The 54,260-nt window shown below is 61.3% G+C and carries 49 protein-coding genes and 3 tRNA genes (1 of these 52 running past the window's edge); 31 read left to right on the top strand and 21 right to left on the bottom strand.

Translation table 11 applies throughout. From position 1 onward, the window contains the following. Positions 1 to 1,396 (bottom strand): exopolyphosphatase (ppx, locus tag BLW55_RS19145; RefSeq protein ID WP_090329829.1); only part of this gene is annotated, 1,396 nt, incomplete at its 3' end. 12 nt (positions 1,397 to 1,408) lie between these two features. Beyond that, positions 1,409 to 3,628, bottom strand: a complete 2,220-nt coding sequence (locus tag BLW55_RS19140; protein ID WP_007010385.1) for an RNA degradosome polyphosphate kinase — start codon at positions 3,626 to 3,628, stop codon at positions 1,409 to 1,411. A gap of 159 nt (positions 3,629 to 3,787) precedes the next feature. Between BLW55_RS19140 and BLW55_RS19135 the strand changes: the two genes are divergently transcribed. Beyond that, positions 3,788 to 4,030, top strand: coding sequence for a zinc-finger domain-containing protein (locus BLW55_RS19135; RefSeq protein ID WP_007010384.1), 243 nt, complete (start codon positions 3,788 to 3,790; stop codon positions 4,028 to 4,030). Between the two features lie 16 nt (positions 4,031 to 4,046). Further along, positions 4,047 to 5,273, top strand: coding sequence for an FAD-dependent monooxygenase (locus BLW55_RS19130; RefSeq protein ID WP_090329828.1), 1,227 nt, complete (start codon positions 4,047 to 4,049; stop codon positions 5,271 to 5,273). Positions 5,274 to 5,365: 92 nt separating this feature from the next. Here the strand turns inward: BLW55_RS19130 and BLW55_RS19125 are convergent, their stop codons facing one another. From BLW55_RS19125 to BLW55_RS19110, 4 genes are all read right to left on the bottom strand, one after another. Next, on the bottom strand, positions 5,366 to 6,169 hold the full coding sequence (locus BLW55_RS19125; RefSeq protein ID WP_025030807.1) for an amino acid ABC transporter ATP-binding protein: 804 nt from the start codon (positions 6,167 to 6,169) through the stop codon (positions 5,366 to 5,368). 24 nt (positions 6,170 to 6,193) lie between these two features. Continuing rightward, positions 6,194 to 7,351, bottom strand: coding sequence for an amino acid ABC transporter permease (locus tag BLW55_RS19120; protein WP_090329827.1), 1,158 nt, complete (start codon positions 7,349 to 7,351; stop codon positions 6,194 to 6,196). A gap of 1 nt (position 7,352) precedes the next feature. Then, positions 7,353 to 8,543 (bottom strand): amino acid ABC transporter permease, encoded by a 1,191-nt coding sequence (locus BLW55_RS19115; RefSeq protein ID WP_090329826.1) that lies wholly within the window; start codon positions 8,541 to 8,543, stop codon positions 7,353 to 7,355. Positions 8,544 to 8,613: 70 nt separating this feature from the next. Beyond that, positions 8,614 to 9,642, bottom strand: a complete 1,029-nt coding sequence (locus BLW55_RS19110) for an amino acid ABC transporter substrate-binding protein (RefSeq protein ID WP_007010380.1) — start codon at positions 9,640 to 9,642, stop codon at positions 8,614 to 8,616. A 343-nt stretch (positions 9,643 to 9,985) separates the two neighbouring features. On the opposite strand from BLW55_RS19110, the gene BLW55_RS19105 reads away from it, so the two are divergent. Beyond that, the gene (locus BLW55_RS19105; protein WP_090329825.1) at positions 9,986 to 11,158 is read left to right on the top strand and encodes a cystathionine beta-lyase; all 1,173 of its coding nucleotides are present in this window, start codon (positions 9,986 to 9,988) and stop codon (positions 11,156 to 11,158) included. 224 nt (positions 11,159 to 11,382) lie between these two features. Continuing rightward, positions 11,383 to 11,459 (top strand) — tRNA-Arg (locus BLW55_RS19100). Positions 11,460 to 11,747: 288 nt separating this feature from the next. On the opposite strand, the gene BLW55_RS19095 is transcribed toward BLW55_RS19100, so the two are convergent. Further along, the gene (locus tag BLW55_RS19095; RefSeq protein ID WP_090329824.1) at positions 11,748 to 13,061 is read right to left on the bottom strand and encodes an MFS transporter; all 1,314 of its coding nucleotides are present in this window, start codon (positions 13,059 to 13,061) and stop codon (positions 11,748 to 11,750) included. Continuing rightward, on the bottom strand, positions 13,061 to 13,342 hold the full coding sequence (locus BLW55_RS19090) for a metal-sensing transcriptional repressor (protein WP_007010327.1): 282 nt from the start codon (positions 13,340 to 13,342) through the stop codon (positions 13,061 to 13,063). Before BLW55_RS19090 ends, BLW55_RS19095 begins: the two co-directional genes overlap by 1 nt. A 113-nt stretch (positions 13,343 to 13,455) precedes the next feature. Between BLW55_RS19090 and BLW55_RS19085 the strand changes: the two genes are divergently transcribed. The 3 genes from BLW55_RS19085 to BLW55_RS19075 are packed head-to-tail and all read left to right on the top strand — an operon-like array spanning position 13,456 to position 15,337. Next, positions 13,456 to 13,806, top strand: coding sequence for a hypothetical protein (locus tag BLW55_RS19085; protein ID WP_025031523.1), 351 nt, complete (start codon positions 13,456 to 13,458; stop codon positions 13,804 to 13,806). Between the two features lie 48 nt (positions 13,807 to 13,854). Next, a complete protein-coding gene (locus BLW55_RS19080; protein WP_007010325.1) occupies positions 13,855 to 14,592 on the top strand; it encodes a HupE/UreJ family protein in 738 nt (245 codons plus the stop codon). A gap of 13 nt (positions 14,593 to 14,605) precedes the next feature. Next, on the top strand, positions 14,606 to 15,337 hold the full coding sequence (locus tag BLW55_RS19075) for a hypothetical protein (protein ID WP_090329823.1): 732 nt from the start codon (positions 14,606 to 14,608) through the stop codon (positions 15,335 to 15,337). A gap of 174 nt (positions 15,338 to 15,511) precedes the next feature. On the opposite strand, the gene BLW55_RS19070 is transcribed toward BLW55_RS19075, so the two are convergent. The 3 genes from BLW55_RS19070 to BLW55_RS19060 all read right to left on the bottom strand — a co-directional run bounded on the left by BLW55_RS19070 (position 15,512) and on the right by BLW55_RS19060 (position 16,067). Further along, a tRNA-Arg gene (locus tag BLW55_RS19070) sits at positions 15,512 to 15,588 on the bottom strand. Positions 15,589 to 15,606: 18 nt separating this feature from the next. Further along, positions 15,607 to 15,912 carry an ETC complex I subunit gene (locus tag BLW55_RS19065; RefSeq protein WP_007010323.1) on the bottom strand — a complete coding sequence of 102 codons (306 nt, stop codon included), beginning with the start codon at positions 15,910 to 15,912 and terminating at the stop codon, positions 15,607 to 15,609. A gap of 78 nt (positions 15,913 to 15,990) precedes the next feature. Continuing rightward, a tRNA-Pro gene (locus BLW55_RS19060) sits at positions 15,991 to 16,067 on the bottom strand. Positions 16,068 to 16,486: 419 nt separating this feature from the next. On the opposite strand from BLW55_RS19060, the gene BLW55_RS19055 reads away from it, so the two are divergent. Further along, complete coding sequence (locus tag BLW55_RS19055) at positions 16,487 to 19,132, top strand: autotransporter family protein (RefSeq protein ID WP_143038463.1); 2,646 nt, start codon at positions 16,487 to 16,489, stop codon at positions 19,130 to 19,132. 146 nt (positions 19,133 to 19,278) lie between these two features. Here the strand turns inward: BLW55_RS19055 and BLW55_RS19050 are convergent, their stop codons facing one another. From BLW55_RS19050 to BLW55_RS19035, 4 genes are all read right to left on the bottom strand, one after another. Next, the gene (locus tag BLW55_RS19050) at positions 19,279 to 19,488 is read right to left on the bottom strand and encodes a hypothetical protein (protein WP_007010321.1); all 210 of its coding nucleotides are present in this window, start codon (positions 19,486 to 19,488) and stop codon (positions 19,279 to 19,281) included. Positions 19,489 to 19,593: 105 nt separating this feature from the next. Next, positions 19,594 to 20,283 carry a DnaA regulatory inactivator HdaA gene (gene hdaA, locus BLW55_RS19045; RefSeq protein ID WP_007010320.1) on the bottom strand — a complete coding sequence of 230 codons (690 nt, stop codon included), beginning with the start codon at positions 20,281 to 20,283 and terminating at the stop codon, positions 19,594 to 19,596. A gap of 4 nt (positions 20,284 to 20,287) precedes the next feature. Further along, positions 20,288 to 21,439, bottom strand: coding sequence for an AI-2E family transporter (locus BLW55_RS19040; protein ID WP_090329821.1), 1,152 nt, complete (start codon positions 21,437 to 21,439; stop codon positions 20,288 to 20,290). Beyond that, complete coding sequence (locus BLW55_RS19035) at positions 21,411 to 21,968, bottom strand: CDP-alcohol phosphatidyltransferase family protein (protein WP_090330062.1); 558 nt, start codon at positions 21,966 to 21,968, stop codon at positions 21,411 to 21,413. The genes BLW55_RS19040 and BLW55_RS19035 overlap by 29 nt, the downstream gene beginning before the upstream one ends. A 201-nt stretch (positions 21,969 to 22,169) precedes the next feature. Here BLW55_RS19035 and purM point away from each other — a divergent pair, with 201 nt between their 5' ends. Continuing rightward, entirely contained in the window at positions 22,170 to 23,237 is a 1,068-nt protein-coding gene (gene purM / locus BLW55_RS19030; protein ID WP_090329820.1) for a phosphoribosylformylglycinamidine cyclo-ligase, read from the top strand. After that, positions 23,234 to 23,908 carry a phosphoribosylglycinamide formyltransferase gene (gene purN / locus BLW55_RS19025; RefSeq protein WP_090329819.1) on the top strand — a complete coding sequence of 225 codons (675 nt, stop codon included), beginning with the start codon at positions 23,234 to 23,236 and terminating at the stop codon, positions 23,906 to 23,908. Before purM ends, purN begins: the two co-directional genes overlap by 4 nt. Positions 23,909 to 24,546: 638 nt before the next feature. On the opposite strand, the gene BLW55_RS19020 is transcribed toward purN, so the two are convergent. After that, on the bottom strand, positions 24,547 to 26,649 hold the full coding sequence (locus BLW55_RS19020) for a molybdopterin-containing oxidoreductase family protein (RefSeq protein ID WP_090329818.1): 2,103 nt from the start codon (positions 26,647 to 26,649) through the stop codon (positions 24,547 to 24,549). An 84-nt stretch (positions 26,650 to 26,733) separates the two neighbouring features. Here BLW55_RS19020 and BLW55_RS19015 point away from each other — a divergent pair, with 84 nt between their 5' ends. The 3 genes from BLW55_RS19015 (at position 26,734) to BLW55_RS19005 (ending at position 28,779) form a co-directional block, all read left to right on the top strand. Then, entirely contained in the window at positions 26,734 to 27,582 is an 849-nt protein-coding gene (locus BLW55_RS19015; protein WP_090329817.1) for a 23S rRNA (adenine(2030)-N(6))-methyltransferase RlmJ, read from the top strand. Positions 27,583 to 27,661: 79 nt separating this feature from the next. Beyond that, positions 27,662 to 28,087: a hypothetical protein gene (locus BLW55_RS19010; protein ID WP_090329816.1), complete on the top strand. Its 426-nt coding sequence runs from the start codon at positions 27,662 to 27,664 to the stop codon at positions 28,085 to 28,087. Between the two features lie 23 nt (positions 28,088 to 28,110). Beyond that, positions 28,111 to 28,779 carry a ribonuclease T2 family protein gene (locus BLW55_RS19005; protein WP_090329815.1) on the top strand — a complete coding sequence of 223 codons (669 nt, stop codon included), beginning with the start codon at positions 28,111 to 28,113 and terminating at the stop codon, positions 28,777 to 28,779. 52 nt (positions 28,780 to 28,831) lie between these two features. Here BLW55_RS19005 and BLW55_RS19000 read toward each other — a convergent pair whose 3' ends face one another. Next, positions 28,832 to 29,503 (bottom strand): outer membrane protein, encoded by a 672-nt coding sequence (locus BLW55_RS19000; protein ID WP_007007663.1) that lies wholly within the window; start codon positions 29,501 to 29,503, stop codon positions 28,832 to 28,834. A gap of 302 nt (positions 29,504 to 29,805) precedes the next feature. Between BLW55_RS19000 and BLW55_RS18995 the strand changes: the two genes are divergently transcribed. From BLW55_RS18995 to BLW55_RS18965, 7 genes are all read left to right on the top strand, one after another. Next, positions 29,806 to 30,747 (top strand): calcium/sodium antiporter, encoded by a 942-nt coding sequence (locus BLW55_RS18995; protein ID WP_025030185.1) that lies wholly within the window; start codon positions 29,806 to 29,808, stop codon positions 30,745 to 30,747. A gap of 166 nt (positions 30,748 to 30,913) precedes the next feature. Continuing rightward, on the top strand, positions 30,914 to 31,678 hold the full coding sequence (locus tag BLW55_RS18990; RefSeq protein ID WP_007007666.1) for an SDR family oxidoreductase: 765 nt from the start codon (positions 30,914 to 30,916) through the stop codon (positions 31,676 to 31,678). Positions 31,679 to 31,692: 14 nt separating this feature from the next. After that, the gene (uvrC, locus tag BLW55_RS18985; protein WP_370671636.1) at positions 31,693 to 33,642 is read left to right on the top strand and encodes an excinuclease ABC subunit UvrC; all 1,950 of its coding nucleotides are present in this window, start codon (positions 31,693 to 31,695) and stop codon (positions 33,640 to 33,642) included. A 169-nt stretch (positions 33,643 to 33,811) separates the two neighbouring features. Further along, positions 33,812 to 34,411, top strand: a complete 600-nt coding sequence (gene pgsA, locus BLW55_RS18980) for a CDP-diacylglycerol--glycerol-3-phosphate 3-phosphatidyltransferase (protein WP_007007669.1) — start codon at positions 33,812 to 33,814, stop codon at positions 34,409 to 34,411. Continuing rightward, positions 34,408 to 34,665 (top strand): molybdopterin converting factor subunit 1, encoded by a 258-nt coding sequence (gene moaD, locus BLW55_RS18975; protein WP_036540019.1) that lies wholly within the window; start codon positions 34,408 to 34,410, stop codon positions 34,663 to 34,665. The genes pgsA and moaD overlap by 4 nt, the downstream gene beginning before the upstream one ends. 2 nt (positions 34,666 to 34,667) lie before the next feature. Then, positions 34,668 to 35,138, top strand: a complete 471-nt coding sequence (locus tag BLW55_RS18970) for a molybdenum cofactor biosynthesis protein MoaE (protein ID WP_090329814.1) — start codon at positions 34,668 to 34,670, stop codon at positions 35,136 to 35,138. Positions 35,139 to 35,251: 113 nt separating this feature from the next. Then, positions 35,252 to 37,501 (top strand): putative bifunctional diguanylate cyclase/phosphodiesterase, encoded by a 2,250-nt coding sequence (locus tag BLW55_RS18965; RefSeq protein WP_090329813.1) that lies wholly within the window; start codon positions 35,252 to 35,254, stop codon positions 37,499 to 37,501. A gap of 57 nt (positions 37,502 to 37,558) precedes the next feature. Here BLW55_RS18965 and ndk read toward each other — a convergent pair whose 3' ends face one another. Both ndk and BLW55_RS18955 read right to left on the bottom strand, forming a co-directional pair. Then, a complete protein-coding gene (gene ndk, locus BLW55_RS18960) occupies positions 37,559 to 37,981 on the bottom strand; it encodes a nucleoside-diphosphate kinase (protein ID WP_025030191.1) in 423 nt (140 codons plus the stop codon). A gap of 98 nt (positions 37,982 to 38,079) precedes the next feature. Further along, on the bottom strand, positions 38,080 to 38,772 hold the full coding sequence (locus BLW55_RS18955) for a glutathione S-transferase family protein (protein ID WP_025030192.1): 693 nt from the start codon (positions 38,770 to 38,772) through the stop codon (positions 38,080 to 38,082). A gap of 116 nt (positions 38,773 to 38,888) precedes the next feature. Here BLW55_RS18955 and BLW55_RS18950 point away from each other — a divergent pair, with 116 nt between their 5' ends. The 5 genes from BLW55_RS18950 to BLW55_RS18930 all read left to right on the top strand — a co-directional run bounded on the left by BLW55_RS18950 (position 38,889) and on the right by BLW55_RS18930 (position 44,200). Further along, positions 38,889 to 39,401, top strand: a complete 513-nt coding sequence (locus tag BLW55_RS18950) for a DinB family protein (RefSeq protein ID WP_007007675.1) — start codon at positions 38,889 to 38,891, stop codon at positions 39,399 to 39,401. A 208-nt stretch (positions 39,402 to 39,609) separates the two neighbouring features. Then, positions 39,610 to 40,281, top strand: a complete 672-nt coding sequence (locus BLW55_RS18945; protein WP_244509143.1) for a hypothetical protein — start codon at positions 39,610 to 39,612, stop codon at positions 40,279 to 40,281. Positions 40,282 to 40,740: 459 nt separating this feature from the next. Beyond that, positions 40,741 to 41,481, top strand: a complete 741-nt coding sequence (locus BLW55_RS18940; protein ID WP_244509142.1) for a hypothetical protein — start codon at positions 40,741 to 40,743, stop codon at positions 41,479 to 41,481. Between the two features lie 146 nt (positions 41,482 to 41,627). Next, complete coding sequence (locus BLW55_RS18935) at positions 41,628 to 43,502, top strand: ABC-F family ATP-binding cassette domain-containing protein (protein WP_025030196.1); 1,875 nt, start codon at positions 41,628 to 41,630, stop codon at positions 43,500 to 43,502. Continuing rightward, a complete protein-coding gene (locus BLW55_RS18930; protein ID WP_090329810.1) occupies positions 43,502 to 44,200 on the top strand; it encodes an HAD family hydrolase in 699 nt (232 codons plus the stop codon). The genes BLW55_RS18935 and BLW55_RS18930 overlap by 1 nt, the downstream gene beginning before the upstream one ends. 106 nt (positions 44,201 to 44,306) lie before the next feature. On the opposite strand, the gene BLW55_RS18925 is transcribed toward BLW55_RS18930, so the two are convergent. Continuing rightward, positions 44,307 to 44,753, bottom strand: coding sequence for a DNA polymerase III subunit chi (locus BLW55_RS18925; RefSeq protein ID WP_007007679.1), 447 nt, complete (start codon positions 44,751 to 44,753; stop codon positions 44,307 to 44,309). Positions 44,754 to 44,757: 4 nt separating this feature from the next. Next, positions 44,758 to 46,248 carry a leucyl aminopeptidase gene (locus tag BLW55_RS18920; RefSeq protein ID WP_090329809.1) on the bottom strand — a complete coding sequence of 497 codons (1,491 nt, stop codon included), beginning with the start codon at positions 46,246 to 46,248 and terminating at the stop codon, positions 44,758 to 44,760. Positions 46,249 to 46,576: 328 nt separating this feature from the next. Here BLW55_RS18920 and BLW55_RS18915 point away from each other — a divergent pair, with 328 nt between their 5' ends. From BLW55_RS18915 to rsmA, 6 genes are all read left to right on the top strand, one after another. After that, positions 46,577 to 47,782, top strand: a complete 1,206-nt coding sequence (locus BLW55_RS18915; RefSeq protein WP_090329808.1) for an LptF/LptG family permease — start codon at positions 46,577 to 46,579, stop codon at positions 47,780 to 47,782. Then, positions 47,779 to 48,864 carry an LPS export ABC transporter permease LptG gene (lptG, locus tag BLW55_RS18910; protein ID WP_090329807.1) on the top strand — a complete coding sequence of 362 codons (1,086 nt, stop codon included), beginning with the start codon at positions 47,779 to 47,781 and terminating at the stop codon, positions 48,862 to 48,864. Before BLW55_RS18915 ends, lptG begins: the two co-directional genes overlap by 4 nt. A gap of 26 nt (positions 48,865 to 48,890) precedes the next feature. After that, a complete protein-coding gene (locus tag BLW55_RS18905) occupies positions 48,891 to 51,251 on the top strand; it encodes an LPS-assembly protein LptD (protein ID WP_244509141.1) in 2,361 nt (786 codons plus the stop codon). A gap of 188 nt (positions 51,252 to 51,439) precedes the next feature. Continuing rightward, positions 51,440 to 52,375 (top strand): peptidylprolyl isomerase, encoded by a 936-nt coding sequence (locus BLW55_RS18900; RefSeq protein WP_007007684.1) that lies wholly within the window; start codon positions 51,440 to 51,442, stop codon positions 52,373 to 52,375. Between the two features lie 69 nt (positions 52,376 to 52,444). Beyond that, the gene (gene pdxA / locus BLW55_RS18895) at positions 52,445 to 53,455 is read left to right on the top strand and encodes a 4-hydroxythreonine-4-phosphate dehydrogenase PdxA (RefSeq protein WP_090329805.1); all 1,011 of its coding nucleotides are present in this window, start codon (positions 52,445 to 52,447) and stop codon (positions 53,453 to 53,455) included. After that, positions 53,452 to 54,260 carry the 5' portion of a 16S rRNA (adenine(1518)-N(6)/adenine(1519)-N(6))-dimethyltransferase RsmA gene (gene rsmA, locus BLW55_RS18890; protein ID WP_090329804.1) on the top strand. 22 nt of this gene lie beyond the right edge of the window, so the window shows 809 of its 831 coding nt (coding positions 1-809); the start codon lies at positions 53,452 to 53,454; its stop codon lies off the right edge, out of view. The genes pdxA and rsmA overlap by 4 nt, the downstream gene beginning before the upstream one ends.

Here is a 54,260-nt window from a genome sequence, read left to right as displayed (position 1 = left end):
TGCCGTCGTCGCGCTTTTCCCATTTGAGCTTGGGAATGATGCCCGGCATCGAAGCCGTCATCAGGTAGACCACGCGCAGAAGCCCGCCCAGGATCCGCGCCCGCTCAACATAGCGAGGCGTGGCGAGCTGGCGCATGCGCGGCGAGAGCGCATCGTTGAACAGGCCCTCATGGCGGAAAAGGTTCGCAAGCGCGATGAAGGCGCGGCCCGGATGATCGATGCCGATGAACGAACCATGCGCAATGATGTTCAGCGACTGGGTCCCCCGATATTCAGGATGCGCGCGCCAGCCGATATCGGCCAGAAGACACGCCGCCCTGCGATAGCGCGCTTCTTCTTCCGTCTCTTCGATGCCGAGCGCCTCCAGGGCCGGGCCGCTCCATTCGGCCAGTTCACGCGCATGGGTCACCGAGCGCGAACGCAGCACGGCCAGCTCCTGCGCGGCCGAAAGCAGTGGGTCGCGCCTGCGGTCTTCTTCTTCCAGAAGCGAGTAGAGATAGCCCTCACGCACACCGAGCGCCGAGAAGATGATTTTGGACGGGTTCGACGCCTTGATGATCTCCTGCAGCACCGTCGCGCCATAAGGCAGAAGCGTGCGGCGATTCTTGGAGATGTGGCTGATGCCTGCGAAACGATCGACACCACCGGCGACGCGCTTCAGAAAATCCACCGACTGCTCGATGTCCATCTCATAGTGGTGCATAACCTCGAGCGGATAGCCGGTTTCCAGCATGTGCAGGCGGGCGAGGTTTCGCCACGTGCCGCCCACGCAGTAGAAGGGGCGCCCGGCCCCGTCCTTCATCCACGGGGCGCGGGCCAGTTCATCGCGGGCGATGCGCGCCGCCCTGGTGACGGAATTCTTCGCCATCTCCTTCAGCCTCAGGCCACCGAGCGGCAGGGTGATGCCGTCGCCCATGTCGTAACCCTCGACCTCGACGAGTTCGAGACTGCCGCCGCCAAGGTCACCGACAATGCCGCTCGGCTTGTGGAAGCCGGACATGATGCCGAAGGCGGAGTATTTCGCCTCCTCGCGGCCCGAAAGCACGCGAATGTCCGTGCCCAGAATCTCTTCGGCCCGATGGATGAAGTCCGGACCGTTTTTCGCCTCGCGCGCAGCGGCGGTCGCAAGCACATGGAGCGATTCAGCCCCCGCCTGCTCCGACAGCGCACGGAAGCGGCGGAACTCCTCCACCGCACGCGTCACACCTTCGGGGTCGAGCTCACCCGTCGTGACGATGGTCTTGCCGAGGCCGGCCAGCATTTTTTCGTTGAACAACACGCTCGGAGAGCGCGCGATCCCCTCGTAGATCACGAGGCGAATCGAGTTTGACCCGATATCGATGACCGAAACGGGACGCCGGTCCTGAAGCCGGCCCTGAGATTCAGCTATGCCCAAAAGATGTGTCCGTCAGTCCGTTGGTGAAACGGCTTCGGCATCCACCTTCTTGCGCTTTTTGAAAGCGGCGATCCGCTTCGGCGCATGAGACTTCAAGGCATTGCCGCGACCGGATAGGCTCGGATTCGTCATGAAATATTCCTGAGCGTTGAACGGTTCTTCTCCCTCATCGGGCATAATGCGCCGAGAGGTGCCGTCGGGCAATACTTCAAAGCTCTGCTGGTTGTCCATGATGTTTCCGAGCATAATCTGCCCGAGAACCTGTTCATGCACCGTGGGATTGGTGATCGGCACCATGGTTTCCACACGCCGGTCGAGATTGCGCGGCATGATATCGGCGGACGAAATATAGACCACCCCCTCGTCCGATGGCAGGCCGTGGCCGTTGCCGAAACAGTAGATCCGGCTGTGCTCCAGGAAGCGGCCAACGATGGATTTCACCCGGATGCGCTCGGAGAGCCCCGGCACCTGCGGACGCAGGCAGCAGATGCCGCGCACGACGAGATCGATCTCTACACCCGCCTGCCCCGCCTCGTAGAGTGCGTCGATCACCAGCGGATCGACCAGCGAATTCATCTTCATCCAGATCTGGCCCGGCCGCCCCGCCTTCACATGCTCGATCTCGGCGCGGATATGGTCAAGCAGCCGGTTGCGCAGCGAAAAGGGCGACACCGCGATCCGCATTTCGCTATCGGGCTCGGCATAACCGGTGATAAAGTTGAACACCTGCGCCACGTCGCGCGCGATCTCCGGATCGTCCGTGAAATAGGACAGATCGGTGTAAATCCGTGCCGTGATCGGGTGGTAGTTGCCCGTTCCCAGATGGCAGTAATTGCGCAGCTTGCCTTCCTCGCGGCGCACCACGAGCGACATCTTCGCATGGGTCTTCAATTCGATGAAGCCGAACACGACCTGCACGCCCGCCCGCTCCAGATCGCGCGCCCAGCGGATGTTCGCTTCCTCGTCGAAGCGCGCTTTCAGTTCCACCAGCGCCGTGACCGACTTGCCCGCCTCGGACGCCTCGATCAGCGCCCGCACGATCGGGCTGTCGTTCGATGTTCTGTAAAGCGTCTGCTTGATCGCCACCACTTCCGGGTCCTGCGAGGCCTGGCGCAGGAACTGCACCACCACGTCGAAGGATTCATAAGGGTGATGGACGATCAGGTCCTTCTCGCGGATCGCCGCGAAACAGTCGCCATTGTGTTCGCGGATACGTTCTGGAAAGCGCGGATTGTAGGGCTGGAACAGAAGGTCCTCGCGCGGCACCTTCACAATCTCGGAAATCTGGTTGATGGCCAGAGGCCGCTCCAGAACGGTGATGCGGTTTTCGGCAACACCCAGCTCGCTTGCGACAAAGTCGCGTAAGCCTTCCGGCATCTCATTGTCGAACTCGATGCGGATCACGGAGCCCCGGCGGCGGCGCTTCAGGGCCGATTCGAACAGACGCACAAGGTCCTCGGCCTCCTCCTCGACCTCGATATCGCTGTCGCGGATGATGCGGAACGTGCCCGAGCCAATCACCTGATAACGCGGGAAGAGTTTGCCGATGAACAGGCTGACCACATCTTCGAGCGTGATGAAACGGACCGTGCCGCTGCGGTCGGGCAACTGGATGAACCGCTTCAGCGCCACGGGCAGACGCAAAAGCGCCGTCATCGGCTCCAGCTCTCCCTCGTGCTGCAGTTCGAGCGCGATGGAAAATCCGAGATTGGGAATGAAGGGAAACGGATGTGCCGGGTCGATGGAAAGCGGTGTCAGAACCGGAAAAATCGCTTCCATGAAATGGTCTTCCAGCCATTTCATGTCAGATTGATTCAAGGCGTCGGCACGAACGAGCTCGATCCCCTCTCCGCCCAGGAGTGCCAGAAGCGCATTCAGGCTGTCATGCTGGTCGATCTGCAGCCGCGCCACTTCGCGCAACACATGTTCAAGCTGCTCTTCGGGGGTGCGGCCATCGGCGCTGCGCGTGGCGATGTGCTCGCGCACCTGACCGGCGAGACCGGCAACGCGCACCATGAAGAACTCGTCCAGATTGTCGGCCGAGATCGACAGGAAGCGCAAACGTTCCAGAAGCGGATGGCTTTCGTTCTGTGCCTCGTCCAGAACCCGCCTGTTGAACTGGAGCCAGGAAAATTCACGGTTGACGAAACGGTCCGGGCTGGCGCCGGCGATTTCATCGGCAGCGCCCGTCTCCAGAGAAAACTCGTTCCGAACCGGCTTCAGTTCATTCATGGTCTCACTCACGCTTTTCCAGCCACATGACGCAATTCGCTTGCCGCCAGACTATCTGGTGACATGGTTTTGCGACAGTTTCATATCACAGGCTTGCAAAGATGCAGTTTATGCTACAAACGCAGGCAAGTTCCAACGCATTCCAGGCGGGAGACGATGATGGCCGGATCAGCCATTCCCCATTTCCAGAACACCAGCGGACACGAGGCGATCGAAATCGGCGTGAAGGAATTCATGTGCGTCGGCGCCAATCCGCCCTTCGATCATCCGCATGTGTTCATCGACATGGGCGACGAAAACGAGCGGGTCTGCCCCTATTGCTCGACGCTTTATCGCTACAATCCGGCACTGAAGGCTTCCGATACAAAGCCCGAGGGCTGCGTCTTCGACGAAGCGGCCTGATCGCCCCCACAGGCCGATGACGGACGCTCCCCGCGCAATCATCGTCGGGGCCGGCGTTGCCGGCCTGACAGCTGCGCTCGCCATGGCGCGACGGGGATTGCCCGTACGCATTTACGAGCGCGCGCCTGAACTGACCGAGGTCGGTGCAGGCCTGCAGCTTTCTCCCAACGCGACACGCCTTCTTGCGCGCCTCGGCGTGCTCGACGCACTCGGAGACCGCGCCGTGCGCCCGCAGGCCGTGGAGCTCAAAAAGGCCGATGGCCTGTCCCCCCTCGCCCGCGTCCCTCTGGGTGCTGAGGCCGAGACGCGCTGGGGCGCGCCCTATCTGGTGGCCCATCGCGCGGACCTGCAGAACGCGCTTCTTCAGCGCGCGCAGAGCGAATCGCTGATCGAGATCGTCACCGGAGCCTTCGCCGAAAAAGCCGAGTTCCATAAGGATGGCGGTGTGCGCCTCCATGTAGAGCGGAACGGCGCAGCCGAGGAAATCCACACGCCGCTTCTGATCGCCGGCGATGGCGTATGGTCGCATCTGCGCCGCCTGGTTCGCACCGCGGTGCGCAGCCGTTTCACCGGCTTTGTTGCCTGGCGCGCGACGCTTCCCGTCGAACAGGCGCTGGCGGCCGGCAACGGCGCGCTTGAGGCTGACAGGGTGACCGCCTTCATGCATCCGGCGTTTCATCTCGTCGCCTACCCGATCAGTGGCGGGGCCGCGATCAACCTCGTTGCCATTCTCCCGGGCGAAGTACCGCTCAATGCCTGGGCGCAGGATGCGGACGATGCACCGCTGAAAAAGGTTCTTGCCCGGGCCAATCCCGCTCTCGGCCGGCTTGCGGCAGCGGATGGTGCCTCCTGGACGGTCTGGCCGGTTCACGCGGTCAACCCAGCCGGCGCCTGGACCAGTCCGCAGGGGCTGGCGCTGATTGGCGATGCGGCGCACGCGGTTCCCCCCTTTGCTGCGCAGGGCGCCGGAATGGCCATTGAAGATGCGGTGGTGCTCGCCAATTTTCTGGCCCTCCACCGGGACAATCCCGCCACGGCCCTTGCCGCCTATGAAGCGGTTCGCAAGCCGCGCGTGACCCGGGTTGCCCGCCGCGGCGCCTTCAACCGCTTCACATGGCACGCGGGCGGCCCCGTCGCATTTGCGCGTGACATGATCCTGAAGGCGCGCAGCGAGGACGCCCTGATGGCGGATTTCGACTGGCTCTACGGTTTCGACGCCGAAGCAGCAGATCAGGAGCGATAACCGCCAGGCATGACCGCCGCGCCACTACATACAAAACGCCGCGCTCCCTGAAAGAAGCGCGGCGTTCGTGTTTCCAGCCCTTTGCCGGACGATCAGTGCAGGATCTGCGAGAGGAACAGTTTGGTGCGTTCGTGCTGTGGATTGTCGAAGAAGGCTTCCGGTGTGTTCTGCTCCACGATCTGGCCCTGATCCATGAAGATCACCCGGTTGGCCACCTGGCGGGCAAAGCCCATCTCGTGAGTGACGCAGATCATGGTCATCCCCTCTTCGGCGAGGTCCACCATGGTATCGAGCACTTCCTTGATCATCTCCGGATCAAGCGCCGAGGTCGGCTCATCGAAGAGCATGATGCGCGGGTTCATGCACAGAGCGCGGGCAATCGCCACACGCTGCTGCTGACCGCCCGAAAGCTGGCCGGGATATTTGTTGGCCTGCTCCGGGATTTTCACCCGCTCCAGGAAATGCATCGCGGTCGCCTCGGCTTCCTTCTTGGGCGTCTTGCGCACCCAGATCGGGGCCAGCGTGCAGTTCTCCAGAATTGTCAGATGCGGGAACAGATTGAAGTGCTGGAACACCATGCCGACTTCACGCCGCACCTCGTCGATCTTCTTCAGATCGTTGGTGAGTTCGATGCCGTCAACGACGATCTTGCCCTTCTGGTGCTCCTCCAGCCGGTTGATGCAGCGGATCATGGTGGATTTGCCCGAGCCGGAAGGCCCGCAGACGACGATGCGCTCGCCGCGCATTACCCTGAGATTGATGTCTTTCAGCACATGAAAGTCACCATACCATTTGTGCATGCCGACGATATCGATCGCGACATCGGTGTCGGAGACCTGCATCTTGCTGCGGTCGGCGTGGAGCTCTTCGGCCCGGACAGCGTTTTCCTTTGCCATTTTTGTTTCCCCTTGGCCTTCGGCCTAGCGTTTGTGGCCGGTATCGAGCCGGCGTTCCATGAAGATTGAATAGCGCGACATGCCGAAGCAGAACAGCCAGAACACGAAGCCGGCAAACACCAGGCCGGTGATCGGTGTCTGGGGCGATGCCCAGTTCGCGTCTGCAAAGTTCTGCCGCACGGCTCCCAGAAGGTCGAACATGCCGATGATGTAAACCAAGCTCGTATCCTTGAAGAGGCCGATGAAGGTGTTGACGATGCCTGGAATGACCAGCTTGATCGCCTGAGGAAGAACCACAAGGTTCATCTTCTTCCAGAAGCTCAGACCCAGCGCATCGGCGCCCTCGTACTGCCCTTTCGGAATCGCCTGCAGACCGCCGCGGATGACTTCCGCCATATAGGCCGAGGCAAACAGCGCCACGCCGACCAGCGCCCGCAGAAGCTTGTCGAACGATGTTCCCGGAGGCAGGAAGAGCGGCAGCATGACGCTAGCCATGAACAGGATGGTGATCAGCGGCACGCCGCGAATTGTCTCAATGAAGACAATGCAGACAAGCTTCACCACCGGCATTTGCGACCGGCGGCCAAGCGCCAGAAGAATGCCGAGCGGAAAAGAGACCGCGATGCCCACATAGGCGAGCACCAGTGTCACCAGAAGCCCGCCCCAGAGCGGCGTCGGCACCGGTCGAAGCCCGAGCACGCCCCCCGACAGCAGGAAGAATCCGACAATCGGGAAAACGACGAACAGAAGGATGGCATTCAGCCCTTTGCGCGGAACGCTTGGAAGCAGGAGCGGCACCAGAAGCGCCACGAACAGAAAGCCCGTCAGGTAAACGCGCCAGCGTTCGTCGATCGGGTAGCGCCCGAACATGAACTGCTGGAATTTGGCGTCCACAAAGGCCCAGCATGCGCCGGACCAGCCTTCAGGCTGGGTGCCGCCCTGCACCACGGTGGCACAGACAGAACGGTCCGCCCCTGTCCACTGGGCATCGATAAAGGCCCACTGGATCACCGGCGGAACGATCATCACGATCAACGCAATGCCGAGGATCGTGAAAATCGTGTCCGTCATGTTGGCGAACAGGTTTTTGCGCAGCCACGAAACAGGGCCGTGGTCCGAGACAGGCGGTTTCTGACTGGCCACCATCTCGGCGCGGACGAAGGAAAGATCGTGTTCTTGCATCTTACCGCTCCACCAGCGCCATGCGCGCATTGTACCAGTTCATCAACGCTGCCGTACCGAGACTGAGCCCCAGATAGACGACGAGCCAGATCGCAACGACCTCGATGGCCTGCCCGGTCTGGTTGAGCGTCGTCCCGCCCGTGGCAACGAGATCGGGATATCCGATCGCCACTGCCAGCGATGAGTTCTTGGTCAGGTTCAGATACTGGCTGGTCAGCGGTGGAATGATGATCCGCAATGCCTGCGGTATGATCACCAGCCGCATGGACTGCCCGGAACGCAGGCCCAGCGCGTGCGCGGCCTCGCTCTGGCCATGGCTGACACCCAGCACCCCGGCGCGCACGATTTCGGCGATAAATGCGGCCGTATAGAACGACAGCGCCAGGTAGAGTGCCAGAAACTCCGGCCGCACCTGAATGCCGCCGCGCAGATTGAACGTCGACAGTTCCGGAAACTCGAAGCTCAGCGGAAAACCGGTCACGAGAAACGCAAGAAGCGGCAGCCCGATAATCAGCCCGGCGCCGGTCCAGAACACGGGAAACTGCTCGCCCGTCGCCATCTGTCGCCGGTGCGCCCAGCGGCGCACGAAGAAGGTGAAGACGATGCCGAGAACGAGACCGACCAGAACGAGCCAGGCGCCCTCACCCCAGAGAAAGCGCGGGAAGTAAAACCCGCGGCTGTTGAGGTAGGATCCGAGCGGCAGGTCTATGCTTTCGCGTGGCAGCGGCAGCACGGAAAGAACGCCGAAATACCAGAAGAAGATCACGAGCAGCGGCGGAATGTTGCGAAACACCTCGACATAGACGAGGCAGATGCGGTTGATCAGCCAGTTCTTCGACAGACGGCCGATGCCGATGATGAATCCGATAATCGTTGCCGTGAAGATTCCGACAACCGCGACGCGCAGCGTGTTCAGGAACCCGACGAGAAGCGCGCGCCCATAGGTGGAATCGGAAGTATATTCGACAAGGCTGTCGCCAATGTCGAAACCGGCGCGTCCCTGCAGGAAAGCGAAGCCGGATGCGATGTTGGCACGCTGAAGATTTGCTGTCGTGTTGCCGATGATCCAGTAGATCAGGGCAATCAGGCCGGCAAACACAAGGACTTGATAGGCAATTCCTCGAACGCGCGGATCATAGAAGAGCGGCACACGAGGCGCCGCGCCCTCCACAGTTGATTGCGGGGTGGCCATGGCTATCCTCACCAGGAATGGTGAAAGGCGGCGCGAACCGCCTCTCACGCATTATGTTGACGGGAACCGATCAGCGGATCGGCATACCGTACTGAAGGCCACCCTTGGTCCAAAGGGCGTTGATCCCGCGCGAGATTTTCAGCGGAGTGTCAGCACCCACATTGCGCTCGAAAATCTCACCGTAATTGCCCACATGCTTGATCGCACGCATGGCGAAGTCATTGGTCAGACCAAGGTCGCTGCCAAGTTTGGTGCCGTCTTCGGTGCCCAGCAGGCGGCGCACCTCTGGATTGTCAGAACCCATTTTCTCGTCGAGATTGGCCTGGCTGATGCCCAGCTCTTCGGCGTTGACCAGCGCGTAATAGACCCACTTGACGATGTCGAACCACTGGTCGTCGCCATGGCGCACTGCCGGACCGAGCGGCTCCTTGGAGATGATTTCGGGCAGAACGATGTGATCATCCGGATTGGAGAGGTTTAAGCGCACCGCATAAAGTCCGGACTGGTCCGTCGTGTAGACGTCGCAGCGCCCTGCATCATAGGCCGCGTTCACCTCCTCGAACTTCTCGAAAACAACAGGGCTGTACTCCATGTTGTTGGCCTTGAAGTAGTCGGCCAGGTTCAGCTCCGTGGTCGTGCCGGCCTGCACGCAGACCGCAGCGCCTGAAAGCTGAAGCGCGGAGTTGATGCCCTCGAGCTTCTTCTGGTTGATCATGAAGCCCTGACCGTCATAGTAGGTGACGCCGGCGAAGTTGAGGCCAAGCGCGGTGTCGCGGTTGATCGTCCAGGTTGTGTTGCGCGAAAGCACGTCCACCTCGCCCGACTGCAGCGCCGTAAAGCGGTCTTTTGCGGAAAGCGGGGTGAACTGGACTGCGTCCGGATCGTCAAAGATTGCGGCGGCAACGGCGCGGCAGAAGTCCACGTCGAGGCCCTTCCAGTTGCCCTGGTCGTCCGGCGCGCTGAAACCGATCAGGCCGGTGTTGACGCCGCACTGGACGTGGCCTTTCGCCTTCACGTCATCCAGCGTGGCTGCCGAAGCCGGCGCTGCCATCATCGCGATCGCGGCCGAGCCGAGCAACGCTTTGACAATTTTTTTCATGATTACGGACCCTTTTTTCTGTGTTCGGGCTTATCCCCTGACATTTTCAGTGCGGAAGCAGGCGAATGTCCCGTACACCCCAAAAGGAGTGCCGGCCCGGAAACGGGCGGACACGCGCTTCCTCTCCCACGCACTGGTCCCATCGAATGCCATAAATCCGTTTGGGTCAAGAGAGAAAGACCCTTGCTCCAGAAGCAAAAGCGCGCTCCATCCCCGGTTGACGGGCCGCCGACAATGGCGTTCCATCCGGCATCCTCCGCGCCCCGTTTCAAGGGATTTCTTCCCCCGGAAGCCCCCTGAAGCCCCTGGGGCGCGCGCCACAGACAATCAAGCGACAGGTCCCATGAACGACAAGAACAAGACTAAAGTCGGAGACAACACGCGGCTTGCCCATATCGGCAACAACCCGCGCGCGTTCTACGGTTTCGTCAACCCGCCGGTGGTGCACGCGTCGACGGTGCTCTTTCCCGACGCCGAGACCATGGCCTCGCGCAACCAGAAATACACATACGGGACCCGCGGCACGCCCACGACCGACGCGCTGGCGGCAGCGATGAACGAGCTCGAAGGCGCTGCCGGCACAATCATCGTGCCGTCGGGCCTCGCAGCCGTCACCGTTCCGATGCTCGCCTTCCTGTCTGCCGGCGACCACGTGCTGATTGTCGATTCGGTCTATCACCCGACCCGGTATTTCGCCGATACGATGCTCAACCGGCTCGGCGTGGAAGTGACCTACTACGACCCGGCTCTGGATGCTGGCATTGGCGCCCTGATGCAACCCAACACCAAAGTGGTCCTTACTGAAGCCCCCGGCTCCGGAACATTCGAGATGCAGGACATCCCCGCCATTGTCGAGGTAGCGCATCGCGGCGGGGCCATCGTCATGATGGACAACACCTGGGCAACCCCCCTCTTCTTCCGGCCGCTCGACCATGGCGTCGACATTTCCATACAGGCCGCCACCAAGTATCCGGCAGGGCATTCAGACATTCTTCTGGGAACAGTTTCGGCCAACGAGGCCTGCTTCGAGCGCCTGCTCGACACCCACGGCGCTCTCGGCATCTGTGCTGCGCCCGACGATGTCTACCAGGTGCTGCGCGGCCTGCGCACCATGGGCGTGCGTCTCGAACGCCATCAGCAGAGCGCCCTGGCGCTCGCGCGCTGGCTGGAGGGGCAGAAGGGCGTCGCCCGCGTTCTCCACCCGGCGCTCGAATCGCATCCCGGCCACGCGATCTGGAAGCGCGACTTCTCCGGCGCCAGCGGCCTCTTCTCCATCGTGCTTGATGGCGGCGGTCAGGCGCAGGCCCATGCCTTTTTGGACGCCCTGAAATATTTCGGTCTCGGCTATTCCTGGGGCGGCTATGAAAGCCTTGCCGTACACGTGCAGCTCAACGACCGCACGATCGCGCACGCTCCGCAGGAAGGCCCCGTTATGCGCCTGCAGATCGGCCTTGAAGATGTGGAAGACCTGAAGGCCGATCTCGCCGGCGCCCTCGCCGCAGCCGCAAAGGCCTGACCGGCGCGGGAACACGCCACCGCAGCGCGCTCCGGTAGTCAAACAGGGGCGTGCGCCTCCCCCGCTCTCCTTTCCGATTTTGACCGGCCCGGGGGATGATCCGGGCGCGCCATGATCGGATGAGCGTGTTCGAAACACCGGCAGTGCGATTTCATCGTTGATGCGCGCCAACGCTTCGGCTATGAAAGCCACGCGCTAGCGCTTCGCCGCTCTAGCGTCGGCCAGCACCCGTAGCTCAGCTGGATAGAGCGCTGCCCTCCGAAGGCAGAGGTCACAGGTTCGAATCCTGTCGGGTGCGCCATTTACCTGATCGCAACTTCAGCGACTTTACGCCAAAGTGGTCTTTCTCGAGAACGCTGTGAAACCAGCTTGCCAAACTCTGGTGACAAGCGTGGAGTTTTCGACATGACCTTATTCAGACAGCGCAATGGGCAATAGCCGGCACGGCCAAGACGTAACGGTCAGCGTAACGCGATTGAGCACCCGCCCCCAATAGAGAATCAGCACGGTCCCGAACAGCCGCCCCTGTCAGAGCGCCATCAGCAATCAGGGCGGCGGCGGGAAGCCCACGAGCAGGAGCAGCGCATCCTCAGCGCTCCCGCGGCCATGCGGCATGCATGTCGTCGATGACATAGGCATGGGCATGACGGTGCCCGCGCCCGCTGCCGGCAAGATGGGGATGATCGGCCGGCAGATCCTCATGGGTGTGGGCGAGAACCACCGGGTCGTCGGCCGGCCAGATCGCCAGGGCGATGCCGATAGCGACGGCGGCCACGGCGGCAAGGATGACCGCGGTGAACGGCAGGCCAAGCGCTGCGCCCGCCCAGCCGGCAAGCGGGTAGGCGATCAGCCAGCAGGCGTGCGAGAGCGCGAACTGTGCCGCGAACAGCGCCGGACGGTCCTCCGGATTGGCCGAACGCTTGAGAAGCCTGCCCGAGGGCGTCTGCGCGGTCGAATACCCGATGCCAAGCACGAACCACAGCGGGAGCATCCAGCCATAGCCGGGCAGCACTGCAGCCAGAAGTGTGCCGCCGGTCAGGAGCGAAGCCCCTGTCAGCATTGCAGCGCGGTCCGGCACCGTGTCCAGAAGCCGCGGCAGCGCCAGCGCCGCCGCCATAGAACCGCCGCCGAATGCCGCAAGCGACAGCGCCGTCGCCTGGTTGTCGAGGCCGAAGGCGGCCTGCACATAGACGACCGTGTTGACGATCACCAGTGCACCTGCCGAGGCGACGGCAAGGTTGACCGCGAGAAGCCCGCGCAGGCGCGGCGTTGCCAGATAAATACGGATGCCGCGCGTCGTGCGGTCGTAGATGCCGCGCGGACGGGCAGGCTTCGGGCTCGGCAGCGTTACCGACACGACAAGCGCGGCCGAGGCGAGAAACCCTATCACAGTCCCGGCGAACAGGCTGTGAAAGGTGATGAAGGAGAGCAGCGCCGCCGCCAGCATCGGGCTCACCACGCTTTCCAGATCATAGGCGAGACGCGAAAGGGAAAGCGCGCGCGTATACGCTTTCTCGTCAGGCAGGATGTCTGGAATCGTGGCCTGGAAGTTGGGCGTGAAGGCCGCTGAAGCCGATTGCAGCATAAAAATCAGGATATAAACCTGCCAGATTTCCGTGACGAAGGGCAGAAACACCGCGACGCCGGCGCGCACCAGGTCGAGTGCCACCAGCATGGCGCGGCGCGGCACCCTTTCGGCAAAGGCCGAAGCGATGGGCGCGACGCCCACATAGGCGATCATCTTGATCGCCAGCGCCGTGCCCAGAACGGCGCCTGCGTTCTCGCCGGCCAGATCGAATGCGAGCAGGCCGAGGGCCACCGTCGCAAGGCCGGTTCCCACCAGCGCGATAATCTGGGCAGCGAAGAGATGACGGTAGGTGCGGTTTCTGAGGATCGCCAGCATTAGAGATACTTCGCTATTTCCCTGAATTCATCGATCGACTGCCGCCGCTCGCGCGTCATGGGGCCGACCACCTCCTCCAGACAATGATCGAGATGATCCTGAATCAGCGTTTTCTTTGCCTGGGCGATGGCTTTTTCGACGGCATGGAGCTGCTGGGCGATGTCGAGGCAGGGCCTGCCGGCTTCGATCATCTCAATGACACCGCGCAGATGGCCATCGGCGCGTTTGAGCCGCTTGACGATCTGGGGGTGGGTTTCGTGCAGATGGGGTTGTGTGTTCATATGAATATGCTATCCCCCCGTAGAGGATATGCCAAGACACTGTGGCGGCAAAAACATCCGTTGAATACAACCGGTGGAGAGATGCGTTCCGATGCCAGGGAGAACCCTTAGTCATGCCTGAGCAGGCGCAAAGAGCTGTGCTGCACCTCGCCCTCGCCTTTGCGATGGCTCTGGGGTGGCTACTGCCTCACACTGCGCACGCCTCGTCGCCTGCGCGCGCCTTGTTCTCGACTGCAGAAATCGAACAGAGTGCCGGCAATCTGCACCAGCACGAACGGGCGGGTGGTCACACCGATCAACACAACCCTGCCGACCATGCCCACGAAACGCCGACGACACCGCCCGGCAACGGTGCCGAATTGCCACCGCCGGTCCAGGGCGCGGCGCCAATGCCGCCGGATAGGTTGAATTTCGACGCAACCTACCGGCTTGAACGTCCGCCGAGACCGATCGTCATCGCCTGATCTCGACCGCACATGCGGTCACAGTCAACGACGACGATTGGAACCTCCATGCACAGACCTTTCCACAAGGGTCGGTCGCGCCATCCGCGCGCACGGTCCTTCATTATCCTTTTCTTCGCCCTTATCGGACTGGCAACCCTTGCCGGTCCTGCCTTCGCTCACGCCGTTGCCGAGGGAGACAAGGGCTATATTCAGGAGATCACCGGCATTCAGCTAATCCCCTTCCTCTACCTCGGAGCGAAGCACATGGTGACGGGATACGACCATATCCTCTTCCTGCTGGGTGTGATCTTCTTTCTCTACCGCCCGCAGCATATCGCCACCTATGTCAGCCTGTTTGCCATCGGCCACTCTACGACGATGCTGGCGGGCGTTTATTTCGACATCGGTATCAACAGCTACGTCATCGATGCGATCATCGGCCTTTCGGTCGTCTACAAGGCGCTCGACAACATGGGAGCCTATCAGCGCTGGTGCGGCTTTCAGCCAAACACCAAGGCCGCCACACTGATCTTCGGCTTCTTCCATGGCTTTGGACTGTCCACCAAGATCATCGAATACAACATCTCGCCAGAAGGCCTGGTACCAAACCTCCTCGCCTTCAACGTGGGTGTCGAGATCGGCCAGTTTCTGGCGCTGTCGGCGATTCTGATCGCGATCAGCTACTGGCGATGGAAACCAGGCTTCTGGCGCCACGCCTACACGCTGAACGTAGCAATGATGGTCGCGGGCTTCGCACTCACCGGCTACCAGATCGCCGGCCTTTTCGCCACTTCCGCTGCCTGAAAGGACTGATACCATGTACAATACCGACCTTCCACGCCGGGCGGACCTGCCGACCTCCGCGCAACTCAGGCGCTCTACCTTGATCGCAGCCCTGACGGCAGCAGCAATTCTCATCTTTGTCGTTCTGCCCTCTGAATACGGCATGGATCCCACCCGTGTGGGCCGCCTCCTCGGCTTGACTGAGATGGGAGAAATCAAGACGCAGCTTGCCCGCGAAGCAGCGCTGGACGCATCGAGAGCGGGCACCAGCGGCGATGCCGAGATCATCGCCCGCCTCGACCGGATAGAGACCCTCATCGAGGGGCTTGCATCCGACGCCGGCGCAAATCCCCAGAAAGACGACCCTCTTGCCGGCCTGATTCAACAGCAGAGGCAAACGACCCCCGCCCCCGCGGCACAGACACAGCAGCAGGCGACAACGCCGACCTCCGAATGGCGCGACGAACTTTCATTCGTCCTGACTCCTGGCCAGGGCGTCGAAGTCAAACTGGTGATGAATGAAGGCGAACGCGCCCGGTTCTTCTGGACCGCCAATGGTGCCAACGTGAACTATGACACACATGGCGATGGCGGCGGCAAGTCGGTTTCCTATGAGCAGGGCCGCGGCGTGCCCGAGCAGGCAGGCGTTCTTGAGGCGGCGTTCACCGGCAATCACGGATGGTTCTGGAGAAATCGCACAAACAGGGACGTAACCATCACGCTGCGCACCGCAGGCCAATATCTGAAAATCAACAGAATGATGTAAAGAGGCCACTCAAAAGGAGCGCTTCATTTCCGCCGCGGTGCAGATGCGCCGCACTGCGGCGGATTTCCAACCCGAGCGGAAGTAGGCAGACTACCCATTTGCTCCGCAGATCGCGCAAACCATCGTTCCGGTATCAAATGTAAGCCATGTGACAAGAATGGACCCAAAAAACAATGGCGATCCCGGCAGGATTCGAACCTGCGACCATCGGCTTAGAAGGCCGGTGCTCTATCCAACTGAGCTACGGGACCGACGCGTGAACGCTGAATTCAGTGCGTCCACGGGGTCTTGCGGTCATAGCGGAAATTGTCCGCGTAGGAAACCTGGCGCCGTTTGGGCTGGTGCGGTTCTTCCACACGGAAGGGAATGCCGTTCCGCTCAGCATAGGCCACGGCCTCTTCCCTGCTTTCAAAGGTCAGGCGAACCTGGCTCTTCATGTCGGAAGAAGACGTGTAGCCCATAAGCGGATCTATCTTGCGCGGCACCTCGGGATCGAACTCCAGTATCCAGAGACCGGTCTTGGCCTTGCCGGACTGCATGGCCGTCTTGGCCGGGCTGAAAATGCGCGCAGACACGTCGTGAACCTCGTTTCCAGCAGGCGTATAAACGCCGAAACAGGCAGCATGCCGCTGTTCATGCAGCACGCAGAGCAATGGTCGGAGCGGCAGGATTCGAACCTGCGACCCTCTGGTCCCAAACCAGATGCGCTACCAGGCTGCGCTACGCTCCGAGGTCCGCTCTCCCTAGTGATTCAGTCCTAGTTTGGCAATAGGTGAAGACCCAAAAACCGAACAATCAATGCACCGTGGTGCGGGTGCGCGCAAAAGTTCCACGGAAACAAACCTGAAAACGCCTGGCGCCTGCCCGGCATGCGGCACATGCATGTACGACAACAAGGCTTCCCCTCCCCCTGCTTCACAGGTTGGCTAAAACGGCGCCTGGCAATCAAAACGTACCACCCCGCTTCCGCCAGGACCGGGTGCAGCATCACATGCACCTCCAAAATGTAGCCAAATACAACCTGGGCGTGATTGAATATCAGTTTTCCGTAGTATTTTGAAATACAATAAATTTTTGACAGAAATCGAGGCTTGTATTTCTTATACTGAAGAACCTAGATGCTCCAAAATAAAGCTGGAGCTTATAAAATTGCTGAACGATTCGAATCGGACACCTGTTTTCCGGGGCGTCAGAACCATCAATCTTGCGGCAGCGAAGAGCGGCGCACTGAGCTCCATCGTCCTGACAGGGGTATTCGGGCTTGCCGCAATCGACGGAATTTCCGCACAGGCGCAAAGCCTGGCTCCAATCGTTCTCAATAGCGGTACTTACGATCTGGGCAATGCAGAGCAAAATGCGTCCAGCCTGTCCGGTACCGGCGGAACAATCACGACAGGCGGTTCCTCGGGCTCGCTGAACCTGAACCAGAACGTCGACACCACATTCTCGGGAAACTGGAGCGGCCAGACGGATTTCTTCACGGATTACCTGCAGAAACACGGCACGGGAACGCTGACCTTATCAGGCAACAACACAACCACCGGAGACGGTGCGGTCGCGATATACGACGGCAGGATTGCTGTTTCAGGAGGCAACGCAATCGGCGACACGAACTTTGTGACGCTTTCTGGCTCCGGCGCGTTTGAGCTTCTGTCGGATGAAACGGTCGGCATGATCGGCGGCGGCTCATCCAACGGCAGGATTCTTCTGAACGGCAATACGCTCACGATCCATGGCGACGGGGTGCCGATATCCTCTGTGAGCGGGTATTTCGCCGGCTCCATCAGCGGAACCGGGAGCCTGATACTGGATGATGTCTCCGGCAGCGCGCTCGGTGTGTCGGCCCTGACGCTCGCAGGAACGAACACGTTCACGGGGCCTCTGACCATCAGATCTGGCAGCATCCTTCTCGTGAGCGGAACCGCAGTCGGCGACAATACGGATGTGGTTCTCTCCGATGACACGCGCGCTTCGCTCCGCGTGAACGTCTCCGAAACGATCGGTTCGTTGACGGCGGGGTCCGGGAGCAACATCAGCCTTCACAGCGGCGCGGTCCTCACGGTCAACGGAAACGGAAAATCCACCTCGGTCGACGGCAAGATCACAGGCGCGGGCGGGCTTGCCAAGCAAGGTACCGGCGTCCTCACGCTCAACGGCATTAATGATTATACCGGCCTGACCACCGTTGATCAGGGAACCCTGATCGTGGGCGACAGCGTGCATGCAAGCGCCCGCGTTTCAAGCAGCATCCGCGTTCGCAGCAGCGCCACGCTTGGCGGTGTCGGAACGTTGAGCGACACAATGATCGAGGCTGGCGGGGTTCACAGCCCGGGCAACTCGATCGGCACCCAGACCATCAATGGCGATTACACCAATCACGGAACGCTGGCGATTGAAGTGACACCGGCTGCAGCAGACAAGCTGGTCGTGCAGGGTGCCGTCGACATCACCGGCGCCACCCTGGCGCTGACGGGAACACCGCTGGCCGCGTCGGATTGGCCTATTCTGAATGGCCCCTATGTCGTCATCGACAATCAGGGCGTGGATGCGATTACCGGCACTTTCGCCGATGTCACCAACAATCTCCTCTTCCTTGACGAGAAGATTGAATACACAGGCGGAGACGGCAATGACGTTACGCTGGAGCTCATCCGCAATGACGTTTCATTCGCAGGCATCGGGCGGACAGCGAATCAGCGGGCCACCGGCGCCGCTGTAGATGCACTTCCGGCCGGCGACCCAGTCTGGCGGGCCATCGTTTCAATGTCGGATGAAGATGCGGCGCGGACGGGGCTGAACTCCCTGTCCGGCCAGGCGCACCCTTCATTCCAGGGCATTCTCAACCAGAACAGCATTTTCCTGCGCAGCGCTGCCAACGAGCGTATCAGAACGGCTTTCGCAACGTCTGATCAGGGAATGCAGCCCCTTTCCTACGGGGCAGACGAAAACACGCTGGGCGCCGTGCCCAGCGGCACGCAGCCTGCTTTCTGGAGCGAGGCATATGGTTCCTGGGCGGATATCGATGATGACATGAATGCCGTGACGATGGAGCTTTCCTCAGGTGGTCTGTTCGCAGGAGCGGATGTTCAGGCTGGCGGGTGGCGCCTCGGCATTCTTGGCGGGTACGGGGTATCACAGCTTCGCGCGCCATCGATTTCTTCCTCGATTGACAGCAAAGACTATCATCTGGGCCTCTACACTGGCACCGAAACGGGCAGGCTCGGAGTCCGGGCGGGCCTTGGCTATAGCTGGCACAGCATTGATTCAAGGCGGCATGTCCAGGCCGGCGCGCTCGCCAGCAATCTGAGCGCGAATTATGACGCTGCAACCCTTCAGGCCTTCGGCGAGGCGAGCTACAGGTTTGACCATGCGGCAGCGAGCGTCGAACCATTCGTCAATCTGGCCTATGTGAACCAACGGTCAGACAGGTTCATCGAACAGGGCGGTACGGCTGCACTGTCGGTCGACGGCCAGTCCATGGATACGGGGATCGCCACTCTTGGCACGCGGCTGGAACACAGTTTCCAGTTCGCCTCGATACCGGCAACCTTCAATGCGACGGTCGGATGGCGGCATGTGTTCGGCGACGTAGCTCCAACAGCCGTTCACGCCTTTTCGGGAGGTTTGGAATTCACCGTTGCCGGGGCCCCCATCGCGCGAAACGCAGCGCTGATCGAGGCCGGGCTGGATTTCGATCTCAGCCCGCAATCGACGGTCGGCCTTGCCTATCGCGGCCAGATATCCGGAGACGTGCAGGAGCATGGCCTCAAGGGAATGCTTGCTGTTCGTTTCTGATCAATAGGACATTGCCCCTCTTTCTCAGATTTGGGCCGGATCAGATAGACCCGACCTTTCACACATGAAAAGCCCCGCTAGTCCATCAGGCCGGCGGGGCAATACGTTTCTACCAGAGATGCGGCGGGATTGCCGCAAGTACCGCGCTATTCGGATGGCTTGGGTGTCTCTATCGTCACCTTGTCGGGAACATCGATATTGATGCCGCCACTCGTGCCACTGCCGATGAAACCACCAAAAAATAGAAAACCACCCAGAATCAGGGCAACGATCAGTCCGCCGGCGAGAAACCATCCAGCGCCACCACCGCTTCCGGTCGTGACCACCGTGGTGCGTTCCTTGCGTTCGTCACTCATAGTGCGCTCCTTTGCCTTTTGCCTGGCTTCGGGAGAACAAACAGAGTTGTGCGCAAATGGTTCCGTTCGTGCTTCAGCTTCGGATGCGGAGATACCGCGGCATCCCTATCCTTCGTTGAAGCCGCCGCCCGCTTCGAGTGCGTTCACCACTTCTGCAGCCAGGGGCCGGGTGATGCGCGTCTTGCGTTCAAGAGCGGCACGGTCGATGGCGTCCACCACGCGGATCGCGCTCGACAGGGAGCGCTCGATGCGGCGCACGAGGAACTGCACCACATGCGGTTCCACATCCACCTGACGGTCGGCGAAGAGTTTCGTGATCACGCCGGCGAGCAGCATGTCGTCGGGCTCGTCGATCTCCACGGTCGCCGCCGCCTTGAGGCGCGACAGGAGATCCGGCAGTCTGACGCCCCAGGCGCCGGGAAAACTGCGCGCGGTCAGAAGCATGGGCTGGCCGCCGGCGCGCGCGGCGTTGATCAGGTGGAAAAGGCCGTTCTCGTCGATCGGCCCGCTGTCGACATTGTCGATCAGGATCGGCCGCAGCCCAGCTTCTTCGATCGCCGCCGCTTCGATCCCGTCGCAGGCTATTTCGGCTGCATCCGCCTCTTCCCGCCAGATGGCGGCGAGATGCGACTTGCCGCTGCCGGCGGGACCGGCAAGGATGACCACCGGCGCCGGCCAGGAAGGCCAGTTCTCGATCAGGGCGGCTGCGCGCGCATTGGCCGGTGTCACCACCAGATCATCGCGGCTCAGCGCTTCTCCCGGTGCCAAATCGAACGGTAGCTGGCGCGACGGCATGGTTTCAGCCCCGGGATTTCGGCGTTTTGGCCGGCGTTTCCGCGTGTCCGCTATAGAGCGGCGAAACGAGATACTGGTTGATGGCGAAGCGCACCAGAACGGCAACAGCCGCCGCCGCCGGAACGGCGATCAAGAGCCCCGCAAAGCCGAACAGATAGCCGAAGGCGAACAGCGCAAACATCAGCCACACCGGATGAAGGCCCACGCTCTTGCCCACCAGTTTCGGCTGCAGGATATTGCCTTCCAGGAACTGGCCGGAGAAGAAGATCGCCGCCACCGCCAGCACCCACCACCATTCGGGCCAGAACTGCACCAGCGCGATGCCGATCGACAGGCCGAAGCCGAGCAGCGAGCCCACATAGGGGATGAAACTGATCAGGCCGGCGAAGAGACCGATGAGAAGCCCGAAATTCAGCCCGACCAGCGACAGTCCGGCGGCATAGAAAATGCCGAGAATGAGACACAGCGTGCCCTGCCCGCGCACAAAGCCCGCCGTTGCGACATTGATGTCGCGGGCGATCTGGCGCACCGTCTCCACATGGTCGCGCGGCACCCAGCTGTCCACCTTCTCGACCATGTGATCCCAGTCGAGCAGCATGTAGAAAGCCACCACGGGCGTCACGACAAACAGGCTTGCCACATTGACGATCGCCACGCCCGAACTCCAGACCGATTTGAAGAGCGTGCCAAGAAAGCCCGTCCCCTGCGCCAGGATAGAGCTCAGATTGTCGCGCACCGCATCGGTTTCATTGTTGATCAGATTGTCGAGCCATTCCGGTTCGAGCCGGTTCGCAAGGTCCTGAAGCCGCGTCAGATAGTCCGGCAGACGGCTTGCGAAATCGGCAAGCTGGGTCCCCAGCACCGGCAGCACGATCATCAGGCCGAGCAGGACCGCGACAATAAAGCTGATCAGGATCACAACGGTCGCAGCAATACGCGACAGCCCCATTTTCTCCAGCCGGTCGGCAACGGGATCGAGGAAATACGCCAGCACCATGCCGGCCAGGAAGGGCAGCAGAATGGAACTGAAGACGTAGAGAAACAGGACGAGCCCCAGCCCCGCCAGGCCCCAGAAGGCGATATGGCGCGCCAGCGTCGGACGGGCGATCACCGGCCCGGCCTCGTTTTCAGCGTCCTTCGGCGTCACTTTCGGCATAACCACTCATATGCTTGATCCAGGCGACGAGATAGGCCGCTCCGGAAGCCACGGTCAAGAGGCCGGTGGCAACGATCAGCCCGACCCGCACCGCCCCCGAACTGTATCCGAATGCGAGCTCGGCCAGAACCAGCAGCGCCAGCAATATCTGCGCCAGCGTGTTCGCCTTGGAGACGAAGAGCGGCTTCATGGCCACCGGGTGCCCCATCACATTGGCCAGAAGCACCCCACCGACGATCAGCGCGTCGCGCGACACGACAGCGATCACCAGCCAGAGCGGCAGCTCCGTCATATAGCCGAACATCACGAAAACGCTGACCAGAAGCAGCTTGTCGGCGATCGGATCGAGATAGGCGCCAAGCTCGGTGCGCTGGTCGAAATGGCGCGCGATCAACCCGTCCACACCGTCGGAGATGCCCGCCGCCAGAAATCCAGCGAACGCCCAGCCATACTCCCCCGTCAAAAGGGCAAACACCACGCCCGGCACAAGGAAGAAACGCATCAATGTGATGATGTTGGGTATCGTCAATGGAAAATCTCCACCCTCGCCGCCCGCTGCCCTGCCCTTTTCGTTGCGGTCGGGGGCATTTTCGGGACACACTTATCGCAGGCTTTGACACATTGTAGGAGAGCGGCACGCTTTCAATAGGCCAGCCTGTTAATATCTCCCGCCTTGCGGAAGCGCCCCCTTCATGTCAGAAGCCGAAAAAAACGCGGCGGCGAGAACGAAATGGCTCAGGAACGTAAAAACGGCCTCACCTATGCCGATGCGGGCGTCGATATCGATGCCGGCAGCCGGATGGTGGACAAGATCAAGCCCATGGTGCGCGCCACGCGCCGGCCGGGCGCCGACAGCGAGATCGGCGGCTTCGGCGGCCTGTTCGATCTCAAGGCGGCAGGCTTTACCGACCCCATCCTCGTGGCCGCCAATGATGGCGTCGGCACCAAGCTCAAGATCGCCATTGATGCGGACCGGCACGACACGGTCGGCATCGACCTCGTTGCCATGTGCGTCAACGATCTTGTCGTTCAGGGTGCCGAGCCGCTCTTCTTCCTCGACTATTTCGCAACCGGCAGGCTCGATCCCGACCAGGGTGCGGCCATCGTTTCGGGCATTGCCGAGGGCTGCCGGCAGGCCGGATGCGCGCTGATCGGTGGCGAGACGGCGGAAATGCCGGGCATGTATCACGGCGAGGATTACGACCTGGCGGGCTTCGCCGTGGGCGCGGCAGAGCGCGACCGGCTTCTGCCCACAGGCGACATTGCCGAGGGCGACGTCCTTCTGGGCCTCGCCTCCTCCGGCGTTCATTCCAACGGTTTTTCGCTGGTGCGCCGCATCGTTTCCGATGCCGGCCTCGGCTGGGACGACAAAGCCCCCTTCGCGCCGGGCCAGACACTCGGTGAAGCGCTGCTCGAGCCAACCCGTATCTATGTCAAACCCCTGCTTGCCACATTGAAGGCCGCCTGGGGCATCAAGGCGCTGGCCCACATCACCGGTGGCGGTTTTCCGGAAAACCTGCCGCGTGTTCTCCCCGATCATCTGGCCGCCGAAATCGACCTCGATGCAATCGACGTGCCGGCGGTCTTTTCCTGGCTCGCCAAGACGGGCGGTGTTGCCGAGAGCGAAATGCTCTCCACCTTCAATTGCGGCATCGGCATGGTTGTGGCGGTTGCCGCCGATGAGGCGGCACAGATCGCGGCACTCCTCCAGCAGGCGGGCGAGCATGTCACCATGCTTGGCCAGATCGTCCCGCGCCAGGCTGCCGGCGTCACCTATCGCGGTTCTCTCGCCCTATGACGCGCCGGACACGCAAAAGGGTAGCGGTCCTTATTTCCGGCCGCGGGTCCAACATGGCGGCCCTCATCGCGGCCGCCATCGACCCGTCGTTTCCAGCCGAGATCGTCGGTGTGGTCTCCAACCGCGCCGACGCCCGTGGCCTTGAGATTGCCGCCACGCACAGCATCGCCACAAGAGTGGTGTCATCGCGCGATTATGATGGACGCGAGGCGCATGATGCGGCGATCCACAAGGCGCTGACCGAGCTCAAGGCGGAAATTGTCTGTCTGGCTGGTTACATGCGCCTTCTCAGCCCGGATTTTGTGCAGAAATGGAAAGGGCGTATGATCAACATCCACCCTGCCCTCCTGCCCAGCTTTCGCGGGCTTGATACGCATGCCCGCGCACTTGCAACCGGCGTGCGCGTCCACGGATGCACCGTTCATTTCGTCACGCCGGAGATGGATGAGGGCCCGATCATCGCCCAGGCCGCCGTTCCCGTTCTCACCGACGACACGGAAGAGACGCTTGGCGAGCGTGTTCTGAAGCTTGAGCACCGTCTTTACCCACTGGCGCTCCGCCTTCTGGCGGAAGGCCGCGTGCGGATGTCCGATGGCGTGGCCGTGTTCTCCGGCGTCGAGGACGAACATCGAGATATCGCGATCGTTTCTCCCGGCGAACGCCGCGATTGAGGGGGAAGCCTCAATCTTCGTCATCCTCGGACCTGATCCGAGGACCCATGCCAAAGCGCCGGGGATAAACCGCAGCCCTTCAAGGCGAAACGCAATTTTTCTCAGCCGCACCCCGTCACCACCGCAACGGCATGGATCCTATGGTCTGCCATGGGATGTCGACGCGTTTGAAGCGCTTATCCCATTCACTATTCACCATTTACCATTCACTCCTTTTCCCCCATCCCCAAAACCTCCACTACACTCCCCCCCATCGCGCCTGTCGGGAACCGGGTCCGGAGCCGGGGATCAGGAGGGGCGACGGCAGCCTCCCCCTCGGGTTCGGTAACCCGAGGCCTGTGAGGGCCCGCGAAAGGCCGGCGGCCGGCATCATGTCGGTTGCGGAAAAGCCGCTAGGGCACAGATCGCCCGAGTGACCGGTCGGCAGTCGGGACAGCGGCCGGCGGGGCGCGCTTTTCGCGCCACTTCAATTCCAACAGAGAGGCACGAAAAACGCGCCCCGTTTCCCGAACGATGCAAACCCCGGCGGAAGACCCCGCGCGGCAACGAAGGTGCCTGTCTTGCAATGCCCCGTCATCCCGGAAGCCGCAGGCTATTCGGAACCCATTAGCAGAATGCGCGAGCGCACGGCCTGGTCCTCACACAGCCCGCACCCACACCTTCGTGTCGTGGAACGCCGCGCCGCCATATGGCGCGATGGAATCGGCACCGGTCAATACATTGATGCCCTCACCGCGCTCATGCGCGCTGTTCGGCCAGATGCCCTCGGCAATCACCACGCCGCGCCGCACACCGTCAAAAAGCTTGACGTGCAGCACCACTGCGCCACGCTGATTGCCGATCTCCACGCGATCACCGCCTTGAAGCCCAAGCTCAACGGCATCGTCGGGGTGCAGCATCAGCTCCGGTCGCCCTTCCCGTTTCACCGAGCCCGGCGTTTCCGTAAAGCTCGAATTCAGGAAGGTGCGCGCCGGCGAGGTCGCCAGTCGATAGGGATGCTCCGGATCCGCCACTTCGATGAAATCCATATGGTCGGGAAACTCCGGCATGCGCGCGTGCGGCCCCTGCAGGCCGATAGAGGCCGGCGGGCGGTTGGGCGCAGGCGTTCCCGTCCAGTCGGGCCGGAACCGATACTTGCCGTCAGGATGACCGAAACCGTCGACGAAATGCGCAGTGTCGAAATCCGGCTGCACATCGGCCCAACGATCGGCCTTGAAGCTTTCGAACGTACCAAGCCCGCGCTTCTCCAGCATGAACTCGACATGCTCGCGCGCCGTCAGACCAAAACCGCCCTTGTCGGCAACGCCGAGACGCTCCGCAAGCTCCTCGATCACGAACAGGTTTTCCCGTGCCTCGCCGGGGGCATCCACCAGTTTGGGGCCGAGAATGATGTGCTGGTGGCCGCCACCGCGATAGATGTCGTCATGTTCCAAAAACATCGTCGCCGGCAGAACCACATCGGCAAGCTTCGCCGTGTCGGTCATGAACTGCTCGTGCACGCAGGTGAAAAGGTCCTCGCGCAGAAAACCCTTATTCACCAGCCGCTGTTCCGGAGCGATGTTGGCCGGATTGGTGTTCTGGATCAGAAGTGCGGTGACGGGTGCCCCCCCATGCAGTGCCTCAGCATCATTGGTCAGAATGCGCCCGATCTGTGCCTGATCCAGCGATCGGATGGACGGATCGCACAGCGCACTGCCCTCGATCTGCGACTTGTCGAGGCGGAAGATGCCGGAGTTGGAATGAAACGCCCCTCCGCCCTCATATTGCCAGCAGCCGGTGACGGCCGCGATGGAAAGGGCGGCATGCATGTTCACAACGCCATTGCGATTGCGCGTAAATCCATAGCCCAGCCGGAAGAAGGTGCGTTTCGTCTCGCCCACCAGCCTGGCAAAGGTCTCGATTTCGTCAACCGAAAGGCCGGTAATGGCAGACGCCCATTCGGGCGTGCGTGTCTTCAGATGCGCTTCGAGCCCCCTGGGATCGTCGGTGTATTTGTCGAGAAATGCCCAGTCAGCCAGACCATCGCGGAAAAGGACATGCATGACCGCGCAGGCAAGGGCAGCATCCGTGCCCGGCTTCAGAACGAGGCCGAGATCGGCCTGTTTCATGGTCGCATTGTCGTAGACGTCGATGACAATGATCTTCGCACCGCGCTCCTTGCGCGCCTTGATCGCATGCGTCATCACATTGACCTGGGTCGCAACGGCGTTGGTGCCCCAGATCACCACGCAGTCGGACTTGGCCATTTCGCGTGGATCGGGCCCGCGCAAATCGCCCGCACCCATGACAAAGCCGGTCCAGGCCGCATTGGTGCAGACCGTGCCAAAAAAGCCGGAATAGCGTTTGGCGTGTCGCAGGCGGTCTATGGAATCGCGCTGCACAAGTCCCATCGTGCCGGCATAGTAATAAGGCCAGACCGTCTCGCTCCCGAGTTTTTCCTCCGCCTTCAGGAAGGCTTCGGCAACACGGTCGAGCGCGGCCTCCCAGCTCGCCTCCTTCCACTGCCCCTCGCCTTTTGCGCCGGAACGAACCAGCGGTTTCAGCAGGCGGTCGGGGTGGTGGATGCGTTCGGCATAGCGGGCAACCTTGGCGCAGATCACGCCGGCGGTGTAACTGTTGTCCTTGGCGCCATGGACGCGACCGATGCGCCCGTCCTTCACCTCGACATCGAGCGCACAGGTCGACGGGCAGTCATGCGGACAGGCCGAATGGCCGATATGGATGTTTGCGTGTGTGTTCATGGCGGGAACACTAGCGATTTTCTGTACGGACGCGTAGAGCCAGTGAACAGAAAATCACGTGCAGGCCTCACTGAAGCTGGAAACATGAACTATCGCCACGCCTATCATGCCGGAAACTTCGCCGATGTGGTCAAGCACGCCATTCTGGCGCGCATCGTCGAATATCTGAAGCGAAAGGAGAAACCCTTCCGCGTGATCGACACGCATGCGGGTATCGGCCTCTACGACCTGAGTTCGGAAGAGGCGCAGAAAACCGGCGAATGGCGCGACGGGATCGGCCGACTGGTCGAGACTTCCCTCGATGAGAAAACATCGAACCTTTTGAATCCCTTACTGGAAGCGGTTCATAAGGAGAATCAGGGTGCGGGGATCCAGCACTATCCCGGCTCGCCGCGCCTCGTGCGCCATCTTCTGCGCAAGCAGGATCGTCTGACCGCCATCGAACTGCACCCACAGGACGCCGCGCGGCTGAAGGAAGTTTTTGCAGGCGATTTCCAGACACGGGTCATCGAACTCGATGGCTGGCTGGCGCTGGGCGCGCATCTGCCGCCGAAGGAAAAGCGCGGACTGGTGCTGATCGACCCGCCCTTCGAGGAAGAAGACGAGTTCGGGCGCATCGTCACGAAACTTGAAAAGGCGCACCGGCGCTGGCCGGGCGGCATCTATGCGGTCTGGTACCCGATCAAGAACCATGACGCGGTTCAGGCGTTCCGCAGACACCTTACCGAAAGCGGCATTGCCGATGTGATCGACATCCGTCTCGAATTGCGCGCGCCCTCCGATGAACCGCGCCTCGACGGGACGGGCATGATCGTGGTCAACCCGCCTTTCGTGCTGCGCGAGGAGATGGAAACGCTGCTTCCTGTTCTTGCCGGCATTCTTGGCGAAGAGGGCAAGGGCCGCTGGGCACTCGAAAGGCTTACGGCAGAATAGCGTGACCATGCTTGACCCAAACCGCTCACTGGCGCAAAACTTCAATCCACCGCACCGCAACAATCCGGGAGACAGACCTATGGCGCGCTTTTTGGCTCTTGCAGCCGGCCTCACCGCATCGTTCCTTTCGATGCAGGCGATGGCAACCGATCCGGTCGGCGTTTATGGCGCGGTGGACGATGTCTGCGCGGATGCGCGCGTTCATTCGACCATTCAGAAGCGTTTCCGATATCAGGTCACCCATGTGCCGAACCTGCCCGACGTCGACATCGTCGATTTCTACGGGTCCTACCAGACACGCTACAGCCCGTCCTCCTATGACAGCCCGATCGAGCGGCGCTATTGCCGCGCCACCGCGCGCCTCTCCGATGGGCGCGACCGGACGATCTGGTATCTGATCGAATATGGCCAGGGCCTTGCCGGACTCGGCAACAATGTCGAGTTCTGCGTTTCCGGCTTCGATCGCTGGAACGTCTATGACGGCCACTGCCGCGTGCTGCGATAGACGACGCGATTGCGGGGCGGACCATGCGTATCGCAAAGCGGCTTTCCGCCGCCCTTCTGGCATGTCTTGTGACATTCCCTGCCCCGGCGATTGCCGGCGAGCGCGGCGCGCCGGCGGGTGAGTTCGATTTCTATGTGCTGTCGCTAAGCTGGTCGCCCAGCTACTGCGCCGCCGAAGGTGCGGAGGCCAACCGGCAGCAATGCGGACGCGAGCGGCCCTATGCCTTCGTGGTCCACGGGCTCTGGCCGCAATATGAGAAAAGTTACCCCGAGTACTGCCGTTCGAAGCGGCCGCAGCGTGTGCCCAATGCGCTGGTTGATCAGTATCGAGACATCATGCCCTCGGCAGGCCTGATGGGCCATCAATGGCGCAAGCACGGCATGTGTACCGGGTTTGCGCAGGAGAACTATTTCGCCCTCTCCCGCAAAGCGCGGGAGCGTGTGGAAACGCCCCCCGAGTTCCGCCGGCTGGCGAAGCCGGAGATGGTTTCGCCGAAACGTGTGGAAGAGGCCTTCCTTGAAGCCAATCCCGGCCTGAAGAAAGACGCCATCGCCGTCACCTGCGACAATCGCTATCTGCGCGAAGTGCGCATTTGCATGACCAGGGATCTGGAGTTCCGGTCCTGCGAGGCCGTGGACCGAAAGGACTGCCGGCGCGAGCGAGTCCTGATGCCGCCGGCGCGGGGCGGATAAAGAAAAAGCCGGGCACAGGGCCCGGCTTTTCCATTTCAGTCTGTCGCTTCGATCAGAACTGCATACCAAGGCCGAACATGACCTTGTTGGAGCTGTCGCTGACTTCCTGCGCACCGCTGCCGGTGTTGAACGCTTCGTCACCGAACTTGGTGTAACGGTATTCGACGCGGCCGAAGACCTTGTCGGTCAGCTTGGCATCGACGCCGGCACCGGCCGTCCAGCCGAGCATGGTGTTGGTGTCGGAACCGGCCGCATCGGTGATCTTCAGACGCTGCGCAGCGCCACCGGCCGTGCCGTAGATCAGGATGTTGTCGGTCGCGGCAACGCCGAGACGGGCGCGCAGCGTGCCGTCGACGCCGTGCTTGGATTCGACACCGGCATTGGTGCCCTTCATACCGTTGTAACCGACATCGCCTTCAACACCGTAGACAAAGCTGCCCGACTGGAAGTTCCAGCCGGCGAAGCCGTTGCCGACAAAGCCATCGGTATCAATGTCATTGCCTGCGACCGGCTGATTGGCTGCGGTCTCACCGGAGAAGCCATAGCCAAGCGCGATACCGGCATAGCCACCTTCCCAATCGTTGATCGGGGTGGAGATCACCGGCGCGGCAGGCGGTGCGGGCGGCTGCTCCATGACTGCGTCAGCAGCCTGTGCGGCACCAGCCACTGCAACAAAACCGACGGCTGCGGCCGCGGAAAGAATGACGTTCTTATGGGCTTTCATGGTCCATACTCCTTAAGCCACTAGCATTTTCAAAGCTGTGGGCGCCCCTCTTGGCATCATGCCCGTTCAAACGCACCACGCTGGCGAGACCGGTCATCCTGGGAGGAAGCGGGCCGATCTCGCATGAGACCTATCTGGGCGCGAAATGAGGCTGAACGTGCCCGAAAAATAGGTCTTTCAGGGGCGCCAATAAGGCGGAAAATTGACGTTGCAAAAGAGCAACATGCCGGGGCGGACACCTTGGGGGCCAGCATTCGAGCACCTATATTCCGGCGGCTGTTCCGATTCTCACGAGGTTCCTCATGCTTTTCAGCCTGCTCATACTTGCAGCCGGTGTCATCCTTCTGGTGCTGGCCGGTGACATATTCGTCAAGGGCGCTGTGGGACTGGCGGAAAACCTCGGCATTTCTCCACTGATCATCGGTCTGACAGTGGTGGCCTTCGGAACGTCTGCACCCGAACTCTTCACCTCCATCCAGGCGGCCCTTTCGGGAGCGCCCGGTCTGGCGGTCGGCAATGTGGTCGGCTCCAACATCGCCAACATCCTGCTGGTGCTTGGTCTGCCGGCGATCATCTATCCGATCGTATCGGACGGCAAAGGGCTGCGGCGCAATCTGGTGGCCATGCTCGTCTCGACCGTCATATTCATGTGGATGCTCACGGGTGGCATCATCACCCGGATCGAAGGCGCAGTGCTTTTCGCGGGTCTCTGCGCCTTCATCGCGTGGCAGGCGCGCGATGCGGTGAACGGCAAGGCACCGGCCGACCACGACTTCCATGAAGAGATCGGCGAGGCCCCACACGACCGCAAACGGATCTCCACCTACCTGATCGCCGGCGTGATCGGATTGCCAGTCGCAGCCCAGCTGACCGTGGCCGGTGCCGTCAGGATCGCCGAGAGTTTTGGCGTGAGCGATGCCGTCATCGGTCTGACGATCGTTGCCATCGGCACCTCGCTTCCCGAGCTCGCCACGAGCCTGGCGGCTGCATTGAAGCGCCATTCCACCGTTGCGCTGGGCAATATCGTGGGATCGAACATCTTTAACATCGCCTGCATCATGGGCCTGACAGCGTTGATTACGCCAATCGCCGTGGATCCGCGCATTGTCTCCATCGACATGTGGGTGATGCTCGCCGCCGCCTGTGTGCTCGCACTTCTCGGCTTCCTGCGCATTGCGTCAGGCAAGCTCATGGGTAGCGCGATGCTTGCCGGCTTTGCGGGTTACATTGCCACGGTCTTTTGATCCTGCGCGAAAACCCGGTAGCGGAGAAAGCGTGCACCTGTCAGCAGTGAACGGTCGAACGCTCTGCAGGCTTGGACGTCATGGGCATTGGGCTTAAACAAAGTTGTAGAATGCGCTGGCGCATGGCGTCAGGATTCGCAGCTGAGTTGAACAAGATGGGAAAGACATGGCTCAATCGAGGGCAACGGCACTGGTAACCGGAGGTGCGAGGCGCATCGGCGCGGCCATTGCGCGCGATCTGGCAGAGCACGGGTTCGCCGTTGCCATTCACTGCAGCCGTTCCCGCGAGGCAGCCGAAAAGCTTGCCGATGAGATCGTCAGGGATGGTGGTGAAGCCAGAGTGGTGCAGGCCGATCTGCAGGATGGCGCGGCAACCCGCGACCTGATCGAGCAGACCCGCCGCGCGCTCGGCGTGCCATCCATTCTCGTCAACAACGCCTCCGTGTTCGAGGATGACGGCCTTGCCGATTTCACGGACGAAAGCTGGGATGCGCATTTCGACCTGCATGTGAAAGCACCGGCTTTGATCGCACAGGCGCTGGTGCACGCGCTTCCGGGCGGTCAGGACGCGCTGATCGTCAACATGATCGACCAGCGCGTATGGCGCCTTAACCCGCGCTTCTTCAGCTACACGCTTTCGAAGTCGGCCCTCTGGACAGCCACGCGAACCATGGCTCAGGCGCTCGGGCCGAACATACGTGTCAACGCCATTGGCCCCGGCCCCACCCTGCCGAACCAGCGCCAGCAGCAGGCGGATTTCGACAGGCAGACGGACGCCCTTATTCTGGAGCGTGGCCCCGATCTGGCGGATTTCGGCCGCACCATCCGGTATCTGTGGGAGACACGCTCGATTACCGGTCAGATGATCGCGCTCGACGGCGGACAGCATCTGGCATGGGAAACGCCGGACGTGGCAGGAGTGCCCGAGTGAGCGCCAAAATCACATTGAAAGAGCCGGCGAACCTGGCGCTGGAGTGGGACAGCGGCGAGACGACGGGCGGTGTTGTCGGCATTGAGGTCATCCAGTCGGCCGTCAAGCGTCTACCCAACGCTCCCGGCGTCTACCGCATGATGAATGCCGAAGGCGATGTCCTTTATGTGGGCAAGGCGCGCAGCCTCAAGAAGCGCGTGACCAACTACGCGCAGGGCCGCGGCCATACAAACCGTATCGGCCGCATGGTGCGCGAGACGGCGTCCATGGAATTCGTGGTTACGCGAACGGAAACCGAAGCGCTGCTTCTGGAAGCGAACCTCATCAAGCGGCTGCGGCCACGCTTCAATGTCCTTTTGCGCGACGACAAGTCGTTCCCCTATATCCTTCTGACCGGCGACCATCCGGCGCCCGGCATCTTCAAGCATCGCGGCGCACGCTCGAAGAAGGGCGATTATTTCGGCCCGTTCGCCTCGGCGGGGGCCGTCGGGCGCACAATCAATTCCCTGCAGCGCGCCTTTCTCCTGCGTACCTGCACCGATTCGGTGTTTGAAAGCCGCACGCGCCCCTGCCTCCTCTTCCAGATCAAGCGCTGTTCCGGGCCCTGCACGGGCGAAATCAGCGAGGACGACTATGCCGAGCTGGTTTCGGAGGCCAAAGCCTTTCTTTCGGGCCGTTCCAGCAAGGTGAAAGCCGAAATCGCCCAGTCGATGCAGGAAGCCTCCGAGGCGCTCGATTTCGAACGCGCCGCGATCTACCGCGACCGGCTTTCCGCCCTGAGCCATGTGCAAAGCCATCAGGGCATCAACCCGCAGGGTGTCGAAGAGGCCGATGTGTTCGCGATCCATCAGGAGGGCGGGCAGAACTGCATACAGGTCTTCTTCTTCCGGACCGGACAGAACTGGGGCAATCGGGCCTATTTTCCGAAGGCCGATCCGAGCCTTGAAGCGCAGGAAGTGCTTGGTGCCTTTCTCGCCCAGTTCTACGACGACAAGCCCTGCCCCCGCATGGTGCTCCTGTCGCACGAGATCGAGGAGCAGGACCTTCTGGCCGATGCACTCGCCACACGGGCCGGCCGGAAGGTGCAGGTCTCCTGCCCGCAGCGCGGCGAAAAGAAGGACCTGACCGACCATGCCCTGCAGAACGCCCGCGAGGCGCTGGGGCGGCGGCTGGCCGAGACCTCCTCGCAGGCGCGGCTGATGGAAGGGTTTGCCGAAACATTCGGCCTGGATGGCGCGCCGCGCCGTATCGAGGTCTACGACAACTCGCACATCATGGGAACCAACGCGGTGGGCGGCATGATCGTTGCCGGTGCGGAGGGTTTTGCGAAGAACCAGTACCGGAAGTTCAACATCCGTTCGACCGACATCACGCCCGGCGACGACTACGGCATGATGCGCGAAGTGATGCAGCGGCGCTTCTCACGCCTGATCAAGGAGAACGGGTTGCCGGGCTCCGCGGATGCACCTGACATCGATACGCAGGAAACGGATGCGGCGGAGATGCCTGCCTGGCCCGATGTCCTTCTCATCGACGGCGGACAGGGGCAACTGGCGGCGGTCACGCAGGTTCTGGAGGAACTCGGAATTGCCGGTCTGGTGACGGCCATCGGTGTCGCCAAGGGTGTTGATCGCGATGCCGGGCGCGAGCGCTTTTTCATGGCAGGCAGAAACCCGTTCAGCCTGCCCGTGCGCGATCCGGTTCTCTATTTCATTCAGCGGCTGCGCGATGAAGCGCACCGGTTTGCCATCGGTTCGCACCGTGCCCGACGCAAGAAGGAGATGGTGAAAAACCCGCTCGACGAGATCGGCGGCATCGGCCCCGGCCGCAAGCGCGCGCTTCTGCACCATTTCGGCACCGCCAAAGCGGTGAGCCGCGCCGGCATCGAAGACCTTACCGCGGTGGACGGCATTTCGGAGGCCATCGCACGCCAGATCTATAACCATTTTCACGAAAACGGCTGAGGCGGCGCTGTTTCGTCGCGCCCGGCATGGTTGGCGCTTGCCGTAGGCGCCGGGTTCTGATTTGACAGGAAGTGATTGGCAGGCGGCCGGTTCAAGCTGGCAGCGTCGAATTCAACAGACTGGGGCACCTGCTGGTGCTCCGCGGCAGACCGGAGCAGGATTGCGCTTCATGGCCAGACGTAGCACACCGGCATTCAACATTCCGAACCTCCTGACCTATGGCAGAATTCTCGCGGTGCCGGCGATTGTCCTGTGCTTTTTTCTGGAAGGCAGGCTTCAATCAAGCGATTTCGCCCGCTGGTCGGCACTGGCGCTGTTTATCGCCGCCAGCATCACAGACTATCTGGACGGCTATCTGGCCCGCATCTGGGAGCAGACATCGAACATCGGCAAGATGCTCGACCCCATCGCTGACAAGCTGCTCGTTTCCACCTGCCTTCTGCTGCTTGCAGCCGACACGGACCGCACCATCGCCGGGTGGACGCTGTGGGCAGCGATCATCATCCTTTGCCGTGAAATTCTCGTTTCGGGTCTGCGCGAGTATCTTGCTGCCCTCAAGGTCAGCGTTCCCGTCACGCAGCTCGCGAAATGGAAGACCACGATCCAGATGGTGGCGATCGGCTTCCTGCTCGCGGGGCCTGCCGGTGACAAGGTCCTGCCCTACACCACGCAGCTCGGTATCGTGCTGCTCTGGATTTCCGCCATCGTCACGCTTTATACGGGCTATGACTATTTCCGCGCCGGGCTGAAGCACATCGTGGAGGAATGACGATGAAGCTGATTTACTTTGCATGGGTGCGCGAACGCATCGGGCTGCCTGAAGAGACGGTGGACCTGCCTGCCGACGTCAAGACGGTGGCAGACCTGCTCAACTGGCTGAAAGAACGCGGCGAAAACTACGAGACCGCGCTGGAGCGCCCGGAAGTCATTCGCGTCGCCATCAACCAGGAACATGCGGACCATGCGGCCCCTCTCCCCGCCAATGGTGAGATTGCGCTCTTCCCGCCGATGACCGGGGGGTGACCATGACATCCGTCTGCGAACCGCTGGTGCGCGTTCAGGCCGGTGATTTCGACCTCGCCACGGAAGCCCGGCGACTGACCGACGGACGGCGCGACGTGGGCGCGATCGTGAGTTTCACCGGGCTCTGCCGCGATGAGGACGGCCGGCTGGAAGCGCTTGAGCTGGAACATTATCCCGGTATGGCCGAGGCGGAGATTGGCCGCATCGCCGACGAGGCGGCGCAGCGCTGGCCGCTTAGCGGTCTGTCGGTTATCCACCGTTTCGGCAGGATCGCACCTGGCGAAAACATCGTTCTCGTGGTCGCGGCCTCCCCCCACAGGCGCGCGGCCTTCGAGGCCGCAGACTTCCTCATGGACTATCTTAAATCCCGCGCACCCTTCTGGAAGAAGGAACACGCCGCGGGCGAAACCGAGGCCGGCTGGGTGGAAGCCAAAGACCGTGACCAGGAAGACATGAAGCGCTGGGAGCGCTGAGGCCGGCGGCCTTTACGCCTTGCTAACGATAGCGATCATTTCTCTCAAGACTAGACGTTTCGACAAACCATTCAGGGTTATAGCTTCCTCAAGGTAACGCCGGTGGGAGAGCAATGTCGGAACCTTTCCAGACAATGCTGGTTGCGGGAGCACATCCCGCCTGGTTGATCGCAGCAGCAGGCATTCTGGGATGCCTGGGGCTTGGTTTTCAGTTGTTTCGCGTAAGCCGGCGCTATCGGGGCGCGCGCGACGAGCAGAAGAATCACCAGGAGCTGATCGAGCACCTCTCCGAAGGCATCTACCGGTCAACGCCCGACGGACGCCAGCTGAGCGCGAACCCGGCGCTTGTGCGCCTGAACGGCTACGGAAGCGAGGCCGAACTCCTTGCCGGCGTCAAGGACATCGCCAAGGAATGGTATGTAGACCCCACCCGACGTGAGGCGTTCAGGGCCGAGCTTGAGACCAAGGGCAAAGTCGAAAACTTCATTTCGGAAGTCTATCGCCACAAGACGCGGGAGCGCATCTGGATCAGCGAATCAGCACGCCTCGTGCGCGACCGGCGCACCGGCAAGGCGCTCTACTATGAAGGCTCCGTGCGCGAAATCACGGAGACGATGAAGCGCCTGAAACTGCAGGACATGTTCGAGAAGCTGACATCGCAGCTGCCAGGCGGGCTTTTCCAGTTGCTGCGGCGGACCGACGGGGAGTTTTCCGTTCTCTATGTGTCAAAAGGCTTCCGCCACCTGCTCGGATACGACGACCGAACCGTGCCGGAAAACCCGAACACCGTTCTTCACATGGTCCACAACGATGACCGTGCGCACTATCTGGAAACGTTGAGGGAATCAGGCACCCGGCTCACACCCTGGGAATGCGAATTCCGCATCCATGCGGCGGACGGAGCGGAGAAATGGCTGCGCGTCGCGGCCATGCCCGAGACCACCAAGGAAGGCATAGTCTGGCACGGCTATCTTGCCGACGTCTCCCTGCGCAAGAAGAATGAAATGGAGATCGAGCGCCTGGCATTCTACGATCCGCTGACCCGACTTCCCAACCGGCGACGGCTCTTCGACCAGGTGGGCCGGCAGATGACGACGTGCCGCAGGGCCGGTCATCGAGGGGCGATCCTCTTCATCGACCTCGACAACTTCAAAACCCTCAACGACACAATGGGGCACGATGTCGGCGATACCTTTCTCAAACAGGTTGCCAACCGCCTGCAGGCTGCCATCGGGCCTCAGGATACCGTCGGGCGGATCGGCGGGGACGAGTTCGTCATTGTCCTGTCCCTGAGCGACACGACCGCTGCAAGCGCGACCCGCAATGCGATCGTGGCGGCCAACCGGGTGCTTGCGGCGCTGCGGCAGGAATTCGTGCTCGGGCAGATGATCCATCACACTTCAGCAAGTGTCGGCGTGCTCGTTTTCGACGGCCGCGAAAAGGGGCCCGAAGTCCTGATGAAAAATGCCGACATGGCGATGTATCAGGCCAAGAGCCTCGGGCGAAACAATGTCGCCCTGTTCGACCCGAAGGTGCTGCAGAAGGAACGCCGGCGCTTTCGCCTGCTGAACGACATGCGCAGCGCGCTGGTCGACAACAATCTGGAACTGCACTACCAGCCGCAGGTGAACGCAGCCGGCCATGTGGTTGGCGCCGAGGCGCTGCTGCGCTGGAACCACGCTGAGCATGGCGCGCTTTCGCCAAGCGACTTCGTGGGGCTGGCCGAACAGCACGGGCTTGCGGAACTGCTCGGACGCGGGGTGATCGAGACCAGCGTGCGCACGCTCTCCCTATGGAACCAGAACCCGCGCCTTGCGGACCTGCGAATGGCGGTCAACATCAGCCTAAAGTCGCTGCGCGACCCCGATTTTCTCGATTTCCTGCACGACCGACTCAACGCGCATGGCCTCGACCCGCAGCGCCTTACGCTGGAGATGACGGAACGGGTGCTGACCAGCGACCAGATGCAGATCACACGGCGGATGAACGAGTTGAAGGCGCTCGGCGTGAGGCTTTCGCTTGACGATTTCGGGACAGGCTACTCGTCCATCGCCTATCTGAAGAAACTGCCATTTGACGAACTCAAGATCGACGGCAGCTTCATCACCGACATCGAAGGCAGCGAAAGCAACCGGGCGCTTGTTCAGACCATGCTCGACATGGCCTCGACACTCGGCCTCTCGGCGGTGGCGGAGCATGTGCAGACACCGCAGCAGGAAGCGCTTCTGAAATCGTCAGGCTGCGCGTATTTTCAGGGCTGGCTCTATGGCCGCGCCATGACGGGCGCAGACTTTTCCAAATTTGTCCTTGAGCGCAATCCCGCCTCGATACTCAAGTTTCCGAACTCGCGGCAGGGTGCATGAAAAAACCGGGGCCGAAGCCCCGGTTTCAAAAAAGCAGCGTTCGATAAACGTTTGCCCTCAGCCGACGATTTCCGTGTCGGAGAACCAGTAGCGGATCTCCTCGGCTGCCGTCTCGGGCGCATCGGAACCGTGAACGGAGTTCTCGCCGATCGAGGTGGCAAACTCCTTGCGGATCGTGCCTTCGGCGGCTTCGGCCGGGTTGGTGGCGCCCATGACTTCACGGTTCTTCAGGATGGCGTTCTCGCCCTCGAGAACCTGAACGATGGTCGGGCCGGAGGACATGAACTCGCACAGCTCATCGAAGAACGGACGCTCCTTGTGCACGGCATAGAAACCCTCGGCCTGACGGCGGCTCATCCACACGCGCTTCGATGCCACGACACGCAGGCCGGCATCCTCGAGCTTCTTGGTGATGGCACCGGTCAGATTGCGCTTCGTGGCATCCGGCTTGATCATGGAAAATGTGCGTTCGATCGCCATGGTCTGTCCTTCGATTGTCTGGATTGAGAGCGTGAGCTCATTCGTGGAGATGGCGCGCTCTATAGCGGTCCGGAACGCACATGGGAAGGCCCTTCCCTTCAGGCGGCGGCGGGCACAGCCCGGCCGAGACCATCGTGAAGGTCCAAACAGCGCTCGAACCACGCGGCAACCGGATCATCCGGGGCCAGAAGCGGGAATGGCGAGATGACGCGGGCCCACTGAAAAATGCCGGCCACGATATAGTCGGCGAAGAGGGGTCCCTGCCCGCCAATGAACTGCTGATCGGAGAGCATCAGGCGTAGCGGCGCCAGGCTCGCCCGAAATCCCTCAAGGCGTTCCTCGCGGCCCTTCGCCGTTTCCTCCAGAGTGCGCCCGAAACGTTTTTCACGGCTTTCTCGGAAATAGGCCTGATCGGCAGGCTCAAGTGCTGCATGAATTTCGAGAAGCAGGGAGGGGCCGATATAACCGACAAGCGTGGTCTGCGCCCATTTTTCGATGAAACGCGAAAGAGACCTGCCGCCTTCGCCGGCGAAGAGCGAGGGCCGCTCTGGATAGGTTTCCTCCAGATAGAGTGCGATCTGGAAGGAATCGACAAACGCCCGCTCTCCATCCCGGATGACCGGAACGGTCCTGAACTCTCCGGCCTCGATGCCCGCGATCTGGGTGAAGCGCACGGGAACCGACCTGAAATCGAGCCCCTTGTGGGCCAGCGCAAAGGCAGCTTTCCAGCAATGCGGACTGAACGGACGCGTTTCGTCCGCGCCCACGAGATCGTACAATGCAATCGTCACGCTTGGTCCTTTCGGTTACGGATGAGACCTGACAGGGTGCGTACGATTGCACATTCGGCTCGCGTGACAATGCGCCAAATGCAGGATTTCCTGCTCCAGATTCCGGACAAAAAACGATGAAACAGCATTTTGAAATGTTCGCTTCCTACAATTTCTGGGCCAATGCCAGAATCTACGAAGCCGCACAGACCCTCGACGCGGAGGCGCTCAACCGCGACGTGGGTGTCTACTTCAAATCGCTTATGGGGACGCTGAACCACATCCTCGTGGCCGATCTTATCTGGATGAAACGTTTCACAGGCGAAGGGGCAGCCCCCGGCCGTCTCGACACGATCCTGCATTCAGCGCTGCCGGCCCTGCGCATTGCCCGGGAAGGTGAAGACCAGCGGATCATAAACTGGGTCGAAAGCCTTGAAGAAGAAGCTTTTTCCGGCCGCTTCACCTATGTGACCGTTACCGATGTCAGAACCGTTTCCCAACGCCTTGCACCGGCACTGAGCCACTTCTTCAATCATCAAACGCACCATCGGGGGCACGCCCACGCCGCGCTCTCTATCCTGGGAGCGGAAGCACCCTCGATCGACCTGATCTATTTTCAGAGAACAAAAACAGGTTCCCGCTTTGGTTGATATATATCATACATATTTCCAAATATTACATTTTTAAAATATTTTTGTTTTATTATAATTATACCTCTTTTGTTTTCTTACATAAACTCTATTACAAATGTTGGAATTTAATATTTTCGATGCGCCCTACAATAATCATTGTCGAAACCACTCCAGAAGAATCAGGAGGACAATGATGAACCTTGTACACAGGAGAATGCTTACTGGAATGACGTCCGCAGCCCTTGCACTTAGTCTGGCGCTGCCCGCTGCAGCAATTGACCTTGGCGGTGTGAGCGTCGGTGGCAATGACAATGGTGGCGTCAGCGTTGGCGTGGGCGGCGTCTCCGCTTCAGTCGGCACGAACAATGGTGTGTCGGCCGACGTCAATGCCGATCTGGGATCGACATCAGCCAATGTCGGCGCTTCCGTCGGAGGCGGCAGCATTGCCGGCGTCGATGCAAACGCGAATGTGGGAGGCGCTGCAAGCGCGAGAAGCAGCACCACTGTTGGCGGAGGCGGTGGCAGCCTCTTTGGCTCAAGCACAACAGCATCCATTGGCGGCAGCAACGGGCTGAATGCCGGCGTGGAAGCAAACGTGGGAAGCGGAGGCATCGGGGCTGGCATTAATCTTGGCCTGGGCGCTCGCAACCGCCCTGGACCTGGGACGCCTGGACCTGGGACGCCTGGACCCGGAACGCCAGGCACCGGCACCCCCGGCATGAACGTCCCCGGCAATGGCAATAGCGGAAATCTTGGACGCCGCGCCATTAGCGGCCTCAGCGAGCAGCAGCTCGCCATCTACCGCAAACGCTGCGTGAACATTCTGCGCAGCCCGAGCAGCTGGGATTATGACCTCGTGCAACTGTGCAAGCTTTTGCGCCAGGCAGCTGCCCGGTAAAATGCGCGTATAATCGGTGTGGTCCATCTTGCCTGGGCCACACCTGACCGTGTTCGGCAACACCCAGCCAGCATCCGTGGTCGCGTCGAGTCGACCCTGAAGACCGGGCCCGCAGGGCGGCGGTAGTCCGTCACGCGCCATATTGACGATTTGAGACCCAGCCACGCCCATAGCAAGTCCGCCCTCCCCAATCGAACAGACGTTACCCCCGGCTGAAACAGGGTCCGCCCTGTCGACCGTATCAGCATTGCCAGGACAGCGCTTTTTTCGTGTGCCCGTCGAGGGCCTGCGCCGGATCCAAATGTTCGATCATGTAAACAGAAATAATTAATATAAAAAAATCAATACACTTTGTATATTCATTCAATAAATCATACAGACAATACAACTATTACACACACACAACAAAAACTAACATCCTCCTCGCTTTAAATATTTCGATCCGCAAGGAGGATGAAAATGAATATTATACGTAAAAATATGCTCATCATCATGGCGAGCGGGGCGATTGCACTCGCGATGGCGCTGCCGGCTGCGGCAATCGACATTGGCGGCGTCAGCGTTGGCGGGAATGACAACGGCGGGGTCAGCGCCAGTGTCGGTGGGGTCTCCGCATCGGTTGGAACCAGCGACGGCGTATCGGCCAACGTAGGTGCAGACCTCGGATCGACCTCGACCAGTGTCGGCGCTTCAGTCGGCGGAGGCGGCAGCCTGGCTGACGTCAACGCAGATGCAAATATCGGAGGTGCTGTCAGCGCCACGAGCAACACAACGGTCGGCGGCGCTGGCGGCCTCCTCGGCTCAAGCACCTCCGCATCCATCAATGGCGGCAGCGGTCTGAATGCCAATGTCGGCGCAAACATTGGAAGCGGGGGCGTGAACGCGGGCGTTGGTGCGAATGTCGGAACCGGAGGCCTTGGCGCGCTTTTCCGGTTCGGTCTCGGCAGGCGCAACAACTCCAACGACAAGGGTTCGGATGCAGGCAATCCTGGAGGACACAACCCGGGCAATGGCGGCGGCATCTCTACAGGCGGCAATCGCGGCAGCAAGAACTTTGGACGCCGCTCCCTCAGCGGCCTCAGCGATCAGCAGATCGCCGTCTACCGCAAACGCTGTGTGAACATTCTGCGCAATCCGAACGCGTGGGACTACGATCTCGTGCAGTTGTGCAAGTTCCTGCGCCAGGCAGCAGCCCGGTGAGGAGCGCGAACAACAGCGGTGTGGCCCATTTTGACTGGGCCACACCTGTCTGCTTTCGGCAACACCAGGCATTTTCCGACACGGCCCGGCATCAGCTTTGACGGTCGCGGCTTGCCAGGCTGGCGGCGAGCCGTCAAAACGCCGTCATGTTGACGATTTCAAACCTATCGCTGCGCATCGCCGGACGACTTCTGATCGATCAGGCATCGCTTACCCTCCCCGCTGGAACCAAGGCTGGCCTTGTGGGCCGCAACGGCACCGGCAAGACCACGCTTTTTCGCGCCATCACCGGGGACCTCGTCTCAGAGACCGGTACCGTCAGCGTGCCGAAAGGAACCCGAATAGGCCAGGTCGCACAGGAAGCACCGGGCACGGACGAACCGCTCATCGACATCGTGCTGCGGGCGGACACCGAACGCGAAGCGCTGCTGAATGAAGCCAAGACGGCAACAGACGCTCACAGAATTGCGGAAATCCAGACGCGATTAACCGATATCGACGCCCATTCGGCAGAGGCCCGGGCAGCATCCATCCTGTCCGGCCTTGGTTTCGACGCGGACGCGCAGAAGCGCCCCGCTTCTTCGTTTTCCGGTGGCTGGCGCATGCGCGTGGCGCTGGCAGCGGTGCTCTTTACCCAGCCCGACCTCTTGCTGCTCGACGAACCGACGAACTATCTGGATCTCGAAGGCACGCTCTGGCTCGAGAACTATCTGTCGCGCTATCCGCACACGGTTCTTCTCATCAGCCACGATCGCGATCTTCTCAACCGGGCCGTTTCGTCCATCGTGCATCTGGAGCGCAAGAAACTGACCTTCTGGCGCGGCGGGTACGACCAGTTCGCCCGGCAATATGCCGAGAAGGCGGAGCTTCAGGAAAAGATGCGCGTGAAACAGGACGCGCAGCGCAAGCACATGCAGTCCTTTGTCGACCGCTTTCGCTACAAGGCGTCCAAAGCCCGCCAGGCGCAGTCACGCCTGAAGGCGCTGGAACGCATGTCGCCCATGGCCGCGGTGGTGAACGAGACGGTGCTGCCGTTCCGCTTTCCAAACCCGGAAAAGGCGGTCGCCTCCCCGATCATCGCGCTCGATGGCGGCGCCGTCGGCTATACGCCCGGCAAGCCCGTTCTGCGCGGGCTTTCGCTGCGCATCGACAATGACGACCGGATCGCGCTTCTTGGCGCGAACGGCAACGGCAAGTCGACATTCGCAAAACTGATTGCCGACCGGCTGACGCTGGAAAAGGGCTCGAAGACCGTTGCACCCGGACTGAAAGTCTCGATCTTCGCCCAGCATCAGCTTGACGACCTGCGCCCGGACGAGGACGCCTATCAGCACCTGAGACGGCTGATGCCCGACGCGCCAGAAGCGAAAGTGCGGGCACGGGTGGCGCAGTTCGGACTGACCACCGAAAAGATGTCGACGCCTGCCCGCGACCTGTCAGGCGGCGAGAAGGCACGCCTTCTGATGGGGCTTGCCACATTCGAGGCCCCGCATCTGCTCATCCTTGACGAGCCGACGAACCACCTCGACATTGACAGCCGCGAGGCGCTTGTCGAGGCGCTGAACATGTTCGACGGGGCGGTGATCCTCATCAGCCACGACCGCCACCTGATCGAGGCGACCGCGGACCGGCTGTGGATCGTCGGTGACGGGACCGTCTCGTCCTATGAAGGTGATATGGACGATTACCGCGCCCGTATGACGGGCGGCGCCAGCCGCAACCGGGAGAAGCGGGAAACGGACAAGGCCTCCAAGGCGGACAAGCGCAAGGAGGCAGCCCGCAAACGCGCAGCCCTCGAGCCGCTTGCCAAGGAAATCAAGGCAACCGAGGGGTTGATCGATCGGACACGCAAGCGGATCGATGCCATCGAGGCGCGGCTTGCCGATACGAGCCTTTACGACAAGGAGCCGAAAAAGGTTTCGGAGCTGGCCAAGGAGCGCTCCGATCTTGCCACCATGCTGGCAAGGCACGAAGATCGGTGGCTGACGCTTTCCAGCGAGTATGAGGAAGGAATGGCCTGATGGCACCGCCGCTCACCATCGGCTTCGACGCGGACGACACGCTCTGGCACAATGAGCGCTTCTACCGCCTGACCGAGGCCCGTTTTGCCGAGCTTCTCGCCGATTTCGCCGACGCCGGGCACCTGACCGAGCGGCTTCTGCAGGCCGAGAAGCGCAATCTCGGCAAATACGGCTTTGGCATCAAGGGATTTACCCTCTCCATGATCGAGACCGCTGTCGAGGTGACGGACGGGCGTGTGCCCGCCGCGACGATCCGTGACATTCTCGACGCTGGCCGCGAAATGCTCGACCATCCCGTCGAGACTCTGCCCCATGCAAAGGAAGCGCTGGAAGCGCTTTCCGGGCGCCATCGGCTGGTGCTGATCACCAAGGGCGACCTTTTCGATCAGGAACGCAAGCTGGCGGCTTCGGGTCTTGGCGATTACTTCGACGCCGTCGAGATCGTCAGCGACAAGTCCTGCGGGACCTATCAGCGGATTTTCGCGGCGCATGGCGACGGGCCGGACCATGCGATGATGATCGGCAACTCGCTCAAATCCGATGTGATCCCGGCAATCGAAGCAGGCGCCTGGGGGGTGTTCGTGCCGCACGACCTGACCTGGTCGCACGAGCACGCGGACGAACCGGACGCCGCACCCCGCTTCCGAAAGATCGTACATCTGGGTGAAATCGAAGCAGTTCTGGCGGAAATCGGTTAGCGATTTCGGTGGATTGGTGGTGCCGGGCGCCCTCGCCCTCCGACAAGCTCAGAGTGAGGGCTTTTGCAAGGCAGCGCGCGCCACGGGCCGACAGCGAATCGGCCGCCTACGCCTTCTTCTGCCAGCGTCTGTCCGGCCCCTGCTGCCAATAGGTGACCGCGTGACCGGCTGATTTGAGCGATTTCCAGTGTCCGCGCGCTGCATCGAGCTGGGCCGCATCGTGGCCGTCGAACATCACGACGGCACGTTCATATCCGTCCACACCGGTCGGATCGGCTCCGTCAACGAAAAAGCGAATCTGCGCGCCATTCGGATTGGATGCGGCATCGGTCAAAAGCACCGGCTGATGCCCGGGATGCGCGTCACGGTCCGTGCCATGGGCGAGGAAAGCTTCCTCGCGCCATGTCCACAGCCAGTTATCGAGCGCGTCGCAACGCTCGCGAGTGCCTGTCTGGACCACCACCCTCCACCCCCGCTCGAGGCTTTTCTCCACCAGAGGCGGCAATGCCTCCTCCAGGGTCGATTCGGTCAGGTGGTAGAAGAGAACATCCATCGGCCTATTCGTAGCTGTCGGCCACCAGGCGATCGAGAAGGCGCACGCCGAAGCCCGAACCCCAGGACCGGTTGATCTCATCGAGCGGCGCGCCCATGGCCGTGCCGGCGACATCCAGATGCGCCCAGGCACCGTCCTTGACAAAGCGCTTCAGAAACTGGGCCGCGGTGATGGACCCGGCCATGCGACCAGCGGAGTTTTTCATGTCCGCATTCTTCGAATCGATCTGCTTGTCATATTCCTCGCCAAGCGGCAGGCGCCAGACCTTCTCGCCCGTTGCCTCGCCGGCAGAGAAAAGCCGCTCGGCAAGCGTGTCGTCGTTGGAAAACAGACCTGCCCGATGATGACCAAGCGCCACCATGACCGCGCCGGTGAGTGTGGCGAGATCGACCATGAACTGCGGCTTGTAGCGGTCGTTGCAGTACCAGAGCACATCAGCCAGGACGAGGCGCCCCTCCGCATCGGTGTTGATGACCTCAATGGTCTGGCCGGACATGGACGTGACGATGTCGCCGGGGCGCTGGGCATTGCCATCAGGCATGTTTTCGACAAGGCCGATCAAGCCGACGGCATTGACCCTGGCCTTGCGAGCGGCGAGCGCGTGCATGACGCCGACGACGGCGGCAGCACCGCCCATGTCGCCCTTCATGTCTTCCATCCCGCCAGCCGGCTTGATGGAAATGCCGCCCGTGTCGAAGACAACGCCCTTGCCAACGAAGGCGACCGGTTTTTCCCTGGCCTTGCCGCCGTTCCACTCAATGATCGCCAGACGCGGGGGGCGCACCGAGCCCTGCGCAACACCCAGAAGCGCGCCCATGCCGAGCTTCTTCATCTCCTTCTCGGTCAGGATCTCAACCTTTGCGCCAAGCTTCTCCAGCTCCTTCGCCTTCGCGGCGAACTCGACCGGGCCCAGAACATTGGCCGGTTCGTTAACGAGGTCACGCGCAAGCACGACGCCATTTGCGACAGCCTCGGCGCGTGCAAAAGCCTTTTTCGCCGCCGACGGATCGGCACACTGGATGGAAATCTTCAGCTTCTTGGCCGGCTTGTCGTTGCCATTGTCGCGGTTCGTGGTCTTGTATTTGTCGAAGCTGTAGGCGCGCAGAAGCATGCCGAGCGCGATGCCGGCTGCTGCCCCGGCGTCGATTTCGGCGCCGTCAACATCCGCCACGACGGTGACCTCGGAAGCGGACTTGCCGGCGGCCAGCGCCGCACCGCCGATTTTCAAAAGCGCCTCTTCCGCAAGCTCATCGGGCTTGCCGACGCCAATGGCCGTCAGCCGGTCGAGCTGCGAACCGGAGGGCGCCAGAACTTCAACGCTCTTTGCAAGTTTGCCCGAAAATCCCGACACCTCGAAGGCCCTGGCGAGCACGCCCTCCGGATCGCAGGCCTTCGCGTTTTTTCCCAGACCGCCGCCTTCGGACGCCAGAACGATGACGGTGCCCTTGCCGGGCATTGCGAATTTGGCGAAGGAGACGCTCGGTCTGTCGGTCATGATATTTCCCAGATTTCCGTGATTGGTCGATAGAAGGCGCCGGCGATCTTGGAGGTTTTATGCGAATTGGCAAGGCCCGCACGCGGGGGCTTTCGGATTTTTCACCGGTGCGTGCACCCTGCACGGCTCGATTATTGTTCCATAAGCAAGCTGTTAACCGCGTTTGTTTCGCATTTTCTAACCAATCCCACCCACAGTCTCGCAAGGGACAAGAAATGGTGGGCCGCCCTTCAAAGCCGGCAGTTGCGCATTGTGCGCGCGCGTCAGGACCGTTAGGTTCGCGCGCGCCATTAAAGGGCTGTTCCAACGAAACGGATTGTCGATATCCATGCGGGTGATCGAACTTTACATCATGCGTCGCACCTTCGCGCTTTTCGCGGCGGCGTTGCTGTGGGTGCTCGCATTGGTGTGGACGACGCAGGTCCTGAACCGGATCGACCTCGTGACCGACAGTGGCCAGTCCGCCGGCACGTTCTTTTTCGTTGCCGCCCTGGTTCTGCCGTCCGTGATCCCCATCGTGATTCCCTTTGCACTCGGGATCGCCATCGCCCAGACGCTGGCGACGATGAATTCCGATTCCGAGCTGGTGGTCATCAACGCGTCGGGCGCGCCGCGCGCCACCATCATTCGCCCGATCCTCATCATCGCCATCGGTGCCAGCGTTGCCTCCTTCCTGATCAACAACACGCTTGAGCCAGCCTCGCGCCAGGCGTTCCGTTCGGTGCTCGCCAACGCGCGTGCAGACCTCATCACCACTGTGCTGCAGGAGGGGTCTTTCCAGAAGGTGGATGACGGGCTTTTCGTGCAGGTTTCGGAGCGCCTGCCGAACGGGCTGCTCGGCGGCATTTTCGTGGCCGATTCTCGCGATGAGAACACCAAACTCGTCTATCACGCACGAACCGGCGCTGCCGTGGAGCGCGAAGGCGGTTCCATTCTCGTGATGCAGGACGGCATGGTGCAGAGGCAGTCGGCCAATGGTGACGTGTCGACTATCCGTTTCGATTCTTACGCGTTCGATCTTTCGCAGTTCTCAAGCGGGGGTGGTGGAGAACCCACCCTGCATCCCAAGGACCGATCCCTCGCGTTCCTGATGAACCCGGATGTGAACGACAGTTTCTACAAGAAGTCGCCGCAGATCATCCGCGCAGAACTGCATATGCGCCTTTCCGAATGGCTCTACCCGCTCGTTTTCGCCATGGTGGCGCTGGCGGTCGCGGGCGATGCGCGGTCGTTTCGTGAAGCGCGGCTGCACCCGATCGTCACCACGATGGCGATTGCGCTGATCGTGCGATGGATCGGCTTTTACTCGGGCACGGAAGCGGAAAGCTCTCCACTGTTCTCCTTCGTGCTTTATGCCGCTCCCCTTTTGATGATTGGACTATGCGCAGTGTTCATCGCCACCAATCGCGTGATGGAACTGCCAACGCACTGGGTCGAGAAGCTGAACGCGCGCATGCAACGACTGACCGACGGCATGACGCACTGGCGCGTCCGGCTCGCAAACAGGCGGACACCGGCCAGGAGGCGTGGATGATCGGCCTGACCCTTGGCGGCTATTTCTTCCGCCGCTACGCATCCATTGCGGCCTGGAATTTCTTTGGTATCGGCCTGTTGATCTTCATCGTGACGTTCGCAGAAGTGTCGAGCCGTTCGGCCGGATTGCCCGGCTATACGGCACAATGGGCTTTTTCACTCGCCGCGCTGCAGACCCCGATCATCCTGCTCCAGGCGATTCCCTTTATCGGGCTCATCGCGGCAATGGCGACGCTGATCAGCCTGAACCGCAAATACGAACTGGTGGTGGCCCGGGCCGCCGGCGTTTCGGCCTGGCAATTCCTGACGCCGATCGCGTTCGGGTCCTTCCTGTTCGGCGTCCTTGCCGTGGCAGCGCTCAACCCGCTGGCGGCCAATGGTTTCGCACAGGCACAGAGCGTCGAAGCCGAAGTGCGCGGGGCCAAGAGCAGCACCAATTCCGAAGCTGAGCAGTGGATCAAACAGCGCTCGGGCGACGAGGAAACCATTATTGGATCGAGTGCCGTTCTGAACGGCGGCCAGGTGCTGGTGCGCCCGACTTTCTTCCGAATCGATGCCGAGGGCCGGATATTCGAGCGTCTCGACGCCGAGCGGGCCTTCCTGCGCGACGGATACTGGGACCTGCAGACCGTGGCACGTCGACGCGGTACCGCTGCGGCAGAAAAAATCGAGAGCATCCAGATCGAGACCAACCTGCAGCCGGAGTTCGTCGGCGAGCAACTCGCCCGGCCGGAAGCGACATCGATTTACGCACTGCCCGGGAAGATTGAAGTTGCCCGCTCCTTCGGGCTTAAAGCGAACGCGTTTGCCACGCATTTTCATTCACTTGTGGTGTTGCCCCTGCTCTTGGTCGCCATGACCCTGATTGCCGCTACGGTATCGATGAGATTTACCAGAATGGGACAGTCAGCAACGGTGATTCTGGGTGGAATCCTCGCCGGGTTTCTGCTTTATGTGGTTTCGGTCCTGGTCAAGGCGTTCGGCAGCGCCGGAGTTGTTCCTCCGGTTGTGGCTGCTTGGACGCCTGTGGTCGTGGCGATGTTCTACGGGGTGACTTTCCTATTGTACAAGGAGGACGGTTAGTGGGGGTTGCGGCAAACAGAGCCGGCATGTCCGCACGGTTAGCGCATTTGATGGGCGCGACCGCGCTGGCAACCTTGTGCACCTATACATTGCTCCCGCAGGCCCCTGCCCTGGCGCAGACGGGCGGTCTGGACGTTGCCGACCTGCCGCAGGACGCCCAGATGCTCCTGACGGCCGACAATCTCATTTACGATAACGATCTCAACACGATCACCGCCGCAGGCGGCGTGCAGATCGAGTATGCAGGCAACAGCCTTGTGGCTGACCGTGTCGTCTATGACCGCAGGACGTCGCGCGTGGTGGCGCGCGGGCGCGTGCAGATCGTCGAACAAGACGGCAACAAGATCTTTGCCGACGAAATCGAAGTGACCGACGACTTCCGCGATGGATTCGTCAACGCTCTGCGAATCGAGACCGTCGACAAAACCTATTTCGCCGCCGAGAGCGCAGAGCGTTCAGGCGGGCGTCTGACGACCTTCAACAATGGCGTCTACACGGCGTGTGAACCGTGCCGCGAAAAGCCGGGCAAACCTCCGATCTGGCAGATCAAGGCACAGAAGATCATCTGGAATGGCGAATCGAAAACCGTCCGGTTTGAAGGCTCGCGCTTCGAATTCTTCGGCATGCCGATCGCCTACCTGCCTTTCTTCGAAGTCGCGGACCCGACGGTGAAGCGGAAGTCCGGCTTCCTCATTCCCGGCGCTTCCTACAAGAAAGAAATGGGGGTTGGCGTCAGCGTCCCCTACTATTTCGCATTCTCCCCTACCTACGACCTGACCGTCACCGGAACCTACTACACCAGGCAGGGCTTCTTGGGCGAGGCCGAGTGGCGCCAGCGCTTCGACAACGGCCAGTACAGCATCAAGATCGCGGGCATCAAACAGCAGGAACCGGAAGCCTGGGGCGCAAACAGCGTCAATGGCAGCGAAACCGGCCGCGGCATGATCGGTTCGAAAGGGCAGTTCCGCATCAATCCGCGCTGGACATTCGGCTGGGATATTCTGGCGCAGACCGACAAGAATTTTTCGCGCACCTATGGCATCGATGGTTTTTCCGACACGGTTCAGACATCGCAGCTCTACCTGACAGGCCTCGACGACCGGAATTTCTTCGACCTCAGAGCCTATCATTTCGACATTCAGGAAGATGTTCTGGATACCTCGCCCAACGCGCGGAACGACAAGCAGCCCTGGGTGCTGCCGAGCTTCGATTATTCCTACACACCGGATGAGGCCGTTGCCGGCGGCGAGCTGAATTTCGATGTGAACGTGCAGAACGTCTATCGGGACAGCCTTAGCCAATCGATCGTCAACGCGGATTCCACCAGGATCGACGGCGTCGAGGGTCTGGCCAGCCGTATGACGGCCGAGGCCGAGTGGAAACGTTCCTTCGTCAGCGCGGGCGGTCTGGTGGTGACACCGATTCTGCAGGCACGTGGCGATGCGATCTACACCGACTACGATGCAACGACCGTCAACGGCGTCACGAGTTTCGAGCTGAACGGAACCGCCGTCGGCAGCGACGTGCGCTCTTCCTATTACCGCTACATGGCGACGGCCGGCCTCGAAGCTCGCTGGCCGATCCTCTTCTCCACCTCGAGCGCCAGCCATGTTCTGGAGCCGATGGCGCAGGTTTTCCTGCGCCCGGACGCCCCCTATCAGGACAGGCTCGGCATTCCGAACGAAGACGCCCAGTCGCTTGTCTTCGACGCAACGACGCTGTTCGAGCGCGACAAATTCTCCGGTTATGACCGGATCGAAGGCGGCACGCGCGCCAATGTCGGCATCCGCTATTCCGGCAGCTTCGCCAATGGATGGACCACACAGGGGCTGTTCGGCCAGTCGTATCATCTGGCCGGCGCCAACCCGTATGCGCAGACTGATCTTGTGCACGCCGGCGCCTATTCCGGCCTGGAGACCGATGTCTCCGATTTTGTCGGCATGATCGGCATTGCCAGCCCGAACGGATTCGCGTTCTCCGCCGGTGCACGGTTTGATGAGAAAACATTCGACATTCGCCGCACCGACCTGAAAACGGCAGCCACTTTCGGACAGCTCACAACATCGCTGCAATATGCATATATCGAAGCGCAGCCGCTTTACGGCTTCGACGATGACCGTCAGGAAGTCACCGGTGTGGCCAAGGTTCGCTTTGACGAAAACTGGAGCGGCTTTGCTTCGGGCACATATGACGTCGAAAGCCAGACCCTGGTGAAAAATGACTACGGGTTCTCCTACGGGGATGAGTGCTTCATCTATTCGATGACCTATTCGCGCAGCAAGAACCGCGACACGCAGGAAGTCAGCCAGTCCTTCGGCTTCCGTATATCACTGCGCACGATCGGCGACTTCGGAACGAGCAGCGGCGATCTGAACACCAGCTTCTAGTTTTTTTCTGAAAGGCCCCGTTTGATCGACGGGGCCGCCTTCATGAGCGTCTATGGCCTGCCGCAGCGTCAAAGGTCATGTTTTTGCCCCACGCGCTGTCGATAAAAACAGCCTAAGGGACTGTAGCTCCCGTGCATTTGCTGTTATCTCAGTCGCAATTGCGGGGTGCAAAGATGAGAAAAATGACGATGTTTAGCAATTGCAGACGCTTCCTGCGCACAGGCGTTCTGACGCTGGCCATGGCGGCGGCAATGCCTCTGTTCAATGGAGCTGGCGCACTGGCGACGGAAATTCGCTACGTGGTGAACAACGTTCCGATTACGAGCTACGATATCGACCGCCGCGTGGCGTTTCTAAAGCTTCAGCGAGAAGGCGGCAATCTGCGCCAGAAGGCCACGGATCAGATGATCGAGCAGACGTTGAAGCTGCAGGAAATGCAGCGCCGCAATGTCAACATTCCGGACGAGATGGTGAATCAGGCCTATGCCCGCTTCGCCAACGGCAACCGGATGTCGACAAGCCAGCTGAACACTGTGCTTGCACAAAGCGGTGTGACTTCCGATCACTTCAAGGAGTTCATTCGCTCCCAGATCGGCTGGGGCCGTGTCATGCAGGCCCGCACCAGCTCGACCGGCCGCATGAGCGAACAGGATGTCGTCGCCAAGATGCTCGAGCAGGGCGGCAGCAAGCCCAGCGCGACCGAATACATGCTCCAGCAGGTGATTTTTGTCGTTCCATCAGGCGAACGTTCGAGCCTGCTTGGCAAGCGCAAGCGTGAGGCGCAGGCAATGCGCGACCGGTTCCAAGGTTGCGACAGCACGCGCCAATTTGCCAAGGGGCTGATCGACGTGACGGTGCGCGACCTGGGTCGTGTTCTTGAGCCGGAACTTCCCACGGACTGGAAAGACCAGATCAAGAAGACCTCCCCCGGCAATGCGACGGGTGTGCGCGAGACAGATCGGGGTGTCGAGTTCATCGGCGTGTGCAGCACGCGCGAGGTCTCCGACGACCGGGTTGCGCAGATGGTGTTCCAGAACGAAAATTCCGGGAACGACGCCATGGAAAAGGAAGCGCAGGCGTATCTCGCCGAGCTGCGCAAGAACGCACGTATCAGCCAGCGCTGATCGGTCGAGGGCCCGGACTGACCGGGCCCCTTTCTTTCACCCAGGTGTTTCTCCAGGAGGAGATGGCTCGTGCTCCCGCTCGCGCTCAGCATCGGCGATCCTTCCGGGATAGGCCCCGAGATCATCCTTCAGGCCTGGCTTGAGAGGAACAGGCTCGGGTTGCCCCGGTTCTATGTACTGGGCGATCCTGGCCTACTCGCAGCGCGTGCACGCCGCCTGGACCTCGACGTTCCGCTCTCAGAAGCCGATCCGGAGGCGGCGTCCGCCGTCTTTTCCGAGCGTCTGCCTGTGTCGCCGCTCCAGAACAGGCTGGCAGACAATCCCGGGCATCCCGAAACGATAAATGCTGCGGGCGTGATCGAGGCGATATCGCGCGCCGTTGACGACACGATGCAGATGCGCGCGGCGGCTGTCATCACCGCGCCCATAGCCAAGAAGCCGCTCTATGACGCCGGTTTCCGTTTTCCCGGCCATACCGAGTATCTCGGCCATCTCGCAGAGGAGATCACCGGACGCGCGGCCACGCCCGTGATGATGCTTGCCGGGCCAGAACTGCGCACCGTGCCTGTGACCGTGCACGAGGCGCTGGCAAGCGTTCCCACGACCCTTACGCAATCTCTGGTGGAAGAGACGGCCCGGATTGCGGCGCGTGACCTCAGGGAACGGTTCGGCATTTCCGCACCCCGCCTCGCCGTTTCCGGTCTCAACCCGCATGCGGGCGAAGGCGGAGCGATGGGAACGGAAGACCGCGATGTCATCGCACCGGCAATCAACGCATTGCAGGCTGAGGGCATCAACGCATTTGGCCCCCTGCCCGCCGATACGATGTTCCACGCACGTGCGCGCCAGGGCTACGACGCGGCACTGTGCATGTATCACGATCAGGCACTGATCCCGGTCAAAACCATCGCCTTCGACGAGACGGTGAACGTCACGCTCGGTCTTCCCTTCATCCGCACCTCTCCCGACCATGGCACGGCCTTCGATATTGCCGGGAAGGGCATCGCGCGGGCCGACAGCATGATTGCGGCGATCAGGCTCGCCCGTGAGCTGGCGGACAATGCCGGTGGCGCGCGATGAGCGCGGACGGGCTTCCGCCGCTGCGCGAGGTTATCTCCCGCTATGGCCTTGCGGCAAAGAAATCGCTCGGCCAGAATTTTCTACTCGATCTCAATCTGACGGCCAAAGTGGCGCGCGCCGCCGGCGATCTCGAAGGCGCGACTGTGATCGAGGTCGGGCCCGGCCCCGGAGGGCTGACGCGTGCATTGCTGATGGCGGGCGCGGAGCGGGTTATCGCCGTGGAGCGAGACGAGCGCTGCCTTGACGCGCTGGCAGAGGTCGCCGCGCACTATCCGGGACAGCTCGACGTTGTGAGTGGCGATGCCATGGAGACGGATTTTGCCGCTCTGGCCACGAACGCGCAGGGCGAGGTGCGGATCGTGGCGAACCTGCCCTATAACATCGGCACCGAGCTTCTGGTGCGCTGGCTCACGCCCGGGAGATGGCCCCCCTTCTATGCGTCGATGACACTGATGTTCCAGCGCGAAGTCGCGCAACGCATCGTTGCCAGTGCCGGCGACAAGGCCTATGGCCGGCTTGGGGTTCTGGCCGGGTGGCGCACGGAGGCAAAGATTGCTTTCGACCTGCCGCCACAGGCCTTCACCCCGCCGCCCAAGGTAACCTCTTCGGTGGTGCACATCGTCCCGCGCGCGGCGCCGCTGGCCGTCGAGCCGGCGAAACTGGCGAAGATCACCGAAGCGGCCTTCGGGCAGCGCCGCAAAATGCTGCGCCAGAGCCTGAAATCGCTCGGTGGGGAGGCGCTTCTGGCGCGGGCGGGCATCGATGCCACGCGCCGGGCAGAGACGCTTTCGGTGGCGGAATTCGT

It is taken from the genome of Nitratireductor aquibiodomus, from assembly GCF_900105565.1.
In the GTDB taxonomy this organism is placed as follows: domain Bacteria; phylum Pseudomonadota; class Alphaproteobacteria; order Rhizobiales; family Rhizobiaceae; genus Nitratireductor; species Nitratireductor aquibiodomus.
Note: the sequence above shows the minus strand (reverse complement) of the source record. Positions and strands in the feature narration are given on the sequence as shown.

What these genes read in the sequence shown, in the direction of transcription:
- BLW55_RS19140 (WP_007010385.1), bottom strand. Translation starts at nt 3,628, where the DNA reads ATGAATGAACTGAAGCCGGTTCGGAACGAGTTTTCTCTGGAGACGGGC.
- BLW55_RS19135 (WP_007010384.1), top strand. Translation starts at nt 3,788, where the DNA reads ATGGCCGGATCAGCCATTCCCCATTTCCAGAACACCAGCGGACACGAG.
- BLW55_RS19130 (WP_090329828.1), top strand. Translation starts at nt 4,047, where the DNA reads ATGACGGACGCTCCCCGCGCAATCATCGTCGGGGCCGGCGTTGCCGGC.
- BLW55_RS19125 (WP_025030807.1), bottom strand. Translation starts at nt 6,169, where the DNA reads ATGGCAAAGGAAAACGCTGTCCGGGCCGAAGAGCTCCACGCCGACCGC.
- BLW55_RS19120 (WP_090329827.1), bottom strand. Translation starts at nt 7,351, where the DNA reads ATGCAAGAACACGATCTTTCCTTCGTCCGCGCCGAGATGGTGGCCAGT.
- BLW55_RS19115 (WP_090329826.1), bottom strand. Translation starts at nt 8,543, where the DNA reads ATGGCCACCCCGCAATCAACTGTGGAGGGCGCGGCGCCTCGTGTGCCG.
- BLW55_RS19110 (WP_007010380.1), bottom strand. Translation starts at nt 9,642, where the DNA reads ATGAAAAAAATTGTCAAAGCGTTGCTCGGCTCGGCCGCGATCGCGATG.
- BLW55_RS19105 (WP_090329825.1), top strand. Translation starts at nt 9,986, where the DNA reads ATGAACGACAAGAACAAGACTAAAGTCGGAGACAACACGCGGCTTGCC.
- BLW55_RS19095 (WP_090329824.1), bottom strand. Translation starts at nt 13,061, where the DNA reads ATGCTGGCGATCCTCAGAAACCGCACCTACCGTCATCTCTTCGCTGCC.
- BLW55_RS19090 (WP_007010327.1), bottom strand. Translation starts at nt 13,342, where the DNA reads ATGAACACACAACCCCATCTGCACGAAACCCACCCCCAGATCGTCAAG.
- BLW55_RS19085 (WP_025031523.1), top strand. Translation starts at nt 13,456, where the DNA reads ATGCCTGAGCAGGCGCAAAGAGCTGTGCTGCACCTCGCCCTCGCCTTT.
- BLW55_RS19080 (WP_007010325.1), top strand. Translation starts at nt 13,855, where the DNA reads ATGCACAGACCTTTCCACAAGGGTCGGTCGCGCCATCCGCGCGCACGG.
- BLW55_RS19075 (WP_090329823.1), top strand. Translation starts at nt 14,606, where the DNA reads ATGTACAATACCGACCTTCCACGCCGGGCGGACCTGCCGACCTCCGCG.
- BLW55_RS19050 (WP_007010321.1), bottom strand. Translation starts at nt 19,488, where the DNA reads ATGAGTGACGAACGCAAGGAACGCACCACGGTGGTCACGACCGGAAGC.
- hdaA (WP_007010320.1), bottom strand. Translation starts at nt 20,283, where the DNA reads ATGCCGTCGCGCCAGCTACCGTTCGATTTGGCACCGGGAGAAGCGCTG.
- BLW55_RS19040 (WP_090329821.1), bottom strand. Translation starts at nt 21,439, where the DNA reads ATGCCGAAAGTGACGCCGAAGGACGCTGAAAACGAGGCCGGGCCGGTG.
- purM (WP_090329820.1), top strand. Translation starts at nt 22,170, where the DNA reads ATGGCTCAGGAACGTAAAAACGGCCTCACCTATGCCGATGCGGGCGTC.
- purN (WP_090329819.1), top strand. Translation starts at nt 23,234, where the DNA reads ATGACGCGCCGGACACGCAAAAGGGTAGCGGTCCTTATTTCCGGCCGC.
- BLW55_RS19020 (WP_090329818.1), bottom strand. Translation starts at nt 26,649, where the DNA reads ATGAACACACACGCAAACATCCATATCGGCCATTCGGCCTGTCCGCAT.
- BLW55_RS19015 (WP_090329817.1), top strand. Translation starts at nt 26,734, where the DNA reads ATGAACTATCGCCACGCCTATCATGCCGGAAACTTCGCCGATGTGGTC.
- BLW55_RS19010 (WP_090329816.1), top strand. Translation starts at nt 27,662, where the DNA reads ATGGCGCGCTTTTTGGCTCTTGCAGCCGGCCTCACCGCATCGTTCCTT.
- BLW55_RS19005 (WP_090329815.1), top strand. Translation starts at nt 28,111, where the DNA reads ATGCGTATCGCAAAGCGGCTTTCCGCCGCCCTTCTGGCATGTCTTGTG.
- BLW55_RS19000 (WP_007007663.1), bottom strand. Translation starts at nt 29,503, where the DNA reads ATGAAAGCCCATAAGAACGTCATTCTTTCCGCGGCCGCAGCCGTCGGT.
- BLW55_RS18995 (WP_025030185.1), top strand. Translation starts at nt 29,806, where the DNA reads ATGCTTTTCAGCCTGCTCATACTTGCAGCCGGTGTCATCCTTCTGGTG.
- BLW55_RS18990 (WP_007007666.1), top strand. Translation starts at nt 30,914, where the DNA reads ATGGCTCAATCGAGGGCAACGGCACTGGTAACCGGAGGTGCGAGGCGC.
- pgsA (WP_007007669.1), top strand. Translation starts at nt 33,812, where the DNA reads ATGGCCAGACGTAGCACACCGGCATTCAACATTCCGAACCTCCTGACC.
- moaD (WP_036540019.1), top strand. Translation starts at nt 34,408, where the DNA reads ATGACGATGAAGCTGATTTACTTTGCATGGGTGCGCGAACGCATCGGG.
- BLW55_RS18970 (WP_090329814.1), top strand. Translation starts at nt 34,668, where the DNA reads ATGACATCCGTCTGCGAACCGCTGGTGCGCGTTCAGGCCGGTGATTTC.
- BLW55_RS18965 (WP_090329813.1), top strand. Translation starts at nt 35,252, where the DNA reads ATGTCGGAACCTTTCCAGACAATGCTGGTTGCGGGAGCACATCCCGCC.
- ndk (WP_025030191.1), bottom strand. Translation starts at nt 37,981, where the DNA reads ATGGCGATCGAACGCACATTTTCCATGATCAAGCCGGATGCCACGAAG.
- BLW55_RS18950 (WP_007007675.1), top strand. Translation starts at nt 38,889, where the DNA reads ATGAAACAGCATTTTGAAATGTTCGCTTCCTACAATTTCTGGGCCAAT.
- BLW55_RS18945 (WP_244509143.1), top strand. Translation starts at nt 39,610, where the DNA reads ATGACGTCCGCAGCCCTTGCACTTAGTCTGGCGCTGCCCGCTGCAGCA.
- BLW55_RS18940 (WP_244509142.1), top strand. Translation starts at nt 40,741, where the DNA reads ATGAATATTATACGTAAAAATATGCTCATCATCATGGCGAGCGGGGCG.
- BLW55_RS18935 (WP_025030196.1), top strand. Translation starts at nt 41,628, where the DNA reads ATGTTGACGATTTCAAACCTATCGCTGCGCATCGCCGGACGACTTCTG.
- BLW55_RS18930 (WP_090329810.1), top strand. Translation starts at nt 43,502, where the DNA reads ATGGCACCGCCGCTCACCATCGGCTTCGACGCGGACGACACGCTCTGG.
- BLW55_RS18925 (WP_007007679.1), bottom strand. Translation starts at nt 44,753, where the DNA reads ATGGATGTTCTCTTCTACCACCTGACCGAATCGACCCTGGAGGAGGCA.
- BLW55_RS18920 (WP_090329809.1), bottom strand. Translation starts at nt 46,248, where the DNA reads ATGACCGACAGACCGAGCGTCTCCTTCGCCAAATTCGCAATGCCCGGC.
- BLW55_RS18915 (WP_090329808.1), top strand. Translation starts at nt 46,577, where the DNA reads ATGCGGGTGATCGAACTTTACATCATGCGTCGCACCTTCGCGCTTTTC.
- lptG (WP_090329807.1), top strand. Translation starts at nt 47,779, where the DNA reads ATGATCGGCCTGACCCTTGGCGGCTATTTCTTCCGCCGCTACGCATCC.
- BLW55_RS18905 (WP_244509141.1), top strand. Translation starts at nt 48,891, where the DNA reads ATGTCCGCACGGTTAGCGCATTTGATGGGCGCGACCGCGCTGGCAACC.
- BLW55_RS18900 (WP_007007684.1), top strand. Translation starts at nt 51,440, where the DNA reads ATGTTTAGCAATTGCAGACGCTTCCTGCGCACAGGCGTTCTGACGCTG.